This window comes from Caulobacter sp. GW821-FHT11E11 (assembly GCF_058808315.1).
This window is the reverse complement of the sequence record NZ_JBXARO010000005.1, coordinates 442,617-497,376: the sequence shown is the minus strand read 5'-3', so window position 1 is coordinate 497,376 and position 54,760 is coordinate 442,617. Positions and strand designations below refer to the sequence as shown.

Annotated in this window: 49 protein-coding genes and 2 pseudogenes (1 of these 51 running past the window's edge); 12 read left to right on the top strand and 39 right to left on the bottom strand. The window is 68.2% G+C overall.

Features of this window, described 5'->3' with window-relative positions:
• Positions 1-192 precede the first annotated feature (192 nt).
• Positions 193-570: a hypothetical protein gene (locus AC1RR5_RS15570; protein WP_492922642.1), complete on the top strand. Its 378-nt coding sequence runs from the start codon at positions 193-195 to the stop codon at positions 568-570.
• Here AC1RR5_RS15570 and AC1RR5_RS15565 read toward each other — a convergent pair.
• Together AC1RR5_RS15565 and sapA are read right to left on the bottom strand one after the other, a co-directional pair.
• Entirely contained in the window at positions 567-788 is a 222-nt protein-coding gene (locus AC1RR5_RS15565; protein WP_492922640.1) for a DUF5961 family protein, read from the bottom strand. The two genes, AC1RR5_RS15570 and AC1RR5_RS15565, sit on opposite strands and share 4 nt — an antisense overlap.
• Positions 789-849: 61 nt before the next feature.
• Positions 850-2,853: a protease SapA gene (gene sapA / locus AC1RR5_RS15560; RefSeq protein WP_492922638.1), complete on the bottom strand. Its 2,004-nt coding sequence runs from the start codon at positions 2,851-2,853 to the stop codon at positions 850-852.
• 255 nt (positions 2,854-3,108) lie between these two features.
• Here sapA and AC1RR5_RS15555 point away from each other — a divergent pair, with 255 nt between their 5' ends.
• Positions 3,109-4,320, top strand: a complete 1,212-nt coding sequence (locus tag AC1RR5_RS15555; RefSeq protein ID WP_492922636.1) for an OmpA family protein — start codon at positions 3,109-3,111, stop codon at positions 4,318-4,320.
• 262 nt (positions 4,321-4,582) lie between these two features.
• Here the strand turns inward: AC1RR5_RS15555 and mnmC2 are convergent, their stop codons facing one another.
• From mnmC2 to motA, 3 genes are all read right to left on the bottom strand, one after another.
• A complete protein-coding gene (gene mnmC2 / locus AC1RR5_RS15550) occupies positions 4,583-6,313 on the bottom strand; it encodes a tRNA (5-methylaminomethyl-2-thiouridine)(34)-methyltransferase MnmC2 (RefSeq protein ID WP_492922634.1) in 1,731 nt (576 codons plus the stop codon).
• A gap of 93 nt (positions 6,314-6,406) precedes the next feature.
• Complete coding sequence (locus AC1RR5_RS15545; RefSeq protein ID WP_492922632.1) at positions 6,407-6,733, bottom strand: hypothetical protein; 327 nt, start codon at positions 6,731-6,733, stop codon at positions 6,407-6,409.
• Between the two features lie 79 nt (positions 6,734-6,812).
• The gene (gene motA / locus AC1RR5_RS15540) at positions 6,813-7,679 is read right to left on the bottom strand and encodes a flagellar motor stator protein MotA (protein WP_492922630.1); all 867 of its coding nucleotides are present in this window, start codon (positions 7,677-7,679) and stop codon (positions 6,813-6,815) included.
• Between the two features lie 135 nt (positions 7,680-7,814).
• Here motA and AC1RR5_RS15535 point away from each other — a divergent pair, with 135 nt between their 5' ends.
• A complete protein-coding gene (locus tag AC1RR5_RS15535; protein ID WP_492922628.1) occupies positions 7,815-9,131 on the top strand; it encodes an MFS transporter in 1,317 nt (438 codons plus the stop codon).
• On the opposite strand, the gene fixK is transcribed toward AC1RR5_RS15535, so the two are convergent.
• Complete coding sequence (fixK, locus tag AC1RR5_RS15530; protein WP_492922626.1) at positions 9,128-9,775, bottom strand: transcriptional regulator FixK; 648 nt, start codon at positions 9,773-9,775, stop codon at positions 9,128-9,130. The two genes, AC1RR5_RS15535 and fixK, sit on opposite strands and share 4 nt — an antisense overlap.
• Before the next feature lie 156 nt (positions 9,776-9,931).
• On the opposite strand from fixK, the gene fixT reads away from it, so the two are divergent.
• Positions 9,932-10,240: an oxygen-responsive sensory/signaling system negative regulator FixT gene (gene fixT / locus AC1RR5_RS15525; protein WP_492922624.1), complete on the top strand. Its 309-nt coding sequence runs from the start codon at positions 9,932-9,934 to the stop codon at positions 10,238-10,240.
• Here the strand turns inward: fixT and fixJ are convergent.
• From fixJ to cydD, 4 genes are all read right to left on the bottom strand, one after another.
• Positions 10,237-10,845 (bottom strand): response regulator FixJ, encoded by a 609-nt coding sequence (gene fixJ / locus AC1RR5_RS15520; protein WP_492922622.1) that lies wholly within the window; start codon positions 10,843-10,845, stop codon positions 10,237-10,239. The genes fixT and fixJ overlap by 4 nt on opposite strands.
• A complete protein-coding gene (locus tag AC1RR5_RS15515; protein WP_492922620.1) occupies positions 10,838-12,316 on the bottom strand; it encodes a PAS domain S-box protein in 1,479 nt (492 codons plus the stop codon). The genes fixJ and AC1RR5_RS15515 overlap by 8 nt, the downstream gene beginning before the upstream one ends.
• Positions 12,317-12,611: 295 nt before the next feature.
• Complete coding sequence (locus tag AC1RR5_RS15510; protein WP_492922618.1) at positions 12,612-14,147, bottom strand: ATP-binding cassette domain-containing protein; 1,536 nt, start codon at positions 14,145-14,147, stop codon at positions 12,612-12,614.
• Positions 14,144-15,757, bottom strand: a complete 1,614-nt coding sequence (cydD, locus tag AC1RR5_RS15505) for a thiol reductant ABC exporter subunit CydD (RefSeq protein WP_492922670.1) — start codon at positions 15,755-15,757, stop codon at positions 14,144-14,146. Before cydD ends, AC1RR5_RS15510 begins: the two co-directional genes overlap by 4 nt.
• Before the next feature lie 125 nt (positions 15,758-15,882).
• Here cydD and AC1RR5_RS15500 point away from each other — a divergent pair, with 125 nt between their 5' ends.
• From AC1RR5_RS15500 to AC1RR5_RS15485, 4 genes are all read left to right on the top strand, one after another.
• Positions 15,883-17,448, top strand: a complete 1,566-nt coding sequence (locus AC1RR5_RS15500) for a cytochrome ubiquinol oxidase subunit I (RefSeq protein WP_492922616.1) — start codon at positions 15,883-15,885, stop codon at positions 17,446-17,448.
• A gap of 14 nt (positions 17,449-17,462) precedes the next feature.
• Positions 17,463-18,614, top strand: coding sequence for a cytochrome d ubiquinol oxidase subunit II (gene cydB, locus AC1RR5_RS15495; protein WP_492922614.1), 1,152 nt, complete (start codon positions 17,463-17,465; stop codon positions 18,612-18,614).
• A 12-nt stretch (positions 18,615-18,626) separates the two neighbouring features.
• Positions 18,627-18,746 (top strand): cytochrome bd-I oxidase subunit CydX, encoded by a 120-nt coding sequence (gene cydX / locus AC1RR5_RS15490; RefSeq protein ID WP_291871791.1) that lies wholly within the window; start codon positions 18,627-18,629, stop codon positions 18,744-18,746.
• A gap of 149 nt (positions 18,747-18,895) precedes the next feature.
• Positions 18,896-19,348, top strand: coding sequence for a chemotaxis protein CheW (locus tag AC1RR5_RS15485; protein ID WP_454714141.1), 453 nt, complete (start codon positions 18,896-18,898; stop codon positions 19,346-19,348).
• Positions 19,349-19,423: 75 nt separating this feature from the next.
• Here AC1RR5_RS15485 and AC1RR5_RS15480 read toward each other — a convergent pair whose 3' ends face one another.
• The 14 genes and pseudogenes from AC1RR5_RS15480 to tet all read right to left on the bottom strand — a co-directional run bounded on the left by AC1RR5_RS15480 (position 19,424) and on the right by tet (position 32,692).
• On the bottom strand, positions 19,424-19,903 hold the full coding sequence (locus AC1RR5_RS15480; protein WP_492922612.1) for an ASCH/PUA domain-containing protein: 480 nt from the start codon (positions 19,901-19,903) through the stop codon (positions 19,424-19,426).
• 110 nt (positions 19,904-20,013) lie between these two features.
• Positions 20,014-20,691, bottom strand: a complete 678-nt coding sequence (yihA, locus tag AC1RR5_RS15475) for a ribosome biogenesis GTP-binding protein YihA/YsxC (protein ID WP_492922610.1) — start codon at positions 20,689-20,691, stop codon at positions 20,014-20,016.
• Positions 20,691-22,544: a membrane protein insertase YidC gene (yidC, locus tag AC1RR5_RS15470; protein WP_492922608.1), complete on the bottom strand. Its 1,854-nt coding sequence runs from the start codon at positions 22,542-22,544 to the stop codon at positions 20,691-20,693. Before yidC ends, yihA begins: the two co-directional genes overlap by 1 nt.
• 7 nt (positions 22,545-22,551) lie before the next feature.
• Positions 22,552-22,998 (bottom strand): ribonuclease P protein component, encoded by a 447-nt coding sequence (gene rnpA / locus AC1RR5_RS15465; RefSeq protein WP_492922606.1) that lies wholly within the window; start codon positions 22,996-22,998, stop codon positions 22,552-22,554.
• A gap of 93 nt (positions 22,999-23,091) precedes the next feature.
• On the bottom strand, positions 23,092-23,226 hold the full coding sequence (gene rpmH, locus AC1RR5_RS15460) for a 50S ribosomal protein L34 (RefSeq protein ID WP_012284717.1): 135 nt from the start codon (positions 23,224-23,226) through the stop codon (positions 23,092-23,094).
• Positions 23,227-23,350: 124 nt separating this feature from the next.
• The gene (locus AC1RR5_RS15455; protein WP_492922604.1) at positions 23,351-24,328 is read right to left on the bottom strand and encodes an NADPH:quinone oxidoreductase family protein; all 978 of its coding nucleotides are present in this window, start codon (positions 24,326-24,328) and stop codon (positions 23,351-23,353) included.
• Between the two features lie 156 nt (positions 24,329-24,484).
• A pseudogene (locus AC1RR5_RS15450) lies at positions 24,485-25,564 on the bottom strand (alpha/beta hydrolase); the annotation flags it as partial.
• A gap of 7 nt (positions 25,565-25,571) precedes the next feature.
• On the bottom strand, positions 25,572-26,207 hold the full coding sequence (locus AC1RR5_RS15445) for a TetR/AcrR family transcriptional regulator (RefSeq protein WP_454758674.1): 636 nt from the start codon (positions 26,205-26,207) through the stop codon (positions 25,572-25,574).
• 52 nt (positions 26,208-26,259) lie between these two features.
• Entirely contained in the window at positions 26,260-27,684 is a 1,425-nt protein-coding gene (locus tag AC1RR5_RS15440) for a flavin-containing monooxygenase (RefSeq protein ID WP_492922602.1), read from the bottom strand.
• A gap of 95 nt (positions 27,685-27,779) precedes the next feature.
• Entirely contained in the window at positions 27,780-28,031 is a 252-nt protein-coding gene (locus AC1RR5_RS15435) for a DUF2164 domain-containing protein (protein ID WP_454714150.1), read from the bottom strand.
• A gap of 12 nt (positions 28,032-28,043) precedes the next feature.
• Positions 28,044-29,426: a flavin-containing monooxygenase gene (locus AC1RR5_RS15430; RefSeq protein ID WP_492922600.1), complete on the bottom strand. Its 1,383-nt coding sequence runs from the start codon at positions 29,424-29,426 to the stop codon at positions 28,044-28,046.
• Between the two features lie 69 nt (positions 29,427-29,495).
• Positions 29,496-29,813 (bottom strand): hypothetical protein, encoded by a 318-nt coding sequence (locus tag AC1RR5_RS15425; protein ID WP_492922598.1) that lies wholly within the window; start codon positions 29,811-29,813, stop codon positions 29,496-29,498.
• Between the two features lie 178 nt (positions 29,814-29,991).
• Positions 29,992-31,443: a carotenoid oxygenase family protein gene (locus AC1RR5_RS15420; RefSeq protein ID WP_492922596.1), complete on the bottom strand. Its 1,452-nt coding sequence runs from the start codon at positions 31,441-31,443 to the stop codon at positions 29,992-29,994.
• 37 nt (positions 31,444-31,480) lie between these two features.
• Positions 31,481-32,692 (bottom strand): Tet(A)/Tet(B)/Tet(C) family tetracycline efflux MFS transporter, encoded by a 1,212-nt coding sequence (tet, locus tag AC1RR5_RS15415; protein ID WP_492922594.1) that lies wholly within the window; start codon positions 32,690-32,692, stop codon positions 31,481-31,483.
• Between the two features lie 83 nt (positions 32,693-32,775).
• Between tet and AC1RR5_RS15410 the strand changes: the two genes are divergently transcribed.
• The gene (locus AC1RR5_RS15410; protein WP_492922592.1) at positions 32,776-33,399 is read left to right on the top strand and encodes a TetR/AcrR family transcriptional regulator C-terminal domain-containing protein; all 624 of its coding nucleotides are present in this window, start codon (positions 32,776-32,778) and stop codon (positions 33,397-33,399) included.
• Here AC1RR5_RS15410 and AC1RR5_RS15405 read toward each other — a convergent pair.
• Positions 33,383-34,711, bottom strand: a complete 1,329-nt coding sequence (locus tag AC1RR5_RS15405; RefSeq protein WP_492922590.1) for a PQQ-dependent sugar dehydrogenase — start codon at positions 34,709-34,711, stop codon at positions 33,383-33,385. The two genes, AC1RR5_RS15410 and AC1RR5_RS15405, sit on opposite strands and share 17 nt — an antisense overlap.
• 74 nt (positions 34,712-34,785) lie before the next feature.
• On the opposite strand from AC1RR5_RS15405, the gene AC1RR5_RS15400 reads away from it, so the two are divergent.
• A complete protein-coding gene (locus AC1RR5_RS15400) occupies positions 34,786-35,466 on the top strand; it encodes an arylesterase (RefSeq protein ID WP_492922668.1) in 681 nt (226 codons plus the stop codon).
• 65 nt (positions 35,467-35,531) lie between these two features.
• On the opposite strand, the gene AC1RR5_RS15395 is transcribed toward AC1RR5_RS15400, so the two are convergent.
• The 14 genes and pseudogenes from AC1RR5_RS15395 to AC1RR5_RS15330 form a co-directional block, all read right to left on the bottom strand.
• Positions 35,532-38,612, bottom strand: coding sequence for an efflux RND transporter permease subunit (locus AC1RR5_RS15395; RefSeq protein WP_492922588.1), 3,081 nt, complete (start codon positions 38,610-38,612; stop codon positions 35,532-35,534).
• Between the two features lie 11 nt (positions 38,613-38,623).
• A complete protein-coding gene (locus AC1RR5_RS15390) occupies positions 38,624-39,706 on the bottom strand; it encodes an efflux RND transporter periplasmic adaptor subunit (RefSeq protein ID WP_492922586.1) in 1,083 nt (360 codons plus the stop codon).
• Between the two features lie 251 nt (positions 39,707-39,957).
• Positions 39,958-41,130, bottom strand: a complete 1,173-nt coding sequence (locus tag AC1RR5_RS15385; protein WP_492922584.1) for an acetyl-CoA C-acetyltransferase — start codon at positions 41,128-41,130, stop codon at positions 39,958-39,960.
• Positions 41,131-41,212: 82 nt separating this feature from the next.
• On the bottom strand, positions 41,213-41,638 hold the full coding sequence (locus AC1RR5_RS15380; RefSeq protein ID WP_492922582.1) for a hypothetical protein: 426 nt from the start codon (positions 41,636-41,638) through the stop codon (positions 41,213-41,215).
• A 73-nt stretch (positions 41,639-41,711) separates the two neighbouring features.
• Complete coding sequence (locus AC1RR5_RS15375) at positions 41,712-42,065, bottom strand: hypothetical protein (protein ID WP_492922580.1); 354 nt, start codon at positions 42,063-42,065, stop codon at positions 41,712-41,714.
• Positions 42,066-42,266: 201 nt separating this feature from the next.
• On the bottom strand, positions 42,267-42,611 hold the full coding sequence (locus tag AC1RR5_RS15370; RefSeq protein ID WP_492922578.1) for a hypothetical protein: 345 nt from the start codon (positions 42,609-42,611) through the stop codon (positions 42,267-42,269).
• A 196-nt stretch (positions 42,612-42,807) separates the two neighbouring features.
• A pseudogene (locus tag AC1RR5_RS15365) lies at positions 42,808-42,861 on the bottom strand (hypothetical protein); the annotation flags it as partial.
• A gap of 165 nt (positions 42,862-43,026) precedes the next feature.
• Complete coding sequence (gene mgrA, locus AC1RR5_RS15360; protein ID WP_492922666.1) at positions 43,027-44,037, bottom strand: L-glyceraldehyde 3-phosphate reductase; 1,011 nt, start codon at positions 44,035-44,037, stop codon at positions 43,027-43,029.
• Positions 44,038-44,090: 53 nt separating this feature from the next.
• On the bottom strand, positions 44,091-45,092 hold the full coding sequence (locus AC1RR5_RS15355) for a glycoside hydrolase family 5 protein (protein WP_492922576.1): 1,002 nt from the start codon (positions 45,090-45,092) through the stop codon (positions 44,091-44,093).
• Positions 45,093-45,173: 81 nt separating this feature from the next.
• Positions 45,174-45,902 carry a FadR/GntR family transcriptional regulator gene (locus tag AC1RR5_RS15350; protein WP_492922574.1) on the bottom strand — a complete coding sequence of 243 codons (729 nt, stop codon included), beginning with the start codon at positions 45,900-45,902 and terminating at the stop codon, positions 45,174-45,176.
• 195 nt (positions 45,903-46,097) lie between these two features.
• Positions 46,098-47,663: a sodium/sugar symporter gene (locus tag AC1RR5_RS15345; RefSeq protein ID WP_492922572.1), complete on the bottom strand. Its 1,566-nt coding sequence runs from the start codon at positions 47,661-47,663 to the stop codon at positions 46,098-46,100.
• Positions 47,664-47,716: 53 nt separating this feature from the next.
• On the bottom strand, positions 47,717-48,331 hold the full coding sequence (locus tag AC1RR5_RS15340; RefSeq protein ID WP_492922570.1) for a 2-dehydro-3-deoxy-6-phosphogalactonate aldolase: 615 nt from the start codon (positions 48,329-48,331) through the stop codon (positions 47,717-47,719).
• Positions 48,332-48,336: 5 nt separating this feature from the next.
• Entirely contained in the window at positions 48,337-49,248 is a 912-nt protein-coding gene (locus AC1RR5_RS15335) for a 2-dehydro-3-deoxygalactonokinase (RefSeq protein WP_492922568.1), read from the bottom strand.
• A complete protein-coding gene (locus AC1RR5_RS15330) occupies positions 49,249-50,985 on the bottom strand; it encodes an IlvD/Edd family dehydratase (protein ID WP_492922566.1) in 1,737 nt (578 codons plus the stop codon).
• A 316-nt stretch (positions 50,986-51,301) separates the two neighbouring features.
• Between AC1RR5_RS15330 and AC1RR5_RS15325 the strand changes: the two genes are divergently transcribed.
• Together AC1RR5_RS15325 and AC1RR5_RS15320 are read left to right on the top strand one after the other, a co-directional pair.
• Positions 51,302-54,223 carry a TonB-dependent receptor gene (locus AC1RR5_RS15325; RefSeq protein WP_492922564.1) on the top strand — a complete coding sequence of 974 codons (2,922 nt, stop codon included), beginning with the start codon at positions 51,302-51,304 and terminating at the stop codon, positions 54,221-54,223.
• 62 nt (positions 54,224-54,285) lie between these two features.
• Positions 54,286-54,760: the 5' portion of a tryptophan halogenase family protein gene (locus tag AC1RR5_RS15320; RefSeq protein WP_492922562.1), read on the top strand. Its footprint extends 1,037 nt past the window's final position; only the first 475 of its 1,512 coding nucleotides appear in the window; the start codon lies at positions 54,286-54,288; its stop codon lies off the right edge, out of view.

The following is a 54,760-nucleotide window of genomic DNA, read 5'->3' as shown; positions in this document are numbered from 1 at the left end:
GGTCTTCTACGAAACAGCCGCCTTCGGGCGGCTTTTTTCGTTTCTGGACTTCAGAATTCCCAACTCACCAGAACCGCCTGGCGTCCAGCAGGTCGCTCCTCATTCTGACGACCTTTCCGACGCCCGCGCGCCAGCGCGCGGCGCCAAACGGCGTTTGCGACGTTGACCTCCAGCAAGGCTGGAGGCTCACACATGCTGGACGACTTCATCGATGACCTGATTTCGCGGCTGATGACCGGTGCGGGGCTGGTCATGGCGGCGGCGATCGCGGCGGTGACGGGGGCGATGGCGGTGTTCGCGTTCCTGGCGCCGCATCTGGGGCGGGCTTGGGCCTATGTGGCGGTGACGGCCCTGGCCGGGGTCACGGTCGCGGTGTGGAGCCTGGCGCACAAGCAGCATCGCGCGCGCCATCGGCGGGCCTCGATCGAGCAGCGGATCGTGGATCTGATCCAGGCCCATCCCAGCGGCGCGTTCGTCGCGGGGCTGGCGGCGGGCGTGGCGGTCAAGGGCAAGCCGTGGGAGGCCCTGGCCATCCTCAAAGCCAAGCCGGGCAAGGCCTCGAAGGCCTAGCCGCAGGGCGCGGTCTCGCCGGTCGCCAGGTCGACGCGGAAGCACTGCTCGCGGCCGGTGTCGTCGTCGCGGACGATCACGGCCACGGTCTCGTCATTGTCCGCGTCGTGAGAGAAGTCCTCGAGATAGGCCAGGGCGGCCGCCTCGGGGCTGGGCTCGTCGACAGAGCGGCCATCGTGATGGCCGTGCAGGTGGCGGGCGCGGACGGTGAAGGGCATGCCTGATCTCTTTCGGGGGGCGGTCTCCTGCGGGAGGAAACGCGCCACGCTCTCATTGGATTCAGACGAGGTTGTATTCCGCCTTGGCGTAGGTCCCGATCAGGTCGACGCCGTAGACATTGTGGCTGACCTGGTCGGCGAACAGGGCGTCGGCCGACTTGGCGTAGACTCCGATGTCGGCCTTGGCGGCCTCGGCCATCAGCCAGCCGACCATGGCCGCCTTGGTCCCCTGGCCGTTCAGCCCGTCGCCGCCGTAGTAGGCAAAGTACTGGGCGCGGGTGATCGTCTGGCCGCCGAAGCTGAAAGTGGTGTCCAGCAGCTCGTGGACCTTGGCTGAGGTCGGGGCCGCGCCGAAGATCTTGGCGTAGGCGGCGCTGGTGGAGGCCTCCAGCGTGAGCCCGCCATAGGTCGTGGCGAAGCTGGCCGCGCCTTCGCCGACCTTTCCCAGATTGACCGCGAAATTGATGTAGCGGTTCTCGATGTTGAACGACTGGTAGTAGGCGCTGTTGAGGGTGTTGACGTTCTGGCCGTCGGGATTGACCAGATAGTCCATGCCCGCCGCCGTCGGCGTCTTGCCGGTGAAGAACTGGTAGGACAGCACCGCCACTTCGCTGGTCGAGATCGCCGTCTTGGTGACCAGGGTGATGGCGTCCGTATAGCTGGTCCCGCCGGCCATGGCCGTGGCGATGGTCTTGACCGTGGCGTCGCCGCCGGCCGAGAAGGCGGCGATGCGCAGTACGTTGGTGATGGCCGTGGCCACGCGGCTGTCGACGATCGAGACGGTGCGGTCCGAGAAGGCCAGGCTCTCGATGTTGATGATGCCGTCGGTCCCTTCGCCGGCGCTGCCGTTGTCCTTGATCTGCCAGCCGCCGTCGGCCTTGGCGCTGATGGCGTAGCTGCCGAACTTGCCGGCATAGACGGCGGTGTCGAAGCCGCGGCCGCCGTCGAGGGTGTCATTGCCCTGGCCGCCGACGATGCGGTTGGCGGCGGTGTTGCCGTTGATGATGTCGGCAGCCGTGCCGCCGACCGCGTTCTCGATGGTCGCGCCCATGGCGATGGTGACGTTGCCCGTCAGCCCGCCGACGCTGGAGAAGTAGCCCGCGCGCAGGTCGATGGTCTGGGCGACCTTGAAGCCCGAGAAGTCGAAGGTGTCGACGCCGCCGGCGTCCCAGGCGGCGAAGATCAGCTTGGCCGAGGACGAGGTCGCGCTGAACCAGTCGCGGCCGGCGTTCGAGTTGAAGCCATAGACCGTGTCGCCGGTGCGGGTGGTCATGTTGGCGCCGTAGGCCAGCTGGGCCGCGGCGATGTCGTCGAGCAGCGGCGAGGAGGCGTAGGTGCCGCCGAACGAACCGCCGGTGTTGGCCTCGCCGAAATAGGACATCACCGTGTACTGGCGGCTGTCCTCGTAATACTCGGCGTTGGCGGCGTAGCTGAGGGTGGTGTCGGCCTCGGCGTCATAGTCGGCCGGGTGGGCCAGACCGATGGCGTGGCCGATCTCGTGGACCAGCACCATGCCGCCATAGTTCGTGCCGGTGGGACTGGCGTTGTAGCCCAGGCTGGCGTTGATCCAGACGTCGCCGGAGATGCTGCCGGGCGAGGCGTTGCCGGGATAGTAGGCGAAGGCCGCCGCGCCGGACTGGCCGCTGCCGTAGTTGCTGAACAGGATCGAGGCGATGTTGCTGTAGGCGTCGGCGCCGGTTCCCGATCCGACCCGGGTGAACACGACATTGGCCACGTCCGACCAGGCGGCCAGCGCCTTCTCGGTCTGGACGATCTGGGCGGCGCTGAACTGCGAGAACGACGCGGTGTCGCTGGGCATCGAGCCGGGCGCGGTCTCACGGAACGCATAGGTGACGGTCGCGGCCTTCTGCAGGGCCGAGGACCAGCCAGGCTCGCCGCGGATCAGCTGCGAGGCGGCCTGGTCGACCGTCAGGCTGGGCTTGCCGGCCACGACGCCGGCCCGGGAGTCGGCGTTGACGAAGGCGTTCGGCTGCTCGCCGCCCGTGATCGCGCCCGACGTTCCCGAAGAAACATCCGTCGCCAGAGGGAAAGGTTCAATGCTCACGACGATACTCCACGCGACACTCGCAGGCAGTATGGTGAATGCCGATTTCTCCTGCAATCTCGGCTATTTGCGACAAGTGAGCGCAGTTCTCCAGCCAAGCTAAGCGTCGCCGGAGCATGGCGCCGGCCGCCACAATTTTCACATTCATGGCGCCGGTGTGGCGTTCGCGCCACACCTGTTTTCCGACATGGCGCGTTTGTCGTGCTGAGCCGGGCAAGTCGGGCCCGCGACATTTCGATTGAAGAGGGTACATCCATGAAGATGCGGTTGCTGGTCAGCGTCGCGGCGGTTGCGCTGAGCGCCGCCACGGGCGCCTTGGCCCAGAGCGCCACGAGCGGTTGGTATGTCGCGGCTGACGCCGGCTATCATGAGCCGGACTCGGTCAAGGCGACGTCCACGAACAACTATCAGTGGGATTTCTCGGCGGATAAGGACTGGGCCGCGTTTGGCCGCTTCGGCTATCGCTTCACGCCGAACTTCCGCATCGAAGGCGAGTACGGCTATCGTCCGGGCGACTTCAAGAGCGTCCGCGGCGTCGGCTCCAGCGCTGGCCAGCCGATCGGTCTCTGCACCGCCGGCGTCGGCCGCACCTCGGCTTCGCCGGCCTGCGGTGAGCCCAAGGGCAGCCTGAAGGCCACCACGGCGATGGCCAACTTCATCTACGACGTGGCCCCCGACTCCAGCATCAGCCCGTTCATCGGCGCCGGTGTCGGTACGGCCTGGGTGCACAACAAGGTCTATGGCCAGCTGTCGGGCGTCCCGGCCGGCGCCGCCATCTACCAGAACACCAGCTTCGACGACGTCGACCAGGCTTTCGCCATGCAGGGCATCCTGGGCGTGGCGTGGAACTTCTCGCCGAACTGGGCTCTGGACCTGACCGGCCGTTACCTGCGCACGTCCAAGCTGGACTGGGGTTCGGTGACGCAGAACGCCGGCCCGGCCGGTGGTTCGATCACGGACGTCGGCACCTTCTCGGGCCGCTACAAGGACACCTCGGTGACCCTGGGCCTGCGCTACACCTTCGGGTCGCCGCCGCCCCCCCCGCCGCCGCCGCCCCCGCCGCCTCCGCCCCCGCCGCCGCCGCCCGAGCCGCCGGCTCCCCCGCCGCCGCCTCCGGCTCCTCCGGCCTACGAGTCGCGTGAGTTCGTGGTCTACTTCCCGTTCGATCAGTACGTGCTGACGCCGGAAGCCCAGGCCGTGGTCCAACAGGCCGCTGAATACGCCAAGGCTGGCGGCGCTTCGAAGATCGTCGTGACGGGTCACACCGACACTTCGGGCTCGAACGCTTACAACCAGAAGCTCTCGGAACGTCGCGGCAAGGCCGTGGCCGATGGCCTGGTCAGCCAGGGCGTCGCCGCCACCGCGCTGTCGGTCGACTGGAAGGGCGAAAGCGCTCCGGCCGTCGCCACCGGTGATGGCGTCAAGGAACCGCTGAACCGCCGCTCGACGGTGTCGATCACGTTCTAAAAAACAAGAAGACTAAAATTGGTGGGGAAAGGGGTCGGCCTTCGGGTCGGCCCCTTTTTCTTTGGTCGCCATTCTTCCTTGGTTGGGGCCCACAACGAAAAGACGCTCCCGATGGGGCGTCGGGAGCGTCCGATCCGGCGGACCAAGAGGGCGGAGGGCCGCCGTCGCGCGGTCGGCATGAAGGGGCAGCCGGCCGTATTCTGGAAATGGAGTGGGACGCGGGAAAGGGGGACCGCTTCCGCGCTCCGATAACCGTGTTCGACTATACGCCCGTGCTCGTGTCAGGCGAGTCGAAACGGCGAGATTCAACCAGGTGCGACAAAATGCGCGGCAGCGGCGAGGGCAGGCCCAGCATCCGGGCGACCAGGTGCTCGGCCAGCAGTGGCACCAGGCAGAAGCCGCGCGAGCCCAGGCCGGTCAGGACCAGCAGGCCGTCGTCGGAGATCCCGGCCAGCGGCAGGCGATCCGGCGTCGTGGCGCGGATGGCGGCGCGGCCTTCGAAGGCATTGCCCGCCAGGGATTGCGCCAGGTCGGGTAGGCCCTTGGCCAAGGTTTCGAGGTTGCGGGCGTGGTCCTCGGGGCGGACGTCCGCAGCGGTCTCGCCGCGATCGTGGGTGGCGCCGAACAGCACGCCGCCCCGGGTAGGGATCGCATAGCCGCCGAACGCCGTGGGGGCGGGGGGCTGCGCGTCCGTCCAACTGGCTTGGCCGCGCACGGGCTTGAGGGGCAGGGGCGCGAGATCGGTCGAGGCGGCGCCGCCGGCCAGGGCCACGCGGTCGGCGCGCAGGATCAGGTCTCCGGCGGCGTCCAGGAGCCGCCAGCCGTCGCCGTCGCGCTCCAGCCGGGCCACGCGGCGGCGGACGATCTCGCCGGACCAGGCGGCGGTGACGACCGAGGGCTGGATGACGAGGCTGGTCGTCATCGCGAGGCCCACGTCCGTCACCTGCATCGCGCCGGGCTCGAACAGGTCCTGCTCGGCGACCTTGGCGAAGCGGACGGGGTCGCGGTCGGTGGTGGCCAGTTGCGTGACCTTATGGGCGATCACCGCGCCGGGTTCGGCGCCGTAGAGGCGAACGGCGCGGGCCAGGGCCTGGGCGTAGAGCGCCGCGCGAGGGCCGCCGCCGGCGTCCAGGGCGGGCGTGACCAGGGCGGCCGGGTTGCCCGAGGCGGCGACGCCGTCCGGGTCGTCGATGACGGTGACCGCGAGGTCTTCGGCGCGAGCGGCGCGGGCCAATGAGGCTCCAGCGATGCCGCCGCCGATGACGGCCAGGCTGGTCGGGCGCGGCGGGGTTTCGCGCTCGCCCGGCAGCCAGGCTTCCAACCGCTCGCGCTTGCGGCCAAAGCCGGGACGCTTGGCGATCTCGAAGCCGGCGGCCTGGAGGCCGCGCCGCACGGCCCCGGCCACGGTGAAGGTCGCCGCTTTCGCGCCCGGCGCGCTGCGGCTGGCGACGGCGGCCAGCACCTCCTCGCGCCACATGGCCGGGTTCAGGGCCGGGGAGAAGCCGTCCAGGAACCAGGCGTCGGCGGCGCCGTCCCAGGCCTCCAGCGCCTCGACCACATCCATGACCGCCAGGTCCAGCACGGCGTCGAAGCCAGGCAGGTCGACGCGGTGGAACCCTCGCGCCTTGCCCGGCCAGTGGTCCAACAGCACCTGGGCGGCGTCGCCCAGCTCGGGCCAGTGGGCCAGGATGCGGGCGGCCTCGTCGCGGTCCAGCGGATGGGCCTCGATCGAGAAGATGTGGAGCTTGCCGCCCTCGGGCTTCTCCCGCCGCCACAGGTCCAGCAGGGCGGCGATGTTCAGGCCCGAGCCGAAGCCCAGCTCGCCAACGACGGTGTTGCTGGAGAGCCGCTCGGGCAGCCCGCAGCCGACCAGGAACACCGCCCGCGTCTCGGCCAGACCGTCGACGCTGGAGAAATAGACGTCGCCGTACAGGCTCGACTGCGGCAGGCCGTCCTCGCGCCAGACGAGGGGGGAAGGGGCGGTGGGATCCATCAGGGTGCTAGAGCGCCGGCTCGCGCCCACCGTCAACGAAAAAGGGCCGCCCGAATGGGGCGGCCCTTTCCGATCTTCCGAAAGACGAGGCGCTTAGTGCGCCGCCTTCTTCTCTTCCGGCTTGGCGGCTTCGGCGGCCGGCGCCGAGGTCGCGCCCGTGGCCGCGGCGTCAGCGGCGGTCTGGGTCGCGGCGTCGGCCGGATCGGCAGGCGCGGCGGCGGCGTCAGCGGCGGCCTTGTTGGCGTCGGCGCTGGCCTGGTCCTGGGCCGAGGCGGCGTCGGTCACGGTGGAGGCGTCGGCGGCGGCGGCCTTGGCGGCGGCGTCTTCGGCGCCGTGGGCCTCTTCCTTCTTGCCGCAGGCGGCCAGCGACAGGGCCGAGATGGCCACGCCGGCGATCAGCAGTTTGCGAATGGTGCTCATGGGGTTCCCCTTACGTCGTTCGTTGACGGCAAAGGAATACCGGTTCGAAAGCGCGTGCAAGTTACGACGCGCTAACCTGCTACTCGTTGGGGATCTGCGACAGGGCTTCTTCCAGCTCGGCGAAGCTGGGCTGGGCGCTGCTGGGCACGTTGCCACGGCCGATCTCGACCGAGATCTGGGCGGCGTTGCCGTGCAGGTGGGCGACCAGGACGGCCTGGATGATTTTGTAGAACGAGTGGTCCTCGTCCAGCACCGAGCCCAGGCGTTGAGCCATCGGGCCGACCAGGCCATAGGCCATGAACACGCCCATGAACGTCCCGACCAGAGCGCCGCCGATCATGCCGCCCAGGACGGCCGGCGGTTCGGTGATCGAGCCCATGGTCTTGATGACGCCCAGCACGGCGGCGACGATACCCAGGGCGGGCAGGCCGTCCGACAGCATGGTCAGGGCGTGGGCGGCCTGGTGGGCCTCGTGGTGGTGCTTCTCGAGCTGCTTCTCCATCGCGTCCTCGACCTGGTGGGGATCCTCCAGGTTCATGGTCATCATCCGCAGGGTGTCGCAGATGAAGTCGACGGCGAAGTGGTCGTGGGAAATCTTGGGGTAGCGCGAGAAGATCGTGCTCTCGTGCGGCTTTTCGATGTGGGCTTCCAGGGCGATGACGCCCTTGGACTTCATCGTCTTGGTCAGCAGGAACAGCAGGGACAGCAGGTCGCGATAGTCCTGCGGCTTCCACTTGGGGCCGGCGAAGATCTTGCCGAAGCCGCCCATGGTCGCCTTGATGACGGTCATGGAGTTGGAGATCAGGAATGCGGCGACACCGGCGCCGCCGATGGCCATCAGTTCGTGCGGCGCGGCGTGAATGATCACGTCCATCTTGCCGCCCGAGATGATGTAGCTGCCGAACACCAGGCCGAAGAGCAGCACGATGCCGATGATCTGGAACATGTGGTGACCCGACCCCTAGAATGACGGCGCATCATCTCGGTTAATGATTAATCCAACGTTCTCACGCGGCCCGGGCCTGGCGATGTGACCTGCGACACATTGCGTGTGAAGCTTGCGGGGTCTAACGATCGTTTGATGAGTGGGGAGATAAAGCCAGCGTCGGAACACCGGCGCGCATTCGCCATCCTCTTCGGCGTGTCGGTCGCGACCGCCCTGGGGAATACCGGCATGCTGTCGGTGCTGCCGGCGATCGGTCGCCAGATCGGCATTCCCGACGCCCTGGTGGCGGGGATCTTCTCGCTGTCGGCGGTGCTGTGGGCCGTGACCTCGCCGATCTGGGCGAGGCAATCGGACCTCAGGGGCCGCAAGCCGCTGATCCTGCTGGGCCTGGCGGGCTTCTCCATCTCGATGCTGCTGTGCGCCCTGGTGGTCTCGGCCGGCCTGCACCACCTGGCGCCGCCGATGGTGATCTTCGTGCTGTTCCTGCTGTGCCGGGCGCTGTTCGGCGGCTTCGGCTCGGCGGCCAATCCGGCGACCCAGGCCTATATGGCCGAGCGCACCACCCGCGAGGAGCGCACCCAGACCATGGCCACCCTGGCCGGGGCGTTCGGCCTGGGCACCGTGGTCGGGCCGCTGCTGGCCCCGCTGTTCGTGCTGCCCGTCGTCGGCCTGGCCGGGCCGATGTTCGCCTTCGCGATCGTGGCCGCGGCGATGATGCTCGTCGTCCATCGCGGCCTGCCCGAGACCTTCAAGCCCGGCCGCGGCGAGACCCCGCCGCGCCACCGCCGGTTCGGCCTGCCCTGGCGCGGCGAGGGCGCGGCGCTATGGAAGGACCCACGTCTGAAGCCCTTCCTGATCTTCGGCTTCCTGGTCGCCTCGTGCCAGACGGCCCAAACCCAGACCCTGGGCTTCCTCATCATCGACAAGCTGGGCCTGGAGCCGGTCAAGGCCCAGGGCTTCATCACCCTGGCCATGGCCGCCGGCGCGGTGGCGGGCCTGCTGGCCCAGTGGGGCCTGATCCGCATGTTCCAGATGGGCCCGCGCGAGCTGATGCGCTGGGGCGTCGGCTGCGCGGCCCTGGGCAACATCATCGTCGCCTTCGCCCCGGACTACGCCGCCGTCGCCATCGGCTACGCCATCGCCAGCCTGGGCTACGGCTTTGCGCGGCCCGGCTTCACGGCGGGAGCCTCGCTGTCGGTCGACGCCAAGGACCAGGCCGGCGCGGCCGGGGCCATCGCCGCGATCAACGGCCTCAATGTCGTGGTCGCCCCGCTGTTCGTGCTGCTCTACGAGAAGATCGGCTGGGGCCCGTTCGTTCTGAACGCCGTGATCCTGGCGGCCCTGCTCGGCTACGCCCTGCGTCAGGCCGTGCTGAGCGCGATCGACAAGGGCGGCGCGCGGGAAGAGGCGACGATCGCGGGGCTTGAGCGGACGGACGAGGGCGGGGTCTAGTCGACCATCCGCTCCAGCGCCCGCCGGTCCTTCAGCACCACGTGCCGCACCGTCGGCAACGCGATCAACCCCTCGTCCTGCAAGGCCGTCAGCGTCCGCGACACCGTCTCGATCGTCAGGCCCAGATAGTCGGCCATGTCCTGGCGGCCCATCGGTACGTCCAGTTCGGCGGCAGCGTGGGTGCGTTCGGCGATGTCGAGCAGCAGGCCCACGACCCGCTCCTGGGCCGAACGGCGGCCCAGCATCAGCACGTGGTCCTGGCTGCGCTGCAGGCCCTCGGCGGTCAGGCGGAACAGGGCCCGGGCCGCGTCGCCGCGCCGGGCGGCCAGCTCGCTCAGCGCCCCGCGGCGGATCATGCGGATGCTGGCCTCTGTCATGGCCTCGGCCGTGACCCGGTGGGCCTCGCCCATCTCCAGGCCGAAATAGTCGCCGGCGAAGTGGAACTCGTCGATCTGCCGGCGGCCGTCGCGCAGGATGCGGTAGGTGCGCACCGCGCCCGACACCACCTGGTAGACATGGGCGGCGGTCTCGCCCTCGCCGAAAATCTCCGCGTCGCGGGTGAAGTGCGGGCAGGCGCCGGGGATGGCCAGGACCGGATCCAGGGCGATGGGTGTGGCGTCGTCGATGCGGAGCGGAGACAGCATGGAAAGACCCTTCTGTTGCTAAGGTCTTTGCGCCTTTTCCGTCTCTGCGAACATTCGGGAGCCGCGCCTAAGGAAACCCCCTTACGCGGGGATGCGGGTGAGGCGTGTTTGAGCCGGATCAAGGGTTTCGGCGCGCGGGCCGCGCAAGATGTCAAAATGCCCAACCGCCCCCTGATCCTGCTTCTCGTCGCCGACGAGCCCCTGCGCGAGGCGCTGCGCTTTTCGCTGGAGACCGAGGGCTACAGAGTGGCCACGCGACCCGATGGGCGCCCCGTGGCGGCGGTGGTCATCGACGACGGCGGCGAGGCGTGGGACGGACCCGTCGAGGGCCTGCCGACCATCATCCTGACCGGCGACGCCGAACGTCTGCTGCGGCGCGGCGTGCGCGGCGTGTCGGTGGTGGAGAAGCCGCTGCTGGGCGATGCGCTGAGCGAGCGGCTTAGTGAGGTCCTCGGCCGCGCCTAGCCCGCGCGTGCCGACAACGTCATCCGCACCAGGGCCGCCAGGTTGTCGGCCTGCATCTTGGTCATCAGCTTGGCGCGATAGATCTCGACCGTCCGGGGGCTGATCCCCAGCTCCCGCGCGATCACCTTGTTCGCATGCCCCGCCACCACCCCGTCCAGCACCTGGCGTTCGCGTTCGGACAGGGTCTCCAGGCGATGCAGGATGGCGGCCTGGTCGTCGGTGACGGGCGAGGCCTCCGCGGCCTTGATGGCGCGTTCCAGGGCGTCCAGCATGCGCGCTTCCGAGAACGGCTTCTCGATGAAGTCGATGACGCCCGAGCGCATGGCCTCGACCGCCATCGGGATGTCGCCGTGGCCGGTGATCATGATGATCGGCATGCGGATCTTCAGCGCCGCCAGCCGGGCGACCAGCTCCTGGCCGCTCATCTCGGGCATGCGGACGTCGGTGATGATCACACCCGGCCGGGCGCCGGGCAGGGCCTCCAGGAAGGCCGGCGCGCTGGCATAGGCCACGACCTCGAAGTCGGCCGACTCCAGCAGGAAGGCCAGGGACTCGCGGGCGCTTTCGTCGTCATCGACCACGTGCACGACGGCTGAGTCAGTCATCGGCGATATCCTTCTGATGATCTGCGGGCGGCAGGGTGAAGCGGAACAGCGCCCCGCCGTCGGGATTGGCCTCGGCCCAGATGCGGCCGCCATGGGCCTCGATGATCGAGCGCGAGATCGACAGGCCCACGCCCATGCCCTGCGGCTTGGTGGTCATGAACGGCTGGAACAGGCGCTCGCGCACCTCGTCGGCGATGCCCGGACCGGTGTCGGCGACGCTGACCCGCGACCAGCCTTCCTCGGTGACGTCGGTGGTGATCAGCAGACCACGGCGACGGCTGCTCTGGTCCTGCATGGCGTCGATGCCGTTGCGGATCAGGTTCAGCAGCACCTGCTGCACCTGGACCCGGTCGGCATAGACCGCGTCGGCGGCCGGATCCAGCGACAGGCGCACGTCGACCTGGCGGTCCTTCTCGCCGATCAGAGCCAGGGCCGAAGCCTCCTCGATCAGCTTGGACAGGCTCTCGGTCGCGCGCTCGCTGGCCCCCCGGCGGACGAAGTCGCGCATGCGGTGGATGACCTCGCCGGCCCGCAGCGCCTGGTTGGCGGCCTTGTCGATGGCGTCGCGCACCTTGCCCTGGTCGGCCTCGCGCCCCCGGTCGATCAGGCGGCGCGATCCGGTCAGCAGGTTGGCGATGGCCGACAGCGGCTGGTTCAGCTCGTGGGCCAGGGTCGAGGCCATCTCGCCCATGGCCGTCAGGCGCGAGACGTGGACCAGCTCGTTCTGCAGCTCCTGCAGGCGGGTCTCGGTCTCCTGCGTCTCGGTCAGGTCGCGGATGAAGCCGGTGTAGGAGGGCACCGGCCCCTTGGTCTCGCCGACCGCCAGCTCCATGGGGAAGGTCGAGCCGTCCTTGCGCTGGCCGACCACGACGCGGCCGGCGCCGATGATCCGTTTCTCGCCGGTGCGGTGGTAGCGCTGGATGTAGCTGTCGTGGGCGGCCGCATTGGGCTCGGGCATCAGCAGGTTGACGTTCCGGCCCAGCACCTCGGACGCCTTCCAGCCGAACATCCGCTCGGCGGCGGGGCTGAACGAGGTCATAATCCCGGCGCGGTCGATGACCACCACGCCGTCGGGTACGGTGTCGAGGATCGAGCGCAGGTGGTCGTTGACCGCCGCCGCCCGTCGCCGCGCGGCGTGGAACCAGCCGCCGCCCACGGCCATGCCGAAGCCCACCGACAGGAAGATCGCCGCCGACAGGCCGCTGACCATGTCGAACGGGATGTGCCGCGTCACCCACCACACCGTGCCCCAGGCGAAGGTGGTGGCGAAGACGCCGGGGCCGAGGCCTCCCAGCGCGGCGCTGACCAGCACGGCCGGCACGAACAGCAGGAACGACGACGGGGCGGTGAAGGCCTCGGGCAGGTACAGGCGCGCGACCGCCGTCGCCATCACCGCCGCGAAGGCGGCCAGGTAGGCGGTCGGGTGCGGATCGCTGAACAGGGTCGAGGACAGGCCCCGGGCCGGCTTCATGAGTGCTCCAAGTCTCGAGCCCTTATAGCCGCGCGGCTTTGAGCCAGGTCAAGGACGGGCCACTGCGTAGGTCGGATGGTCTTCCCGCCAATCAAAGGGAGATTTCGATGTCGGGCGGGCAAATGGCGTATCTGGGTCTGGTGATCGCGGCGTTCAGCGCGTTCGCCGTGGTGTTGCTGGTGACCTACATCCGCGTGAACATGAAGTAGGAGAACGCTCTCCTTCAGAGCAACAAGGCTTGTCATCCCGGGCGGCGCAGCCGACCTGGGACGACAAGCCTTGTTGCGCTTTGCGTCTACGGGCGCTTCATCTCCACCCGCCGCCCACACACCGCCGCGGGCGCCGCGCGGTGGCTGATCAGCACCAGGCCTTGGCCGGTGCGGGCCAGTCGCTGCTCCAGCCGTTCCACCACAAGCGCTTCGGTCACCGCGTCCAGGCCCTCGGTCGGCTCGTCCAGCAGCAGCCACGGGGCGTCGCGCAGATAGGCGCGGGCCAGGGCCAGCCGCCGGCGCTCGCCGCCCGACAGCCGCTCGCCGTCGTCGCCGAGATAGGCGGCCAGGCCCTGCGGCGCGGCGCGGATGCGGTCGGCCAGGGCGGCGTCTTCCAGCACTTCCCACAGCTGATCGTCGGTCGCCTTGGGCGCGGCGATGCGGAGGTTCTCGCGCACCGTGCCGGCGATCAGGCCGGCGTCCTGCGGCAGCCAGGCGAAGGCGGCGCGGGGCAGGGTGGTCTCGCCTCGGAGCCCCAGCAGGGTCTCGATGGCGGTGGTCTTGCCACAGCCGGAGGGGCCGACGATGGCCAGGCGTTCGCCGGGGTTCAGGGTCTCGCCCAGGATCGTAAGGGTCGGGACGCCTTCCAGCTTCGGCGAGGGCTGTGGCTGGTGACGTAGGATCGTGTCCAGCCGCTCGCGCGCTTCCCGCGCCGCGCCGTCCTGGTCGAAGGCGTGGGCGAGGCCGGCCAGGGCGTCGACGCCCATGGCTGCGGCGAGACCGGCCAGCGCCGCGAGCGCGGGACCCGTTGGCGCGGCGGTCGCGATGGCGGCGGCGACAGCGCCGCCGAGGATCACCGCCTGGCTGGCGACGATCATGCCCTGGGCGCGGGCGGCGGCCAGGCGGACGCCGTCCAGCTCTGCGGCCTTGGCGTTCAGGGTCTCACCGGCCCAGGCCTCCAGGCCGTAGGCGCGCAGCTCGGCGGAAGCGGCGACCAGGGCGGCGGCAGTCTCCTTCAGCGCTCCGACCTTGGCCTGGATGGCGGCGCGGGCCGGGGTCGAAAAGCGTTTGGCCAGGGCGCGGGCGGCCAGGATCGCCGCCAGGGCCGCGACCAGGATCACGACGGCCGGTGCGACGCCGGCCAACGCGGCGAGGGCGATAGCCGACGCCAGGCCCGCCACTGCGCTCCAGGGTGCGGAGAGCCGGACGAAGCGGGTCTCGATCGCGTCGACATCCTGCACCAGCCGGGCGGAGGCCTCGCCGCGTGACAGGCCCAGGGCCTCCGAGGGCGGCGCGGCGGCGAGGCTCGCGAACACCGCCGGACGGATGGCGGCCAGGGCGCGCAGGGCGGCGGTGTGTCCCGACAGCCGCTCGCCATACCGCGCGGCGGTGCGGCCTATGGCCAGCAGGCGGATCAGGGCGCTGGGGATCAGCACGTTGAACGTATGGGCTACAGCCAGCCCCGCCGCGCCGGCGAGGGCGCTGGCGACGATGAACCACCCCGACAGGCCCATCAGCACCGTCGACGCCGCGCCTAGAACGACCGCGCTGGCGATGGCCAGCTGCAGGGCGCCGGCGCGTTCGCGCTTCTGGGCGCGGATCAGGTGGTCGAGCGGGCTCACAGCCGCACCACCTGGTCGGCGAGGGCGGCCACGGCTTCCGAGTGCGTCGCGATGAGGGTCGTGCGGCCCTTGGCGGCTTCGCGGATGGCGTCCAGCAGGGCGGCCTCGGACGCTGCGTCCAGGTTCGCGGTCGGTTCGTCCAGCAGCAGGATCGGGGCGGGTTTGAGCAGGGCGCGGGCCAGGGAGAGGCGTCGCCGCTCGCCGCCGGAGAGGCCGCTGCCGCGCTCGTCGAGCACGAAGTCCAGGCCGCCAGGGCGGTCGAGGATCAGGTCGACGGCCTTCGCGGCGGCTTCGATCTCGGCGCGGCTGGCGTCGCGTCTGGCCAGGGCAATGTTGTCGGCGATCGAGGCGGGCAGGATCAGCGGCGACTGGCCGGCCCAGGCGATGTCGCCTTCCGCCTCGATGCGGCCGGCCGTGAGCGGCGCCAGATCCAGCAGTAGGTTCAGCAGCGAGCTCTTGCCCGCGCCGCTGGGGCCGACCAGGGCGGTGATGGTCCCGGCCTCGGCGACCAGCGAGAAGGTCTCCAGCGCCGGCGCGTCGGCGTCGGGATAGCGGACCGTGACGTTCTCGAACCGGATGGTCGGGGCCTTGGCTAGCACCGCCGCAACCGGACGAGGTTCGGGCGCCACGAAGGTCGACAGGCTGGCGCTCGCCGCCTCCGCCGCTTGGCGATCGTGATAGGCGGCGGCCAGGCGGCGCATCGGGGCGTAGACCTCGGGGGCCAGGGCCAGGACGAAGAAGGCGCGCTTCAGGTCCAGGGTCTCAGGGACCGGGAAGGGCAGCAGGCGCAGCAGGTTGAAGCCGCAATAGACCGCCACCAGCGCCACCGACAGGGCCGCGAAGAACTCCAGCGCCGCCGACGAGATGAAGGCCACGCGCAGCACGCGGATGGTGCGCTCGGCCAGCTCGGACGCCGAGCGCTTCAGGGCCGCCGTGGTCGTCCCTTCGGCCTGGAAGGCCAGCACCACGGGCAGGGCGCGGACGCGGTCGAGGAACAGGCCGCTCAATCGCTCCAGGGCCAGGAACTGGGCGCGGCTCTCGGCCGCCGCGGCCGTGCCGGCCAGGACCATGGCGGCGATAAAGGGGATCAGGGTCGCCAGCAGGATACCGGCGCAGATCGGACTGGCGAACGCGGCGACGGCGATCATCAGCAGCGGCAGGGCGGCGGCCGACAGACGAGCGGGCAAGAAGCGCGCGAAGAGCCCGTCCAGGGCCTCGACGCCTTCGACCAGCGCGGTGGTCGCCTCGCCGGCCGGGCGACGCGGGCCCCCAGACGTGTTTTTGGCGAAGATCGAGCGGGCGAGCTCGGCGCGAACGCCCGCCTTGCCCTCGGCCGCGGCCAGGGCTCCGGCGACGCCGGCGAGGTTGGCCAGCACGCCGCGAATCGCCATGGCGGTGACCATCAGGGCCAGCCACGGGGTGAGCGGAGCCTTCCGGACGATGGCGTCGATCCCGAACGCCAGCCCCGCCGCGAAGGCGATCGCGGCCAGGCCGTCCAACAACGGAAGCAGCCGCGCGCGTCGCCCAGCCGGGGTCGCGACGCGGCTTATCCCCGCCAACCAGCCCTTGCCCACCGAGATATGATCAATCTGTACTATGCGGGCGCCCATGGGTTGAGTGTAGGGTCGGTTCATCCGGAAGCCTTGATCCCGATCAAGGACCGGGCGGTCGCGACGGTCTAGGAGCTTTGGCTCTCGAACGGCGTGATCTTCGGCCGTTCGTCTCGGAGCTGTCCATGGACCCCGCCGTCATCGACCTGTCGCGCCTCCAGTTCGCGCTGACCGCCCTGTACCACTTCCTGTTCGTTCCGCTCACCATCGGGCTCAGCTTCATGCTGGTCATCATGGAGAGCGTCTATGTGATGACCAAGCGGCCGATCTGGCGAACCGTCACGCGTTTCTGGGGCGTGCTGTTCGGGATCAACTTCGCCCTGGGCGTCGCCACCGGCATCACCATGGAGTTCCAGTTCGGCATGAACTGGTCCTACTACTCGCACTATGTCGGCGACATCTTCGGCGCCCCGCTGGCAATCGAAGGGCTGATGGCCTTCTTCCTGGAGGCCACCTTCGTCGGGCTGATGTTCTTCGGCTGGGACAAGCTTTCCCGCGTCAGCCACCTGTTCGTGACCTTCATGGTCGCCCTGGGCACCAACCTGTCGGCGCTTTGGATCCTGGTCGCCAACGGCTGGATGCAGAACCCGATCGGGGCGGCCTTCAACCCCGACACCATGCGCATGGAGGTCTCCAGCTTCCGCGACGTGCTGTTCAACCCCGTCGCTCAGGCCAAGTTCGTGCATACGGTCAGCGCCGGTTATGTGATCGCCTCGGTGTTCGTGCTGGGCGTCTCGGCCTGGTACCTGCTCAAGGGCAAGCACATCGGCGTGGCCAAGCGGTCGATGACCGTGGCCGCCGCCTTCGGCCTGGCGTCCTCGTTGTCGGTCGTCGTGCTGGGCGACGAGAGCGGCTACGCCCTGACCGACAACCAGAAAATGAAGCTCGCGGCCCTGGAAGCCATGTGGGAGACGGAAGCGGCTCCGGCCGGCCTTACCGCCTTCGGCATCCCGGACCTCAAGGAACGCAAGACCCACGCCGAGATCAAGATCCCCTATGTCCTGGGCCTGATCGCCACCCGCAGCTTCGACAAGCCGGTGGAGGGCATCTTCTCGCTGGTCGCCAAGGCCGAGGACCGCATCGAGAGCGGCGTCATCGCCTACGGCGCGGTCGAAGCCCTGAAGGTCAATCCCAACGACGTCGCCGCCCGCGCCACCTTCGAACAGCACCGCCGCGACCTGGGCTACGCCCTGCTGCTCAAGCGCTATGTCGCCGATCCGCGCCAGGCGAGCCCTGAGCTGATCAAGACGACCGCCTGGGACGCTGTGCCCAATGTGCCGGTGATGTTCTGGAGCTTCCGGATCATGGCCGGGATCGGGGTGCTGATGATCGCGATGTTCGCCACCGCCTTCGTGCTGGTGACGATGCGCAAGCACGACACCAAGTGGTTCCTCTGGATCGCCGTGCTGGCCCTGCCGCTGCCGTGGATCTCCACCGAGCTGGGCTGGGTGCTGGCCGAGGTGGGGCGTCAGCCCTGGGCGGTGGACGGCGTGCTGCCGACCTTCCTGTCGGCCTCCAGCCTGACCGTCCCGCAGCTGCTGACCAGCATCGCGGTGTTCACCCTGCTGTACGGCGCGCTGGCCGTGGTCGAGGTCGGCCTGATCCTGCGCGCCATCAAGAAAGGCCCGTTCGCTCAGCATGACCCCGTCCCCGACGGCGAGCCCGCTGAGCCCGAACCGGCCGTGGCCTAAAGGAGCGCTGAGTCATGGAACTCCCAATCGACTACGCCACCCTTCGCGTCATCTGGTGGGCCCTGGTGGGCATCCTCCTGATCGGCTTCGCCCTCACCGACGGCTTCGACATGGGCGTGGGGGCTCTGTTGCCCTTCGTCGCCAAGGACGACGCCGAGCGGCGCATGGTGATCAACACCGTCGGGGCCACCTGGGAAGGCAACCAGGTGTGGTTCATCCTGGGCGGCGGCGCGATCTTCGCGGCCTGGCCGTTCGTCTACGCCATCAGCTTCTCGGGCTTCTACCTGGCCATGTTCGTCGTGCTGGCCGCGATGATCCTGCGGCCGGTCAGCTTCAAGTACCGGTCCAAGCGGCCGGACCCGCGCTGGCGGTCGTTCTGGGACTGGGGCCTGTTCATCGGCGGCTTCGTGCCGGTGCTGGTATTCGGCGTGGCCATGGGCAACGTGCTGCAAGGCGCGCCCTTCCGCCTGGATAGCGACCTGCGGGCCTTCTACGAGGGCGCCTTCATCGGCCTGTTCTCGCCGTTCGCCCTGCTGTGCGGCCTGCTGTCGGTGTCGATGCTGGTGCTGCACGGCGCGGCCTGGCTGACCGTCAAGGCCGAGGAAGGTCCGGTCACCGAACGCGCCCGCCGCATTGGCGAGATCGCCGGCCTGGCCAGCATCGTGCTGTTCGCGGCCGGGGGCTTCTGGGTGGCGTTCGGCGGCATGGGCTTCCGGATCGAAGGCCTGGCCGACGCGGCCGGTCCCTCGAACCCGCTGCGCGGCGCGGCCGCCGTGCGGGCCCCGGGCGCGTGGCTGGACAACTACGGCCGTCACGGCTGGATGATCATCGCCCCGGTGCTGGGCTTCGCCGGTGCGGCCCTGGCGCTCTACGGCATGCGGTTCAACAAGGCCTGGGCGGCGTTCGGCGGCTCTTCGGCCTCGGCGGTCGGCATCGTCGCCACCGTGGGCCTGTCGATGTTCCCGTTCATCCTGCCGAGCAGCTACGACCCGCGCTCGAGCCTGACGGTGTGGAACGCTTCGTCCACGCACCTGACGCTGTTCGTGATGATGATCGTCACGGCGGTCTTCCTGCCGCTGATCCTGCTGTACACGGCGTGGGTCTACAAAGTCCTGTGGGGCCGCAGCACCACCGGCGCCCTCGCCACCAACCCCGACCTGTACTGAGGAGAACGACCCATGTGGTACTTCACCTGGATCCTGGGCCTGGGCCTCGCCGTCGGCTTCGGCGTGCTGAACGGCATCTGGTACGAGTTCAACCTGTCGGACGAGGGCGACGAGGGGCTGGACGCGCCCTGACTCAAATCGAGGGGGCGCGACATTGCACCGCGCCCCTTCGAGCTCAGCCTTAACGGTTGTTAAAGGCGCTTCGGGCTCTTCTGGCATCCAGCCACGGGAGCGCGCCGAACGCGCCGCTCCGGGCAAGTCATCGACCGGGGACTACGACCATGACCGACAACACCGCGCCCGCGCTGGAACTGATCTCGTTCTGCATCGGCGAGCAGGAATTCTGCATCGACGTGAAGACGGTCCGCGAAATCCGCGGCTGGACCCCGGCCACCCCGATCCCGCACGCGCCGGCCTACATGCGCGGCGTCATCAACCTGCGGGGCGCGATCATGCCGGTCATCGACCTGCGCAACCGCCTGGGCCTGGGCGTCACCATCCCCGAGACCCGCCACGTTATCGTGGTCGTCGAGTGCCAGGACCGCCTGGCCGGCATCCTGGTCGACGCCGTGTCGGAAACCTTCACCGTGCCGCGCGACAGCCTGCAGCCGGCCCCGGACGTCGGCGTGGAAGAGCTGCGCTACATCCAGGCCATCATCTCGATGGAAAACCGTCTGATCACCTATCTGCGCATGGACGACGTGTTCCCGACCGTGATCCGCGAAGCGGCCTAAGGCCTCTTCTCTCCGAACAAAAGAAAAGCCGCCGAGGGTGACCTCGGCGGCTTTTCTCTGTGTGGTGTCCGAAGATCAGCCCTTGCGGACGATCCGGGCCGCGGCGGCGTGGAAGCCGGCTTCGGCGGCGGCCAGGTCGGCCACGGCGCCGTGGCGGTCGCGGGCCACGCCCATGTTACTGGCGGCGTAGCCTTCCGAGACCTTGCGGGCCTCCTGGGCGCGCAGGGCGGCGTTGGAGGCGGCGGTCTCGTGCCAGGTCGCCAGGCTCTCGGGCGTGACCTCGGCGTCGGCGTCCGGATGCGGCGCGACTTCACCGAAGCCGATGGCCACGAAGCCGTGGATGACGCCGCCATAGTCCTCTTCCGACAGCAGGAAGGTGATCTGACGCTCTTCGGCCTGGCCGGTATAGGCGTCGTCTTCCGGGTCGAACTCGCGCAGCACCAGGATGTCGCCGACCTTGAACTCGCGGTCGTTGCGGCGGATCTCGAAGCGCTTCTGGCCCGAGCGCACGGCGGCGAAGTACTTGGGCCAGGTCTTGAGTTCGTGGCGGTTCATGGCGGGCGGACTTTTCTAGACGGAACGGGAAGGCGGGGGTTCTGGCGATCGAACCCTAGCTTGAGGTTAATGGCGATCGAAAGGCTGTGGATGGCTCCACGGCCGCGTTTCTACTCGTCGATGCACAGCCGCACGATTTCCGCGCGCAGCTCCGGCATGCCCAGGCCCTTCTCCGAAGAGGTGGCCAGCACGCGCGGGAAGGCGGCGGCGCGCTTGGAGATGGCTTTCAGCGTCTCGGCCACGACCTTGTCGACTTCGTGCGGCTTGATCTTGTCGGCCTTGGTCAGGACGATCTGGTACGAGACCGCCGCCGTATCCAGGGCGTCCAGCGCCTCCAGGTCGACCTTCTTGAGGCCGTGGCGGGCGTCGATCAGGACATAGACGCGCTTCAGGTTCGGCCGGCCACGCAGATAGGCCCGGCCCAGATCCTGGAACTTGTCGGCGATCGAGCGCGAGACGCGCGCGAAGCCGTAGCCGGGCAGGTCGACCAGGCGCACCTGCTCGGCCAGCAGGAAGAAGTTGATCTCCCGCGTGCGGCCCGGCTCGTTCGAGGCGCGGGCCAGGTACTTCTGCCCCACCAGCCCGTTGATCAGGCTGGACTTGCCGACGTTGGAGCGGCCCGCGAAGGCCACTTCCGGCAGGTCGGGCGCGGGCATGGTGTCCATGCGCACCGCGCCCATCATGAACGAGACGGGCTGGGCGAAGAAAACCCGCGCCGTCTCGATCTGCTCTTCCGTGAACTCGGACTTGTCCGAGAAGTCGGGCTGGATGGTGGGTTCGTCGGTCATCAGGTCGCGCTAGCGGGCTTGCCCTGCAGGCGAGCGATGATCTTGTCGATCGGGTTCTCGACCTGGTAGCGGCGCATGATGATGTACTGCTGGATGATGGTCAGGACGTTGCTCCAGCACCAGTAGATCACCAGGCCCACCGCGAACTGCGACAGGGTGAAGGTGAAGATGATCGGGAACAGCTGGAAGATGCGCTGCTGGATGGGGTCGCCGGCCGGCGGGTTCATCGCCGTCGTCAGCCACATGGTGAAGCCGTACAGCAGCGGCCAGACGCCGATGTGCAGGGTGGTGCCCAGGAAGGCGCCGATCAGCGGGGCCGTCGCCGGATCCCAGGGGATCGCGCCGAACAGGTTGAAGATCGTCGTCGGATCGCGCGACGACAGGTCGTGGATCCAGCCGAAGAACGGCGCGTGGCGCATTTCGATGGTGACGGTCAGCACCTTGTACAGCGAGTAGAAGACCGGGATCTGCACCAGCATGGGCAGGCAGCCCATCATCGGGTTGATCTTTTCCTTGGCGTACAGCTGCATCATTTCCTGCTGCTGTTTCGCCGGGTCGTCCTTGTGCTTGGCCTTGAGCTTCTCGACCTCGGGCTGGATCTTCTTGATCTTGGCCATGCTCTCATAGCTCTTGTCCGCCATCGGATAGAGGACGAGCTTGAGCGCGACGGTCAGCAGCATGATGGCCAGGCCGAAGTTGCCGACCAGCTTGTAGAAGATCTCCAGCACGTTGAAGATCGGACGGGTGAACATGGAGAACATGCCCCAGTCCACGGCCCAGTCGAAGCGCGGGATCTCGGCCTTGCGGCTGTCCCAGAACTTCCACCACTCGGGCGCCTTGCCATCGTACTCGTACTTGCGCAGCAGCGGCACGGTCTTGGCGCCGGCGAACAGGCGGGTCTTCTGGACCAGGGTCGCGCCCGGGTTCAGGGCCTGGGTCGGGCCGACGATGTTGACGTCATAGACGTCGGTGCCGCCGACATTGGTCATGCGGTACTGGGCCTTGATGGTCTGGTCCTGGCTCGGGACCAGGGCCGCCAGCCAGTACTTGTCGGTGATGCCGGCCCAGCCGCCGACCGAGTCGAAGGTCGTGAGCGGCTTGTCCTTCTTCCACTTGCCGTACTTGTTCAGCTCCAGCTTCTGGTCCTTGCCCGAGCCCAGCACGCCGATGGCGCCTTCGTGGACGATCTGGGTCTTGCCCAGGTGGTCGGTGATGCCCTGGCGCTGGACGGTGGCGTAGGGGGCCAGCTGGAAGGCGGCCGTGCCGTTATTCTTGACGCTGTCGGTGACGGTGAACATCGCCTGGTCGTCGACGGCGATGACGCGGGTGAAGGTCAGGCCCTGGCCGTTGTCGAACGTCAGGGTGACGGGCGTGGTCGGACGCAGCACCTGGCCCGGCGCGGCGGTCCAGACGGTGCGGCTGTCGGGCAGGCCCGGCAGGTTGGCGCCAGCCCAGCCGAAATCGGCGAACCAGGCGTGCTCAGCGCCCTCGGGGCGAAAGAGCTCGACCGGCGGCGAGTTCTTGTCGGTGGTCTCGGCGTACTTGCGCAGGAACAGGTCGTCGATGCGGCCGCCCTTCAGGGCGATCGAGCCCGACAGGGCCGGGGTGTCGACGACGAGGCGCGGGCTGGCGGCCTTGGCCGCGTCGCGCGACAGGCGCAGCGGAGCGGGGTTGCCGTTGGCGTCCAGCGTCACGCCCGGCTGCGTCGCCACCTGGGCGGCCACGACCTTCTTGGCGCGCGCCTCGGCCTCGGCCTTGCGCTGTTGCGGACCCAGGACGAAGAACTGGTACCCGATCAGGATCGCGAACGCGCTGACGATGAACATCAGCGTGTTTTTGTTGTCGTTCTGCATGGAGCGCTTAACCGGAAACTTTTGGATCGGGTTGTTGGGAAGGGGCGTCTTCAGAGGATGCGCCTGTGTGACGCTTGGGAACCTTGGCTCCCCCGCGATCATACTCGGCGGCGAGGCTTATCAGCGCGGTTTTGACGTCGTCAAGCAAACGCCCCCATTCGCGCACCGTGGTTCCTCCGCGCGCTATGAACACATAGTCGTGCGAAGGGCGCGCATGAAGGGGCAGGACCAGCCGTGCGGCCTCTCGGAGGCGGCGTTTAGCGCGGTTTCGATCGACGGCCCCGCCGATCTTCTTGGTGGCGGTGAAACCGACCCGCACGGTGGGGTCCTCGTCGGGCCGCTTGCGCATCTGGATGAAGACGGCGCCGCGCGACAGGGCCGGGGCCTTGGCCGCCAGCAGGAAGTCTGGCCGTTTCCTGAGGCGCTCGAACTTGAGGCTCTGGACTTCAGCCATGAAAAAAGCCGCCTTTCCGGCGAGAACCTGAGACCAGGTCTGTGGAAAAGGCGGCTTTGATCATCGTCTTACCTCCCGAGGGAGGAAGAGAAATTAGGCGGTCAGGCGCTTGCGGCCCTTGGCGCGGCGACGCGCGACGATCTTTTGACCGTTCTTGGTGGCCATACGCGCGCGGTAGCCGTGACGGCGGGCGCGCACGAGCTTCGACGGCTGGAAGGTGCGCTTCACGACGTGGCTCCGAAATGCAAATACGTTGAACGCGAAACCAAGGGCTCCGCGAGTGAGGGGCGGTGGATAAAAGAACGGGCGAGGGATGTCAACCTGAGTCGGTTCAATCACTTGCCTGGCGGTGTCACGGAACGATCACCGCCTTGCCCACCACCTTGCGTCCGGCCAGCAGGTCGAAGGCGTCGCGCCAGCGATCCAGCGGCAGCTCGGCATGGACGTGGGGCCTTATGACGCCTTCGTCGGCCATCTTCCAGATCGCTTCGCCGTTCTCGCGGCCCTTGTCAGGAAACTGCCGGCTGTATTCGCCCGCGCGGACGCCCATGACCGAGAAGCCCTTGATCAGCGGCATGTTGACCGAGACGGTCGGGATCCGCCCCGAGGTGAAGCCGATGACCAGCAGCCGGCCGTCGAAGGCGATGCAGCGGACGCTCTCGTCGAACACGTCGCCGCCCACGGGGTCGTAGATCACGTCGGCTCCGTGGCCGCCGGTGATCGCCTTCACGCGCTCCCGGAAGCCCTGGGTGACGTTGACGACCGCGTCAGGGGCGTAGAGCGCCTGCACCTTGGCCAGCTTCTCATCCGACGCCGACGCCGCGATCACCCGCGCCCCCAGGGCCTTGGCCAGGTCCACCGCCGCCAGGCCCACACCGCCGGCCGCGCCGTGGACCAGCACCCACTCGCCCGGCTCCACCCGCGCGCGACGGACCAGGGCGACATAGGCGGTGAGATAGGCCGCGCCATAGGCGGCGGCCTCCGCGAACGACAGCCGCGCGGGCTTGGGCTTCAGGGCGCTCGCCGACAGCACCGCATACTCAGCGAACCCGCCCAGGCGCGCGCCGCCGACCACGGCGTCGCCGACCTGGAGGTTCGTGACCCCCTCGCCCAGCGCCGCGACTTCGCCGGCGAGGTCCAGGCCCGGCGTGAAGGGCAGGGGCGGCTTGAACTGGTACTCCCCGCGCGTCATCAGCAGATCGGGGAAGTTGACGCTGGCCGCGCGGACGCGGACCAGGACTTCGCCGGGACCTGGAGCAGGCGTTGGCACGTCACGGATGTGGCAGCCGGCGAAATCGGGAGCGAGATCCTCGACGACGAGGGCGCGCATGGCGGAACTCAAGGCCTTTCCTCTCCCCCGTTTCCCCGGCGAAAGCCGGGGCCCAGATGCAGCCTGAGCGGTTTGGGATGATCCGAGATGCGTCCCGTCAGCTTGTCGGACGCTCCGGGTTCGATCTGGGTCCCGGCTTTCGCCGGGAAGACGGATCTATTGAGCGGCCCGAGCGTCAAACGTTTCCCGCACCAGCCCCGCGATCTCGCGGCAAGCTCCGTCGGCCGCCGGAATGGCGCCCGTGAACGCCGTGAAGCCATGCGCCAGACTGTCGTAGCAGCGGTACAGCACCGGCACGCCCGCCGCCTGCAGGCGCTTGGCATACCCCTCGCCCTGGTCGACCAGCGGGTCGAAGCCGGCCGTGGCGATCACCGCCGGGGCCAGGCCGCCCAAGTTTGCCGTCTTGTCCGGCGACAGGCGCGGGTCGGCCGGGTCGGCGTCGGCGCTCATATAGTGGCCCATGAACCAGTCCATGGTCGCGCGGGTCAGGGGATAGGCGTCGGCATAGGTGGTCATTGAGGCCGTCTCGCTGGCCACATCCACGGCGGGGTAGATCAGGATCTGGGCGGCCGGCTGCGGCTCGCCCTTGCGCTGCAGCTCCTGGGCGATGATGGCCGCGAAGTTGCCGCCCATGCTGTCGCCGCCGATGGCCGGCGGGACCGCCGCCGCGCCGAAGCGCCCCGCGTTGTCGCGCGCCCAGCGATAGGCGGCCAGCACGTCCTCCAGCCCGGCCGGGAACTTGTGGTCCGGGGCCAGGCGGTAGTCGACCGAGATCACCGCCGTGCGCACGATCCGCGCCAGGATCGAACAGAAGGCGTGGCAGGTCTCGAGATCCCCGATCACTCCACCGCCCATGTGGGCGTAGACGATCAGGGGCGCGTTCGAGTCCTGGTTCTCCGGACGATAGGCGCGGGCCGGGATCGGGCCGTTCGGGCCTTCGATCGACAGGCTCTCGGTGCGCACGCCCGGCTCCAGCGGACCCTGGACGGCGGCCAGGCCCTTGGCGCTGCCGGCCACGGCTTCGGCGGGCGACACGCTGCTCATCGGCGGCATCTTCTTGGCCGCGTGGGCGAAGAACTGGAAGCGGGGGTCCAGGGTGCGGCCGCCCTTGTAGACGACCCCACCGCCCGACATGGCCCGCAGGACCGGGCTGGGCAGCGACATGATCAGTTTCAGGATGGTCTTCTGGGCGGCGTCCGAGGCCATGTTTTGCTCCCCACTCTTTGTTGTTGTTCTTGGTCTTCTACAGTCTCGGCAGGGCTGGCAGCCCGCCCAGGATCAGCTTGACGGCGAAGTCCGCCGCGCCCTCGGTGTCGACGGGCCGCCGCTCCAGCATCTTGTCGCCGATCTCGCGGGCCACCGCGATACAGGCCGTGGTCAGGTAGTCGAGGTCGACGGGCGGGGCGTGCTCGCGCTCCAGCACCCGGGCGAAGGCCTCGCGCACCTCGTCGAACACCGCCACCACCTCGGGCGTCGAGCGGGCGTGCGGGATCTGTTCGCCAGGTGGACGATCCATCCGCCAGGCCTCCTGCTCGGTGGCCACGAAGTTGAAATAGGCCAGGATCGCTCCGCGCACGAAGCTCTCGAAATCGGTGGCCTTCTCGGACTGTTCGCGCAGCAGCGGCCGGAAGCGGCGGGCGCCGTCATCGGCCAGGGCGTCGAACACCTCCTCCTTCGACTTGTAGTAGTTGTAGAAGGTGCCCGAGGCCAAACCCGTGCGGCGGATGATGTCGCGCACCGTGGCGGCGTCGTAGCCCAGCTCGCCGAACACCTCGCGCGCGGCGTCCAGGATCGCCTGGCGATTGGCGGTCTTGGTGCGTTCCCGCTTTCCCGGCCGCTGGTCGACATGGGGTTTCGGGAAGTAGGCGATATTCGACATGGACCGCGACTCGAAGGCGGGGTGTTCGTGACGCCCCGTCATGATCACAGCCTTACTCCGCGGCAACACGCAAGGCTTTCGCCGCTCGCGGTTGAATTGGCAGTGGGTTGCCGGCCGCCTTGGCCCGCTTCACGCCCCGCTTAAGCTCCTTGCGCAGATCAAAGGCGTACTCGCCGCAATTGATCTGGATGGTGTGCCGGGCCGAGGCGACATAGTGCGACTTCACCCCCTGGTGCATGGCGTCGCGCTCGGCGGCCATGGTCGCGGCGTCGGGCATGGCGTAGCGGCCGGTCAGGTAGGCGGCGATCAGCTTCGACTGCTCCTCGGCGATCGGCATCATGGCGCATAGCGGCTGGACCAGGGCGACCATGAAGAGGTTGTCGAACCGGGGATCGACCATCCGCTTCCACAGGGCGATGTCGTTGTCGGGCGCGTCCAGGGTCAGGGTGTCGAAGAACGGGAAGGTGATCTTGTAGCCGGTGCACCAGATCACCGCGTCGGCCTCGACGACCGAGCCGTCCTTGAAGAACACCTGCTTGCCGTCGAACCGCTCGATGTCGGGCTTGATGCTCACGTCGCCCGAGCCGATGCGGTTGTAGAGCTCGTGGCTGATCGCCGGGTGGCTGGCCCCGAAGTCGTGGTCGGGCTTGGGCAGGCCGTGGTCCTCGGGCCGGCCGTGCACGGCGGCGATCTTCTTCTCCAGCATCCGGGCGACCATCTTGCCGGGCAGCAGGCGCGACAGCAGCGGCGGGTCTTGGCTCGGATGGTTGTTGAAGTGGTCCAGCACCTCGTTGCCGAAGTAACGCGGCACCACCCAATAGCCCCGGCGCACCGACAGATAGACCTCGTCGGCGTTTTCCTTGCGACCCAGCTCGCAGGCGAGATCCAGGGCCGAATTGCCGAAGCCGACGATCACCACCTTCTTGCCGCGCAGGTTCTCGGGCGTGGCGGGGTCGATGTAATAGTGGCTGTGCATCTCCAGCCCGTCGAACTTGCCGGGCGGTTTCGGGTCGGGCCAGCGCGGATCCCAGTGGTGACCGTTGGCGACGCACAGCACGTCGTAGAGCCGCTTCTCGCCGCTCTCCAGGGTGATCTCCCAGATCCCGTCGTCGCGCCGCTTGGCCCAGGTCACCGCGCACTGGAAGGTGATGTGCTGGCGAAAGCCGAAGTGGTCGACGTAACTGTCGAAGTACCGGGCGATATGGCTGTGGTGCGGATAGTCCGGATAGTCGGCCGGCATCGGAAAGTCCGAATAGGCCATCTTGTCCCGGCTGGTGTTGATGTGCAGCGAGCGATAGGCGCTGCTCATGCCGTTGCGGTTCTGGAACACCCAGTTGCCGCCGATCCGGTCCGAGGCCTCGAAGCAGTCGAACGGGATGCCGGCCGCGTACAGCTGCTTGCAGGTGGCGATGCCCGAGCTGCCCGCGCCGATGACGCAGACGCGGGGCAGGGCGAAGGCGGCGGAGCCGTCGGCCATCGAGCTTCCTCCCGTCGCCGGTGAGCCAGCGACTTATCGTTGTTCAGGAAGCATGCGCCGCTGACGGTGTGCGTCAATGTTTACGCGAGGGGAAGTTAGAGCCCCTTCACAGGAACCTCGATCTCGTAGACCGCCTCGGTGATCGCCTCCAGTTTCTCGCGGTACAGCGCCGAGGCGTCGTGGAGGCCCTGGTTGTAGTAGTACGGCCCCAGCCGCTCGTTGATGAAGTCGAGCAGGAATTCGGCGTCGAAACCCTTCACCTCCAGATCCAGCTCGGTCCGCAGATAGTCCGACAGCCCCCCGACCAGCTTGGCGCGGGTGTCCTTGTCGAAGGTGATCTTGGGCATGCGCGAATCCAATCAGGAGGCCAATAGCGGCTCCGTCTTGATCTCAGCCAGGGCCGCGACTGGCAACCGTCCGCCGGCCGCCTTGGCGCGCGCCTCGCCCTTGGCGATCTCCTTCTTGAGGTCGGCGCAATAGACGTTGAAGTCGACCTGGATGGTGTGGCGGGCCGAGGCGTAGAACTGGCCGGTGTGGCGTTCCTCGTCCTTCTGGGTGATGCGGATCATCTCGGCTTCAGACGGCGGCGCATATTTCCCGGCCAGGTATCCCGCCGCCAGCTTGGCCTGCTGCTCGGCGAAGTTCACCAGGGTCGGCAGCGGCTGGGCCAGGCCCATGAAGAACAGGTTCGGCACGCCCGGCTGCATCATCCGCTTGAACAGCGGGAAGCGGTGGTCGGCATTGGGCAGCAGGGCCGGGTCGTCGAAGAACGGGAAGCTGATCTTGTAGCCGGTGGCGAAGACGATCGCGTCGACCTCCTCGACCGTGTCGTCGGCGAAGCGCACGCGCTTGCCCTCCAGCGCCTTGATGGCCGGCTTGAACTTGATGTCGCCGCAGCCGGCGCGGGTCAGGAACTCGCCCGAGACCGACGGGTGGGCCTCCAGGGGCTCATGGTCGGGCTTGGGCAGGCCGTAGTCCTCCATCCGGCCGATGGTCTTCTTGATCACCGAGCGCGCCAGCTTCAGGCCCAGTTTCTTGGGCATCCAGGCGGGCATGGCGCTTTTGTCGGCCGGCTTGCCGTTCAGGTATTTCGGGAACACCCATACGCCGCGCCGGGCCGAGACCCAGAGGGTCTTGGCGATCGGCCGTTGGGAGAGTTCGCTGGCGATGTCCATGGCCGAATTGCCCATGCCGACCACGACGACGTTCTTGCCGCGCATGTCCACCGGATCGAACGGGTCGCTGTAGGCGTGGGCGTGGAAGGCGGGGCCGTCGAACTCGCCCGGATATTCCGGAATGCGCGGATCCCAGTGGTGGCCGTTGCAGACGAACAGCACGTCGTAGAGCCGCGTCTCGCCCGTGGAGAGCGTCACCGACCACAGGCCCTCGTCGGTGCGGCGGGCGGTCTCGACGCGGGTGTTGAAGGTGATCGTCTCGCGCAGGCCGAAGTGGTCGACATAGTCCTTGAAGTACTGGAACAGCTGCGCGTGGTGCGGGAAGTCGGGCCAGTCCTTCGGAACCGGTAAGTCCTCGAACGCCAGCCGCCACTTGCTGGTGTCGATATGCAGGCTCTCGTAGCAGGCGGACATGCCGTTGGGGTTCTTGAAGTACCAGTTGCCCCCGACCTCGTCGGACATCTCGAAGCAGTCGTACGGGACGCCGTAGTCCTTCAGCCGCTTGATCGTGGTGAAGCCGCTGCAGCCCGCGCCGATGACGCACGCCTTCGGGAGCTTGAGCGACATTTCACCCTCCTGACTTATCGTTGTTCAGGAGCGTATCAGCGTTATGCGGAGCGGCAAGCGGACCTTAGGTCAGCGGAACCTGGGGGCGGTGTAGGTCGCCTTACACGAGGCGGCGCACTGGGCGTAGAGGCTGCCGCAACTGCCGTCGTCGCCGTCGACGCCGCAGAAATAGAGCTGCTTGGCGCACGAGGCTCGGCACTGTCCGGCGTCGCCGCCGGGGCGCTGGGAGGCCAGCGGGACCAGGGGCGGCAGGACGTAGTTCTGTGTGTCGGGCAGCGCCTGCGAGGCCATGGCCACCGGCTTGGGCGGCGCCTTGGCGGCGACCTTCTGCGCCAGGGCGGGGCCGGCGGTGGTCAGGATCAGCAGGGCGAGCAGGGCGCGGCGCATGGGACCACCCTAGCGCGGTAGGGTAAAAGCCGGATTAACCATGTTTCCCCTTCTCCCCTTGCGGGAGAAGGTGTCGGCGAAGCCGACGGATGAGGGGTTGAAAGGCCTGTCCGGATAGCGGAGCGCGACCCCTCACCCGGCCCTGCGGGCCACCCTCTCCCGCAAGGGGAGAGGGGAGCTACTCCCGCAACATCTCCCGCCCCGCCCACACCGAGTGCGTCCCGCTGCTGAGCTTGTGCGGCAAGGCCACCCGGCAGACGATCTGGAAGGTCTTGGCGTCGACGATCGCGCACTCCGAGGTTCCCCGGTTCTCGTCGATCAGGAAACTCACCAGATAACCGTCATCCTCGTCGACCGCCCCGACCTTCGGCGCGAACGGGGCCTCGCTGGCGTAGACGCCTTCGGGCAGCTGGATCGACCAGCTCTCGCCCGTCTCCAGGTCGTGTTTCACGAACCCGTTGAACAGGAACCAGCCCGGCTTGGACGTGGTGGAGTACGCATACCGATACGGCTTGCCGGCGTATTTCTGGTTGAACATGCCGAACTCCAGCACCCGGTCGTCCAAGTGCTTTTCGGTCGTCTCGCCGGTCTTCAGGTTGAAGCGCCAGCGGTGCAGTTTCGAACGGAAGCTGTGCTCGTCCAGATAGGCCATCAGGTGGTTGTGGCCGTCCGGCGCGGTCTCCAGCGGGCGCGGGATCGGGTTCTCCTGGAAGTAGCCGTCCAGCACCACCTCGTCGCCGTCCTCATAGGCGTTGAGCCAGTGCAGCACATAGGTCGGCACGGCTTCGAACCAGCGCGGCTCGCCGCCGGCGCGGGGCACCAAGGCGAAGCGCGACGGCAGGCCCTTGTGCAGGCGCACGGCGTGGATGCCCTTGGCCATCAGGTCCTGATCCCAGAACACCGGCAGGTCGTTGAGGATCGCGTACTGCGACGAGAAGGTCATGTCGTGCGGCAGGCGCGGGCCGGGCAGGGGCACGCCCTGGTAGACGCTGCGCTTGCCGGCCGCGTCGACCACGCCGTAGTGCATGTAGGGCCAGGTCTTGGAGTAGTTGAAGAACATCAGCTCGCCCGTGGCCTCGTCGACCTTGGGGTGGGCCGAGACGCCTTCCAGCGGAGCCCAGGCCGCGACGCCCAGGTTCTCCAGGGTCAGGGGATCCAGGCGATAGGCCTCGCCGCACTGGTAGAAGGTGGCGATGGCCTCGCCGTTGTGGACGACGATGTCGGTGCTGGCGGTGTCCTTCAGGCCGCCATGGGCGCCAAAGCCGGGCAGCTTGGAGGTCCCCGGACCGTCCATCAGCCCGCCCCACAGGCCCTCGCCGGCTTCCTGCTCGGCCTCGAAGCATCGTGTACGGATGAAGCGGTTGCGATAGGTCGCCTCACCGCCCTTGAACTCGATGGCGTGGACCATGCCGTCGCCATCGAAGGGGTGGTAACGACCGACCGGGTCGTGGACCGGGTTCTCGGTGTTGCGCAGATAGACGCCGTCCAGGTCGGTCGGGATGGCGCCTTCCAGCACCTCCAGGTCCCAGGCGTTGACCTCCTCGTGCAGCGGCGTCCAGGCGCCGGTCATGTACGGGTGGTTGGTCGGCGACAGCGAGGTCCGCACCTTGGGCAGGCGATCGACTTTCATGGGGCTTCCTCCGCTTTGGAAGGGACCCTAGATCCGGTCAGTCCTGTTGTGCAAGCTTGCCCTGACGTCCACTCAAGAGGATCGGCAGGCACAGCAGGCCGATCGCCGCGCCAGCCGCCCACACTAGGCCCGGGAACCAGCCGCGGCTGGCGAAATAGACCTGGGCGATGACCACCGGGCCGATGACCGAGGCCAGGCTGGCCAGGCTGGCCATCACGCCCTGAAGGCGGCCCTGCTGGTCCTCGCCGACCTGGGCCGACAGCATTGAGGCGATGGCCGCGTGGCCGATGCCGCCCAGGCAGAAGAACGGCAGCAGCGCGAACGCCATCCAGCCCTTGTTGGCCAGCGCGATGGCCAGATAGGCGAAGGCGTCGCAGACGATGGCGATGACCAGGGTCTTGCGCTCGCCGAACCGCTCGGCGACCGGTCCGGCCACGAAGGCCTGGGCCAGGGCGGTGAAGACGCCGAAGCCCGCCAGCGAGAAGCCGACCGTCCACGGATCCCAGGCGAACTTGTCCTCGCCGTACAGCACCCAGATCGTGCCGCCGACCTCGCCGGTGATGGCCAGGAGGACGAAGGCGGCCATCAGCGGCAGCAGGGCCGGAAACGCCGTCGCCCAGCGCAGCGAGCCGAACGGGTTGAAGGCCGCCAGGTCGAACGGCTTGGCGCGGCTCTCGGCCAGGCTCTTGTGCGACTCCGGCAGGATGAAGACGGCCATCAGGAAGTTGACGCCGTTCAGCGCCGCCGCCGCCAGGAACGGGGCGCGGGTCCAGACCTCGCCCAGGAAGCCGCCCATCACCGGACCCAGGATGAAGCCCACGCCGAACATGGCGCTGAACAGGCCAAAGCGGCGGGTGCGCTGCGCCTCGGGCGTGATGTCGGCGATATACGCCTGGGCGACGGCCATGTTGGCCCCGGTGATCCCGGCGATGGCGCGACCGACGAACAGCCAGGCCAGCGACGGCGCCAAAGCCATGAACACATAGTCGATCGCCGCGCCGGCCAGCGAGACCAGCAGCACCGGCCGCCGGCCGACCTTGTCGCTCAGCGCGCCCAGCACCGGGGCGCACAGGAACTGCATCAGGGCGTAAAGGCCCAGAAACGCCCCGAACCGCCAGCCCAGATCGCCGGTGTGGCCGACCTCGCGCAGCAGGCTCGGGATGATCGGCATGACCAGGCCGATGCCGACGGCATCCAGCATCACGGTGGCCAGGATCAGGGGGAAGGCGAGTTCAGCGCGGCTTTTCATAAAATTTATCATCGATAAAGTTCCTTATCGGCGATAAAGTCGAGATCGGCCGCGAGGTCAAGCCGATTCATGTAGGGACTCAGATGAAGGTCGACCGCCAGCGCATCGTCGATACGGCGCTGGAGCTCCTGAACGAGGTCGGCATCGACGCGCTGTCGACGCGGGCCATCGCCCAGCGCCTGGGCGTGCAGCAGCCGGCTCTGTATTGGCACTTCAAGAGCAAGCGGGCCCTGCTGGACGCCATCAACGGCGAGATCCTGGCGCGGACCTCGGACGCCCGCACGCCCCGGCCGGACGAGGCCTGGCAGGACTTTCTGAGGCGCAACGGCCGCAGCTTCCGGGCGGCGTTGCTGACCTACCGCGACGGGGCGCGGGTCCATGCCGGCACCGAGGCCGCGCCCGACGACCTGGACCATGTCGAGGTCCAGATCCGGCATCTGACGGCGGCGGGGTTTTCGCCGGGCCAGGCGCTGCAGCTGTTCGTCGCGATCAGTCGCTACGTCGTCGGCTGCGTGCTGGAAGAGCAGGCCTCGCCCATCACCGGCTCGGCCGAGCAGGCGCGGCTGGACGAGGCCGCCCGAGCCTATCCCGCCCTGGCCGAGGCGATCGCCGACTACCGCCAGAGCGACCACGCCGGGCTGTTCGAGCGCGGGCTGGATCTGATGGTGCGGGGCGCGGAGGCGGAGCTGGCTACTTCGCCGCGCTAACCCGCCACACCACGTTCCCCACATCATCGGCCACCAGCAGCGCCCCGGCGCCGTCAACCGTCACGCCCACCGGCCGGCCTTGCGCCTTGCCGTCGGCGTCCAGGAACCCGGTCAGGAAATCCTCCACCGCGCCGGCCGGTTTCCCTCCGGCGAACGGCACGAAGATCACCTTGTAGCCGGCCTGCGGCTTCCTGTTCCACGAGCCGTGCTGGCCGACGAACACCCCGTCCTTGTAGTGCGCCGGGAAGCTGGCGCCCGTGTAGAAGCTCAGGCCCAGGGAGGCGGTATGAGCGCCCAGGGCGTAGTCGGGGACCATGGCGCGCTCGACCAGGTCGGGGCGGCGGTCGGCGTCCTTGACCCGCTTGTCGACGTGGCGGCCGTACCAGCTGTAGGGCCAGCCGTAGAAGCCGCCCTCGCGGACCGAGGTCATGTAGTCGGGCACCAGGTCGTTGCCCAGTTCGTCGCGCTCGTTGACGCTGGTCCACAGCTCGCCGCCGACCGGGTTCCAGCCCAGGCCGTTGGGATTGCGCAGGCCGCCGGCGAAGACGCGCTTCTGTCCGGTCGCCAGGTCGACCTCGAGGATCGCCGCGCGGTCGACTTCGTTGGCCATGCCGTTCTCGCCGACATTGCTGTTGGAGCCGACCGTGGCGAACAGCTTGGTCCCGTCCGGGCTGGCGATGATGTTCTTGGTCCAGTGGTGGTTGATCGGCCCGCCCGGCAGGTCGGTGACCTTGCGCGGCGCGGCGGTGATCTGGGTCGCGCCCACCACATAGGGGAAGGCGACGATGGCGTCGGCGTTGGCGACGTAGAGGGTGTCGCCGACCAGGGCCATGCCGAACGGCGAATGGAGGCCCGTCAGGAACGGCGTCTTCACCTCGGCGATCCCGTCGTGGTCGGCGTCGCGCAGCAGGGTGATGCGGTTGGCGCTGGGCACGCCGGCCCCGGCCTTCTTCATCAGCTTGGCCTCGAAGAAGCCCTTGATCCCCTTGGGCGGCTCCTTCTTGGGCGGGGCGTTGCTCTCGGCCACCAGCACGTCGCCATTGGGCAGGACGAGCAGCCAGCGAGGATGGTCCAGGCCCGTGGCGAACGGCTGCACGCGGAAGCCGGCCGGGGCGCGGGGCGTGACGCCCGCCGGCCAGCCGACCACCTCGGAGACCTTCACGGTCGGGATCAGGCTGCGGCTGGGCTCGGGCAGGGCGGGGTTGGGGCCGTAGCCCACCGTGCTGTTCTGCTGGCTGTTGCTCTTGCCGCAGGCCGCGAGCGCCATGAGCGCGCCGCCGACGATCAAGATTTCGCGAACTCGGCGATGCATCGGCGGTTCTCCCTTCACCCTGCGTTCAACGCGCATGGACTTCTATGTGCTCAGGAGATTGATACGGTTTGATCATGGTGAAGTTCCAGTCCCGCGTTTCGGATCGCCGCAGCCTGCTGGTCGGCCTCATGGCCTTGGCCTTGCCGGGAGGCGCATCCGCGGCCTCGCGCAAGAAGGCCGCGCCCAAGCCGCCGCCCCCGCCTCCGCCGCCGCCCCTGGTGACGGTGCTGGGCGACTCGATCACGGCGGGCCTGGGCCTCAAGAGCGACATGGCCATGCCCGCGCGGCTGCAGGCGGCGCTGGACCGGATGAGCATCAAGTCGCGGGTGCAGGGTTTCGGCGTCCTGGGCGACACCAGCGCCAATGGCCTGGCCCGCGTCGACCGCGTGCCGGCCGCGACGAGCGTCTGCGTGATCGCCCTGGGCGGCAATGACCTGCTGCTGGGCCTGGACCCCTCGATGACCAAGGCCAACCTGCGGGCCATCATCCAGCACTTGAAGAACCGCAATGTGCGCGTCGTGCTGGCCGGGGTGAGGGCGCCGGCGCTGCTGGGCGTGGCCTATGCCCGGCGCTTCAGCCAGCTCTATCCGGATCTGGCCAGGGAGCAGGGGGTGTTCTACGCGCCGGACTTCTTCACCGGCGTGATCGGGGTCTCGCGCTACATGCAGCGGGACGGGATCCATCCGAACGCCGAGGGCGCGCGGATCATCGCCGACCGGCTGGCGCCGGTGGTGGCTCAGGCGCTTAGAACGTAGGGCGATACAAAAACGCCCTCCGCCGAGGTTCGCGAAGGGCGCTCTCAAGTCCGATTTGGTCGGCTTTACTCCACGATCGGCTTCTTCGCCGCCACGTGGTGCTGGCCGCCGAAGATGCGGTGCATCAGCTTGCCGGTCCGCACCGTCAGGCCGTCCATCAGAACGAACACCACCGGGATGTAGAGCAGCGACAGCAGGGTCGAGGTGATCAGGCCGCCGATGACCGCGATGGCCATGGGAGCCCGGAACTCGACCTCGGCGCCCAGGCCGATGGCGGTGGGCAGCATGCCCGCGCCCATGGCCACGGTGGTCATCAGGATCGGCCGGGCCCGCTTGTGGGCCGCGTCGACGATGGCCGTGCGCTTGTCCATGCCGTGTTCCTTCATCGCCATGATCGCGTACTCGACCAGCAGGATCGAGTTCTTGGCCGCGATGCCCATCAGCATCAGGATCCCGATCAGGGTCGAGATCGAGAAGCTGGACTTGGCCAGCACCAGCAGGCCGAAGGCGCCGCCGATGGCCAGGGGCAGGGCCACCATGATGGTGATCGGGTGGGCGAAGCTGCGGAACAGCAGCACCAGCACGACGTACATCAGCAGGATGCCGGTGATCAGCGCGCCCAGGAAGCCGGTGACCATTTCCTGGATGAACTCGGCGTCCCCGGCGGCCACTTCCTTGACGCCCGTGGGCAGGTGCTTGACCGAGTTCAGGGCGTGGACGCGCTTGGCCGCCTCGCCGACGACGATGCCGTCGAGTTCGGCGGTGATGGTGGCCACGCGCGCGCGGTCGCGGCGGTCGATCTGCGAGGGACCGGCGCCGAAGCGGATGTCGGCGACCGCGCTCAGCGGCACGGAGCCGTTGGCGGTCGGCACCTGCAGGGTCTGCAGCACGGCGATGTCGCCGCGGGCGTCGTCGTTCAGGCGCAGGCGGATCGGCACCTGGCGGTCACCCAGATTGTACTTGGGCAGGTTCTGGTCGACATCGCCGATGGTGGCCACGCGCACGGCCTGGCTGATCGCTCCGGCCGAGACGCCGGCGCGGGCGGCCTGGTCGGGCCTGGGCGTGACGACGATCTCTGGACGGGCGATCGAGGCGGTGTTGACCACGTGCGCCAGGCCCGGGACCGAGCGCATCTCGGCCTCGACCTTGCGGGCGGCGGCTTCCAGGGCCGGGCCGTTGTCGCTGACCAGGCTCAGGGTGTAGCCGCTGCCGTCCGAAGGGCCGCCGCCGCCGCCGCCGCCGGCGCCGATCCGGGCGCCGGGGATCGCGGCGAACTGGTCGACCATCTGGCGGCTGAACACCTTCTGGCTGATCCGCTGGCCCTTGTCGGTCAGGTCGGCGGTCACCGAGCCCTTGTTGACCGAATTGTTGCTGCCGACCGAGCTGTAGACGCCGACGACCTCCTTGCGGGCGCGCAGTTCGCGGGTCACGCGCTGCAGCACCGCGTCGGTCTCGTCCAGGGTGGCGCCCGGCGGCAGCTCGATCGAGAACTGGGCCCGGCCGCGGTCGGCCTGGGGCTGGAACTCGAACGGCAGGCGAGTGGCCAGGAAGATCGAGATGATGAACATCGGGATGCCCATCGCCAGCACCTTCCAGCGATTGTTCAGGCCCCAGTTCAGGCTCTTGAGATACGGACCCATCCACGGCGGGTCCTTGTCCTCGTGCTTGGCGTCGGCCTTGAGCATGTAGGCGCCCATCAGCGGCGTCAGCAGGCGGGCGACCACCAGCGAGAACAGCACCGAGACGCAGGCCGCCAGCGCGAAGGCCTTGAAGAACTGGCCGACGATGCCGGGCATGAAGCCGACCGGCGCGAACACCGCCACGATGGTGAAGGTGGTGGCCACGACGGCCAGGCCGATCTCGTCCGCCGCCTCCATGGCCGCCGCATAGGGGCTTTTGCCCCCGCGCATGTGGCGGACCATGTTCTCGATCTCGACGATGGCGTCGTCGACGAGGATGCCGACGGTCAGCGACAGGGCCAGCAGGGTGATGCCGTTCAGAGAATGGCCCATCGGCGCCAGCACCGCGAACGTCGGGATCAGCGACATCGGGATGGCGACGGCCGACAGGAAGGTGGCGCGCCAGTCACGCAGGAACAGCAGCACCACCAGCACGGCCAGGACGGCGCCGATGATCAGGGCTTCCATCGAGGCGACGTAGCTCTCCTCGATGTACTTCACGTTCGAGGTGATCTCCTCGATCTGCAGCTCGGGGTGCTCCTCGTCGAGCTTCTTGACGGCCTTGCGGACCTTCTCGGCGGTTTGCACCTCCGAGGCGCCGCGCGAGCGGATCATGCTGAAGGTCACGACCTCCTGGCCGTCGTAACGCGCGCGCGAACGCGGCTCGGCCCAGTGGTCGGTGACCGCGCCCAGGTCGGCCAGGCGCACGGTGCCGCCGCCCGCGACGGGCACGCGGGTCTCGCGCAGCTGCTCGACCGAGCCGGCCGCGCCCAGGGTGCGGATGGCGCGCTCGGCGCCCGAGATGGTCACCCGGCCGCCGGGCAGGTCGGCGTTGGACGAGACCAGGGCCTGGCTGACGGCGGCGGCGGTGACGCCTTGTGCGGCCAGGCGGTCGGGGTCTAGGGCGACCTCGATCTCACGGCTGACGCCGCCTCGGCGATTGACCTCGCCGACGCCGCGCGTGGCCAGCAGGGCGCGGCTGACGTCGTTGTCGACGAACCAGCTGCGCTGCTCGGGCGTCAGGGTCGGGGCCTTGACCACATAGGTGATCAGGTCGTCGCCCGAGATGTCGACGCGGGTGACGGTCGGCTCCTGCATGTCCTGGGGCAGGTCGCCGCGCAGGTTGGACATGGCGTTGCGCACGTCGTTGGTGACGCGCTCGTGGTCGACGCCCAGCTCGAACTCGATGACCGTGGTCGAGGCGCCGTCGACGACGGTGGAATTGGTGTGGCGCACCTGGCCCAGGCCGGCGATCGAATCCTCGATCAGGCGGGTGACCTGGGTCTCCAGCTCGCTGGGCGCGGCGCCGGGGCGCACGGCCGTGACCACGACGATCGGCAGGTCGACGTCGGGGTTGTTGTTGATCCGCATGCTGCTGAAGCTGACCACGCCCGCGATGGTTAGCATGACGAACAGCAGGATGATGGGGATCGGGTTCTTGATCGCCCAGGACGAGATGTTGCGCATCGTTTCGTCCCTTAGCGTGCGGTCGGGGCGGCGGCGCCGATGCGGACCAGGTCGCCTTCACCCAGGAAGCCCGCGCCCTCCACCACCACGCTTTCGCCGGCGGTCAGGCCTGTGGCGGCCACGCGGTCGCCGGTGTTGGCCAGGACGGTGATGCGGCGGAAGTGGACCTTGCGGGCGCTGTCGACGACGAACACGCCGGGGCGGTTCTCGCGGTACAGCACCGAGGCCGATGGCACGACCAGGGCGGGTTGGTCGCCGGCGTCGATGATGGCGCGAGCGAACATGCCTGGACGGAAGCCGCCCATCGCCGACAGGGCGACGCGGGCGACGCCCACGCGGCTGGTCGTGTTGACCTCGGAGGTGACGATGCGGACGCGGCCGCCGACCTCGCCGACCTTGTCGGAATAGACCTTGGCGGGCATGCCGGCCTTGACCGACGCCAGGTCGGTCTCGGGGATCTCGGCGTCCAGTTCCAGGCGGCCGTCGCGGACGATGCGGAACAGCTCGGACCCGGCCGAGACGATCTGACCCTTGGTCACGCTGCGACGGCTGATCAGCCCGCCGACAGGCGCGCGGATCGAGGTCTGGGCCACGCGGGCGGCGGTCTCGCCACGGGCCGCTTCGGCGGCGGCTAGGTTGGCGGCCGAGGTGCCCTGGCGGGCCGTGGCGGTGTCGAGGCCGGCCTGGCTCAGATAGCCCTTGGCGTTCAGCTCGCGGGCGCGGTTCAGGGCAGCGCTCGCTTCGGCCAGGGTGGCCTTGGCGCTGGCGACGCTGGCGTCCTGCTGGCGCAGCTGGGCGGTGATCACGGCGCCGTTCAGCTGGACCAGGATCTGGCCGGCCCGAACGGTCTGGCCTTCCTCGGCATTGACCGAGATGGCGGTCAGGCCGCCGGTCTCGGCGCCGATGGGCACCTCTTCCCAGGGCGAGACGGTGCCGGTGGCGTTGATCTGGCGCGCGATCGGCTGGCTGGAGACCGTGGCGACGCTGACCGTCGCCGAAGCGGTGGGCGCGGCCTTCGTGGTCTTGGGCTTCTTGTCGCCGCAGCCTGACAGAGCGATCGCGCTCACGCCCAGGACCAAGACCAGCGCGCTCATAGTCGGGCGGCGCCCATTGATCCGGTAAAGCACGATTATCCCCAGCAGCTGTTAGAGCCCGTCGCGCTTCTAGCCGACAAACCGGGGGTTGCTGAGTTAATTTGCCGTAAGACGATAAATCAATGACCCCCTCCCCCTTGATGGGGGAGGGGCAGGGGTGGGGGTGAATACGGCGATCGACGCCGCGCGGTGGCCGGCTCAGCAGTCACCCCCATCCCCGACCCTTCCCCCACCAAGGGGGAAGGGAGAGATCAGAGCCGCTCCACGATCGTCACGTTCGCCAGCCCGCCGCCTTCGCACATGGTCTGCAGCCCATACCGCGCCCCGCGGTCCTGCATCGCATGCACCAGGGTCGTCATCAGCTTGGCCCCCGACCCACCGAGCGGATGCCCAAGCGCGATCGCCCCGCCATTGACGTTCAGCTTGTCGGGATCGCCACCCGTCACCTTCAGCCATGCCGTCGGCACGGACGCAAAGGCCTCGTTGACTTCATAGAGGTCGATGTCGCCGATCTTCATCCCGGCCCGCTCGAGAGCTTTCAGCGTCGCCGGGATCGGGGCTTCCAGCATGATCACCGGATCGTGGCCGATCACGGTCATGCTGTGGATCCGCGCCAGCGGCTTGACGCCAAGGGTCTTCAGCCCGCGCTCGTTGACGATCATCACGCCGGCCGCGCCGTCGCAGATCTGGCTGGCGGTGGCGGCGGTGATGCGGCCGTCTTCGGCGAGCAGTTTCACCGAGCCGATCGACTCCAGGGTGGCGTCCCAGCGGATGCCCTCGTCGGTGTCGTGACGCTCGGTCGCGCCGCCCTCCAGCGTGACGTCGATCGGCACGATCTCGGCGGCGAACTTGCCGGCCTTGGTCGCGGCCATGGCGCGCTGGTGGCTCTGCAGCGCATAGGCGTCCAGCTCGGCCCTCGACAGGTCGTACTTCTTGGCCAGCATTTCGGCGCCGGTGAACTGGCTGAACTGGATGCCGGGGTAGCGGTCCTCGATGCGCGGGCTCTTGTAGGTGCCGAAGCCGTTCTTGTAGGGCAGCTGCGACGACAGCCCCATCGGCACCCGGCTCATGCTCTCGACGCCGGCCGCGATGACGATGTCCATGGCCCCCGACATCACGGTGGCGGCGGCGAAGTGGATGGCCTGCTGCGACGAGCCGCACTGGCGATCGACCGAGGTTCCCGGCACGCTCTCGGGCAGGCTGGAGGCGAGGATGGCGTTGCGGGCGATGTTCAGGCCCTGCTCGCCGACCTGGCCCACGCAGCCCATGATCACGTCCTCGATCAGGGCCGGATCGGCGCCGGTGCGGGCGACCAGCGCGTCCAGGATGGCGCCCCCCAGATCGGCTGGATGCCAGCCCGAGACCTTGCCGCCCTTGCGACCCCCGGCCGTGCGCGCGGCCGCCACGATATAGGCTTCGCCCATGAGTTTTCTCCCTATGTTGGCGGGAGTGAAACAGTCGTTTGGGGTTCTGTCAGCGGTGACGTGGCGTCAGCAGATCGGGGCTTTAAGCGACGGGCGTCTGGCGGCCTCGCCGCGACAGCGACCCGATCAGCAGGGCCAGCATGGTCAGGTAGCTGAAGATGTTGCTGGCCACGAAATAGGCCCGGCCCCAGATGCGCCGGTCCAGGATCACCGCGAAATGGACCAGGACGATCAGCCCCAGGAACCCCGCGGCCCATAGCGGCCACCAGCGATCGGACTTCAGGGCGATGGCCAGGACGACCACGAACAGGGCGACGTCGACGATCATCACCTCGGTCTCCAGGCCCCACAGCTGGATCTGGGCCAGCAGGACGGCGGTGGCGAACCAGGCCGTGACCATGGCGATGGCGGCCGCCCGTTCGGGCCAGCCGCCCATCCAGAGCGCGGCCCCGCTGGACAACAGCAGGAAGATCAGGCTGGCCCACTGATGGACGGTGTGCAGGGTCATGCTCGCAACCTAACCGCGTCCGCGCGTGAATGGCCATGCGCGGACGCGGAAAAGTGCGCTGAAAAGTGCGGCGTCAGGCGACGTCGCGGACGGCGTGCAGGTTGCCCTTGGTGACGATCGGCTCAGGCGGCTTTTCGCCGCCGCCGCCGAACGAGACGGCGCCCAGGCCGATGTCGCGCTGGGCGATCGACAGCTGCTTGTGGGTGGCGACGATGTTCTGGCGGGCCACGCCCAGGGCCTGCATGGTCTCGATGGCGCCCATGATGGCGTCCTGGCCGATCATGGCCGACAGGTTGGCGCTCCGGCGGGTGGAGGGCATCAGGCCGGCCAGGGCGGCGGTCTGGGTGATGGCTTCGTCGATCGCCTTCTCGGCGGCGAACAGAGCTTCGGCCACGGTCTCGGCGGCCAGGCGACGTTCCTTGAGCATGGGTTCTCTCCTCGCGCGGCGGCTGCCCCGCGGCGCGTTCAAGGGTGAATTGGCAAGTAGGAGAAGCGTGCGCGCCGGCTCTGGGCGCGCGGGCGGTCTAGAACAGGCCTTCGAGTGCGTGGAGCCCCGCCAGGATCGAACCGAACGCGAATGCGGTCACGATCATCACGGCCGCGATGAAGGCCAGTCGGAGGGGCAGACTCAGCTGATTAGGTCGTCCGTCTCCGAGTCCAAGGAGGAAGGGTCCGACAGAAACGTCTCGTCCATCACCGCGCTGGCGATGCACAGGATCTCGCGCATCACCAGTTCGTTCGGCTTGAACGAAGCCTGCTTGCGCGTGGCCGCCACCAGGTCCGGCACCATCGCCGCGGCGGTCGGGGTGACCGCCAGGCTCATCAGCTGGCGCTCGAGCTCGCTCCACGTAAGCGGAGGCAGCAGCTCGGCGGAATTCAGCCTCGGCCACGTGTCCTGGAAGCTCGTCACTTCCCGACGCAGGTGAGCGGCTCGGCCGATCGCGTCCTTCTGATGGGGGGTCAACTCGTTCACTGGGAACTCCTTCCTCGATGCGGTCAGCTGACCGTGAGGAGGGGTGTTCGCCTAGCCGAGCCGTGTCGGACCCCGACGCGATCGGAGGGGGGGTGACAGGCGTCGGAGGGGGGGCATGGGCCCGGTCGAAGACCCGACGCGCGGCGTCGTAGCGGTCGGCCGCGCCGAGCCGCTTGCGGGCCTTGTCCAGATGCCAGTCGACGGTGTGCTTGGAGAGGCCCAGCTCGCGGGCGATCTCCTTGGAGCTCATGTGGCGATCGACGAGTCGAAGGCACTCGCGCTCACGCTCGGTGAGACGCTCGAGGCCTTCGACCTCGTCAGACAGGGTAGGGTCGCCCTTATCCATCGCGCGGGAACTTTATGCGAACGCGAGGCTTCGACAAGCCGCCGGAACATTAAACCTTTGCTATTAACCCTAAGGGAGATCGCCGCTTGCGAGTTCTGAAGACACCTTCCACAGGTCGACGCCGCCTTCCGAGGCATGGGTGTCGATCTGCGCCAGCTCCTCGGCGGTGAAGGACAGGGTCTGCAAAGCCGCCAGCGAGTCTTCCAGCTGGGCCACGGTGCGGGCGCCGATCAGGGCAGAGGTCACACGCGGATCGCGCAGCACCCACGACAGGGCCAGCTGGGCCAGGGTCTGGCCGCGCTGCTTGGCGATGGCGTCCAGGGCGCGGATGCGGGCGATGTTGTCTTCGCTGAGCAGGTGGCCGCCGAACGAGCCGCCCCTGGCCGCGCGGGAGTCGGCCGGCGCGCCGTTCAGGTACTTGTTGGTCAGCAGGCCCTGGGCCAGCGGCGAGAAGGCGATGCAGCCGACGCCGAGGGTATCGAGGGTGTCCAGCAGTTCGTCCTCGATCCAGCGATTGACCATCGAATAGGACGGCTGGTGGATCAGCAGCGGCACGCCCTCGCTCTTGAGGATGGCGTGGGCCTGGCGGGTCAGCTCGGGCGAGTAGGACGAGATTCCGACATACAGCGCCTTGCCCTGGCGGTGCAGGTGGGCCAGGGCGCCCATGGTCTCTTCCAGCGGCGTCGTCGGATCGACGCGGTGCGAATAGAAGATGTCGACATAGTCGACGCCCATGCGCTTGAGGCTCTGGTCGCAGCTGGCGATCAGATATTTCCGCGAGCCGCCGATGCCGCCATAGGGACCCGGCCACATGTCCCAGCCGGCCTTGGTCGAGATCACCAGCTCGTCGCGATGGGCCTTGAAGTCGTCGTTCAGAACCTTGCCGAAATTCTCTTCCGCCGAGCCGTAGGGCGGGCCGTAGTTGTTGGCGAGATCGAAGTGGGTGACCCCCAGGTCGAAGGCCCGGCGCAGGATGGCGCGGCCGGTCTCGAACACGTCGGCCCCGCCGAAGTTCTGCCACAGGCCCAGCGAGATCGCCGGCAAATCGAGGCCGCTGCGGCCCGTGCGGCGATAGGGCATCGACTTGTAGCGGTCGGCGGCGGCGGCATACGGAGCTTGCACGGGGAGCGGTCCTATTTCTTGGTGATCAGGGCGTCGTGGATCGGAGCGTTCCAGGCGTCGGCCTTGATGTCGTAGACGATGAAGTCGCTGTCGAACTGCCAGTAGGCCCAGGCGAAACCATGGCGCTCGGCCGAGCGGGCGACAGCCTGCGTATAGGCGATGCGCGAGTCCATTGGACCTTTGTCGTAGGCCCCGAACTCGCCCAGCAGCACCGGCCGGCCTTCGGCCTTGGCCCAGGCGGCGACCGTGTCGAAGTCCTTGTCGATCCGGGCCTGCTCGTCCGGCGTTCCCCAGCTCACGCCCACCGGCGGGACGGGGCTGGCCCACGACGCGCCCTGGTGGGTGAACGGAAACGGATCGTAGTAGTGGAAGGTCACGATCAGATGGCGGTCGGCCTTGGGCAGCTTCAGGTCCGGCAGCCGGTGCAGGCTGTTCCAGTTGGTCGGGCCGACGATGACGTTGCGGGTCGGATTGGTCGCGCGGATCGTCGCCAGGAGGTCGGGGATCCAGGCGTTCCAGACGTCGTCCATCCGGCGGTTGGGCTCGTTCAGCAGCTCGAACACCACTTGGTCGGGCGTGGCCTTGTAGCGCTCGGCGAGCTGCTTCCAGAAGGCGGTCAGGCGCGGCTTGCAGGCGGCGAGGTCTTCCTCGCAGGCGTTGAAGTCGTGCTCGTCGAGGATGACGGTCAGCTTGGCGGCCAGGGCTTCCTTGACCACCGTGTCCAGGGTCGAGAACCAGACCGGATCCAGGCGGCCTTCCCCGTCCATGTGGGCGAAGGCCTGCAGGTTGACCCGCACGGTGTCGAAGCCGCCGGCCTTGATGGTCTTGAAGTGGCGGGTCAACTGGAAGCGGGCCTTGGCCGGATCCTTCCACAGCGGGTCGTAGCCCAGCACGTTGACGCCGCGCTGCATGGCCTGAACTTGCGCTTCCGGCGAGATCTCGCGGGCGGCGGCGGGCAGGGCCAGCGCGGCGGCTAGCGCGCCCAAGGCCAGGACTTTGCGGATCGAGACCATGGCGTGCTCCCAAGGCGGCTCTGGCGGCCGCTATCGCTTGACAACGTTGTCAACTATCGCCCGAAAAGCAAGCCTCGGATGTCAGGCCTCGCGCCGGGCCGCTTCGCTTTCGGTGGCCGGCGAGGCCGCGCGGATCAGCTCCAGCACGTCGACGATGATCTCGCGCATGGCCGCCGAGGCCTTGTCGGCGTCGCGGGCGATGATCGCCTCGGCCACGTCCTCGTGCGAGGGGATCGAGGCGGTGCGGCCCTTGATGCGGTTGGTGAAGCGGATCGAGATGCGCAGGGCCGTGTTCACCAGTTCGTGCAGCTCGCGATAGAACGGGTTCTTGGTCGCGCTGAGAATGGCGATGTGGAAGGCGATGTCGGCGGTGAGGGGATCATCCTCGCCCGAGGCGGCGGCCTTCATGCGGCGCAGGCCCTTGCGGATCTCCTCCAGCCCCGCCTCGTCGGCGTTGCGGGCGGCCAGGGCAGCGGCGGCGGGCTCGATGCCCAGCCGCATCTCGGTAAAGTCGGCCAGCAGGCGCAGGCTGAACTTGCGCTCCAGCAGCCAGCGCAGCACGTCTGGATCGAGCATGTTCCACTCGGCTTCCGGCTCGACCACGGTGCCGTGGCGCGGGCGGGCGCTGAGCAGGCCCTTGGCGGTCAGCATCTTGACCGCCTCGCGGGTGACGGTGCGGCTGGCGCCGAACTGCTTGGAGAGTTCGCCCTCGGTCGGGAAGCCCACCTCGACGTATTCGCCGGTGACGATGGCCTGACCAAGTTGCTCGACCAGACCGTACGTCAAACTCAGGCCGGGCTGGGTGCGCATCGGCGGATCTTCTTTCCTGCGGCGGCGACGGAGACGCTATCGCTGCTGTCTAACTTGATTTGCTCCGCTCGCGAATGGAGCGGTTCAGCTGAATACAGCCGCGCCGGGAGCGTTCGGCAAGAGCGTTCAGGTCGGAGGTCTGACCAAAACGAAAAAATGGGCGACCGAGAACCTCGCTCGGCCGCCCAATTGGTCTCACCACCAGGTGGAATAGAGCGCGATTAGGATCAGGATCACCCCGACCCCGGCGATGTTGAAGCCGGTCGAGGTCTTGTAGCTGATCCCTTCCAGGGTCACGACGCTGACCTCTTTCTTCTGCGGCGCGACCAGCGAGACCAGCACGGCCCCGGCCAGCGACAGCAGGAAGACGACGCTCACGCGGTTCATGAACGGCATGGTGTAGATCGCCTGCTCCTGGAGGTACCAGAACAGGCCCGACAGCACGGCCGAGCCGATGGCGGCGGTCAGGGCGCCGGCGGTGGTCGCCTTCTTCCAGAACATGCCCAGGATGAAGATCACCACGATGCCCGGCGTGAAGAAGCCGGTGAACTCCTGGATGAACTGGAAGGCCTGCTCGGCGCCGCCCAGCAGCGGCTTGGCGGTCAGGACGCCGATGATCACCGCGACCACGGCGGTCAGGCGACCGACCGTGACCAGGTGCTTCTCGCTCGTCCCCGGGCGGGCCTTGGCGTAGACGTCCAGGGTGAAGATGGTGGCGATCGAATTGATCTTCGCCGCCAGCGACGCGACGATCGCCGCCACCAGCGCCGCGAACACCAGGCCCAGCAGGCCCGGCGGCAGCAGCTTCATCATCTCCGGATAGGCCTGGTCGGGCTTGATGCCTTGCGGGGCCAAGACGAGGGCGGCGATGCCCGGCAGCACCACGATCACCGGCATCAAGAGCTTCAGATAGGCCGCCATGGCGATGCCCTTCTGGGCTTCCTTCAGGTCCTTGGCGCCGAGGGCGCGCTGGATGATGTACTGGTTGAAGCCCCAATAGCTGATGTTCATGATCCACAGGCCGCCGACCAGCACCGCGATGCCGGGCAGGTCCTTGTAGTGCGGGTTGTCCTTCGAGAGGATCATGTCGAACTTCTCGGGGAACTGGGTCGTCAGGTGGTGGAAGCCGGCCAGCACGTCGCCATTGCCGATCTTGCCCAGCGACAGCCAGGCGATGATCAGGCCGCCGGTGACCAGCAGGGCCACCTGGACGATGTCGGTCAGGGCCACGGCCTTCAGCCCGCCCCAGATCTGATAGGCCAGGGCGAAGGCGCCGATGGCGGCCAGGGCCCACATCTGGTCCAGGCCGGTGACGGTGTGGATGGCGATCGAGCCCAGCCACAGGATCGAGGTCAGGTTCACGAAGACGTACAGCCCCAGCCAGAACACGGCCATCAGGGTCCGCACGCTGGGGCCGTACCGCTGCTCCAGGAACTGCGGCATGGTGTAGACGCCGTTCTTCAGGAACACCGGCAGGAAGAACTTCCCGACGATCAGCAGGGTCAGGGCGGCCATCCACTCATAGGAGGCGATGGCCAGGCCGATGGCGTAGCCCGAGCCGCTCATGCCGATGATCTGCTCGGCCGAGATGTTGGCGGCGATCAGCGAGGCGCCGATCGCCCACCAGGGCAGGGCCTTGCCGGCCAGGAAGTAGTCGGTCGAGTCCTTCTGGTGACCGCTCTTCTCGCGGCTGACCCATTGGGCCAGGCCGAAGATGGCGACCGCGTAGATCGCCAGGATCACGAAATCGATGGTCTGCACGGTGTTCCTCCCCCGAGGGACTGTTGTTCTTGTTGGGACTAGGCCTGGGTGGACTAGGTTTGAGCGTTCCAGGCCGCGACCAGGGCCGTGGCCCGTTCGCCGACCTCCTGGGCGGTGTAGCCCGGCCGATAGAGCTCGCCGCCGACGCCGATGCCGGCCACGCCGGCCGCCTTCCAGACGTCGAGATTGGCCGCGCCGACGCCGCCGACGGCGTAGACGGCGATGTTCTTGGGCAGCACGTCCTTGATCGCCTTGATGTGGCCTGGACTGAACGAACCGGCCGGGAACAGCTTCAGGGCTTTGGCGCCCGCCTTCACGGCGGCGAAGGCCTCTGACGGCGTGGCGAAACCGGGCATGGCGGTCAGACCCAGGGCGACTGCGCGGGCGATGACTTCCGGGTCGGTGTTGGGCGTGACGATCAGCTTGCCGCCGACGCCGGCGACGTCGTCGACGGCTTGGGCTGAGAGCACGGTGCCGGCGCCGCAGAGCGCCTGATCACCAAAGGCGTCGCACAGCTTGCCGATGCTCTCCAGCGGATCGGGCGAGTTCAGCGGCACCTCGATGCCCTTGATCCCGGCGGCCACCAGGGCGGCGGCGATGTCGAGGATCTCGGTCGGCTTCACGCCGCGCAGGATGGCCACGATGGGGGGCGGAGCGGCGTTGGTCATAAGCTTTACCCTTGAACTCTGGAGATCGCCGAAAGCCCGGCGAGGACGGCCGCGTCGCCATCGACGACGGCCGCTTGGACCCCGATCTTGGCGAGGGCCTGGACGTAGAGGTCGCTGAGACTGCCCGCGCCGATCACGGTCACGGCGTCCATCGGCCCGAACCAATCTCGCGCGGCGGCGACGTCGGCGGCGACCAGCAGGCCCGACAGGTAACCCATGGCGTCGGCGGGGGTCATGCCGTCCAGCAACTGGCGACTGCGGGTCTCGAACATCAGGTGGGGCAGGCGCTGGGCGCCGTGCTCGGCGATGCGGGCCAGGCCCAGGGCGAAACCCTCAGCCGAGCCTTCGGCCTGTGAGCCGCCGCCGGCCGCCAGGGTCGAGTGCTGCTTGAGCAGCGCGAAGGTCTCGCCGACCGGAGCGGTGACGAAGCCCATGATCTTGCCGGCCTCGACCACGGTCCACTTGTTGTGGGTGCCGGGCAAAACGAGCAGGTGGCGGCCGGCGCGCAGGGCGCCGTCTAGCGCCAGGGCGCCGAAGACTTGCGTCTCCTCGCCGCGCATCACGTCGGGACCGCCCAGCGGGTTGGCGCAGGACAGGCCCGGAACCAGGGTCACCGGCAGGCCGTCGGCCTCGAACCGCAGAGCCTTCTCGGCGACCTCGGTCGGACCAGCCGGGCAGGCGGCGTAGGGCGCCTCCTTCCAGCCGATGCGCGAGCCGACCATGCCGCACATCAGGGCGCCGGCGGGGTTGGCCTCACGCCAGTCGCCGACCAGGTCGAGGAAGGTCTTTTCCGGCGTGTCGGTCAGGGCCGAGACGCCCGGGCCATCGCGGCGGTGGATCACGCTCTTGCCCTGGCGCAGCCAGAGCCTCAGGCGCGAGGTGCCCCAGTCGCCGACGATGACGATGTCCTGGTCCATCTAGTGGCTCTCGCGGGTGACGACCGAGCCCGAGGCCCCGACCAGGAAGTCGAGGTCCGCGCCCTGGTCGGCCTGCAGCACGTGGTCGACATAAAGCTTGGCGTAGCCGCGCGTGTACTTGGCCGGCGGCGGATCGGCGCGCCAGGCGGCCAGGCGGCTTTCCAGCTCGGCGTCGCTGATGGCCAGGCGGAGCGAGCGGGCAGGGCCGTCGAAGACGATCTCGTCGCCATTGCGCACCACGGCCAGCGGGCCGCCGGCGTCGGACTCGGGCGAGACATGCAGGATCACCGCGCCATAGGCGGTGCCGCTCATCCGGGCGTCGCTGATCCGCAGCATGTCCTTGACGCCCTTTTCCAGCAGCTTGCGAGGCAGCGGCATGTTGCCGACCTCGGGCATGCCCGGATAGCCCTTGGGACCACAGCCCTTCAAGACCAGGATCGAGGTGGCGTCGACATCCAGGTCCGGATCGTCAATGCGGGCGCGGAAGTCCTCGATGGTCTCGAACACCACGGCCTTGCCGCGATGGCTGAGCAGTTCGGGGCTGGCGGCGCTGGGCTTCATCACCGCGCCGCCGGGGGCCAGGTTGCCGCGCAGCACCCAGATGCCGCTGTCGGGCTTCACCGGATCGGTCATCGTGCGGATGACCTCGGCGTTGAACACCTCGGCGCTCTCATACTGGGCGCCGATGCGATGGCCGGCCACGGTCGGGGCGGTCGGATCGAGCACCGGCTCCAGCTGCTTCATCACCGCCGGCAGGCCGCCGGCATAGTGCAGGTCCTCCATCAGGAACCGGCCCGACGGCTGCAGGTCGACCAGCAGCGGCACGTCGCGCGACAGGTGGTCGAAGTCTTCCAGGTCCAGCTTCACGCCCAGGCGCCCGGCCAAGGCCAAGAGGTGGACGACGGCGTTGGTCGAGCCGCCGATCGCGGCGTGGACACGCAGGGCGTTCTCGAACGCCGCGCGGGTGGCGACCTTGGACAGGGTGCGGTCTTCCTTGACCATCCGCACGATGGTGCGGCCGGTCTCATGCGACAGGGCGCGACGGCGGGCGTCCACGGCCGGGATGCTGGCGTTGTAGGGCAGGGAGAGCCCCATGGCCTCGATGATCGCGGCCATGGTCGAGGCCGTGCCCATGGTCATGCAGGTGCCCGGCGAACGGCTCATGCCGCTCTCGGCCGACATGAAGTCCGCCAGGGTCATCTCACCCGCGCGGACGGCCTCGGAGAACTTCCAGACGTCGGTGCCCGAGCCGATGTCCTTGCCGCGGAACTTGCCGTTCAGCATCGGACCGGACGAAACGACGATGGTGGGCAGGTCGACGCTGGCCGCGCCCATCAACTGGCCCGGCGTGGTCTTGTCGCAGCCGCCCAGCAGCACGACGCCGTCGATCGGATTGCCCCGGATCGACTCCTCGACCTCCATGGCCAGCAGGTTGCGGAACAGCATGGCCGTCGGCCGCATCTGGGTCTCGCCCAGCGACATGGCCGGGAATTCCAACGGCAGGCCGCCGGCCTCCCAGACGCCGCGCTTCACGTGCTCGGCGATCTCGCGCAGGTGGGCGTTGCAGGGGGTGATCTCGGACCAGGTGTTGCAGATGCCAATCACCGGCCGGCCGTCGAACACGTCGTCGGGCAGACCCTGGCTCTTCATCCACGATCGGTGGATGAACCCGTCCCGATCCAGCTTGCCGTACGTGCCAGCGCTGCGCAGGCGCTTGCCCGCGTTTCCGTCGCTCATATCCGTCCCTAACGCCGGCCCCGAGGGCCCGTCCTCATCGCTGATCTCGGCATTTATAATATAATAATGATCAGGGCAATCGGTGACCAGGCTGGAAGCGTTTCCACACGCCCAAGTCGATTTACGCCCGTCGTCCAAGGGGTGTTGCGGAAAAACAGCGTTTCACCTGCGAAATGATAGCGCTATCAATTTCGTCTTGAAGGTCGTAATTATACGATTATAGCTACCGATATGGAGCGAGCGGCGCCTAGGCCGCACGTCACCGGACGCTCAAGAACGTGTCGGGACGGCTCCCAACAGGGGAAGGGAACCGCGCATGCAGCGCCTCGATTCGTCTCACCGCAAACTCATGCTGGCCGGCGCTTCCGCGCTGGTCCTGTGCGCCGCCGCGCCTGCGGCGTTCGCCCAGACGGCGCCGGCCAAGGACGACACGGTCGAAGAGATCGTCGTCACCGGCCAACGCGCCGCCATCCAGTCGGCCCAGAAGATCAAGCAGAACGCCGAGCAGCTGGTCGACTCGATCACCTCGACAGACATCGGCGCCCTGCCGGACCGCTCGGTCACCGAAGCCCTGCAGCGCGTCGCCGGCGTCACCATCGGCCGCACCTCGGACGGCCGCGACGCCGACCGCCTGTCGGTCGAAGGGTCTGGCGTGCAGGTGCGCGGCCTGTCGTGGGTGCGCGGCGAACTGAACGGCCGCGACAGCTTCTCGGCCAAGAGCGGCCGCTCGCTGTCGTTCGAGGACATCCCCCCCGAGCTGATGGCCGGCGTGGACGTCTACAAGAACCCCTCGGCCGACATCGTCGAAGGCGGCGTGGGCGGCACGGTCAACCTGCGCACGCGCCTGCCGTTCGACAGCGCCAAGCGCATCATCGCCTATTCGCTGGACGGCTCGTACGGCGACCTGGCCAAGAAGTGGAAGCCCAGCGGCTCGATCCTCTATAGCGACCGCTTCCAGACCGGCATCGGCGAGGTCGGTTTCCTGATCGACCTGTCGGACTCCAAGCTCAAGAGCCGCACCGACACCATCTCGGTCGACCCCTATTTCGTCCGCACCGACCTCGTCCCCGGCAAGACGGTCTATGTCCCCGGCGGCTTCGGCTATCGCAGCCTGGACTTCGACCGCGAGCGCAAGGGCATCGACGCCGCCCTGCAATGGCGCCCGAACGACCAGTGGGAGGCGACGCTGCAGTTCCTGCGCTCGTCGGCCCTGATGGCCTCGTCCGAGCACGCCGTCGGCTTCAACCCGGGCTCGACCAACGGTCCGGCCGCCGGCACCACCTTCACCTATGACGGCGCCGGTCACTTCACCAAGGGCACCCTGGCCCAGTCGCCGGGCGGGACCAGCCTGGGCTCGTCGACCATCGACACCCGCTATGCCGAGCGCAGCTCGGTGACCTCGGACTACTCCCTGAACCTGAAGTACAATCCCAACGACAAGTGGTCGTTCAGCGGCGACGTCCAGTACATCTACGCCAAGACCAAGACGGTCGACACGACGGCCTTCAACGCGCTGAGCGGTGACGCGGCCCCGGCCAGCCTGGACGTGACGGGCAGCCTGCCGGTCATCACCATGAACAACAACACCGCCTACACCTCGAACCCGGCCAGCTACTACCTGCAGGCCGTGATGGACCACCACGACCGCAACGAGGGCAGCGAGCTGGCCACGCGGTTCGACGGCGGCTACGAGTTCGACGAGGGCGGCTGGCTGAAGTCGCTGAAGTTCGGCGTTCGCAGCACCTACCGCCAGAGCACCACCCGCGAGACCGCCTATCGCTGGGACACGGTGGCGCCCAGCTGGTCGGCGCCGTCGATCGACCAGCTGGCCCCGTACCAGGGCCACTACAGCCTCTATCCGTTCGACAACTACTTCCGCGGCACGGTGAACCTGCCGGCGACCTTCGTCATGCCGAACGGCGAGTTCGTCCACGACTACGCCAGCTTCGCCAAGACGATCGAGCAGATCGCCATCGCGGGCGGCGGCGGCTGGCGTCCGTTCACCGGCGACTTCGAAAGCCAGGCTCCGAACGGCGGCAAGGGCAGCACCAACCACCAGAAGGAAAAGACCCTGGCGGGCTACGCCATGCTGCGCTTCGGCCACGACGTCGCGATCGGCGGCGAAGAGCGTGAGCTGGACGGCAATATCGGCGTCCGCGTCGTCAAGACCGAGACCACCAGCCAGGGGATCCAGGTCTTCAACGCCAATACCCAGACCACCGTCCCGGCGGCGGACCTGGCGTTCGCCAACGGCGCGAAGAGCGCCTTCGTCGGCGGTCGCGACTACGTCAACGTCCTGCCCAGCCTGAACGTGCGCCTGAAGGTGACGCCGGAAATGTTCCTGCGCTTCGCCGCCGCCAAGGCGGTGGTGCGTCCGGACTTCGCCCAGCTGCAGCCGAACTACTCGATCAGCGCCACCAACGGTTTCATCACCGGCGGGGCCTGCTCCAACACCATCCCTGGCGGCGCCCAGGCCAACTGCGTGTTCCAGTACACGGCCAACGCCGGCAACCCGAACCTGAAGCCGATCCGCTCCACCCAGTACGACCTGGCCTGGGAGTGGTACTTCGCCCCGACCGGCAGCGTGACGGCGACGGTGTTCTACAAGGACATCTACAACTTCATCACCAACGGCGCGCAGCCGGTCACCTTCACCAACAACGGGGTGACCCGCACGGTCCAGGTGGTTCAGCCGTACAATGCCGGCAAGGGCTCGATCAAAGGCTTCGAGGTCGCCTACCAGCAGTACTACGACTTCCTGCCGGGCCTGCTGAAGGGCCTCGGCGTGCAGGCCAACTTCACCTATGTCGACAGCAAGGGCGCGCGCAACGCCGCGTCCAACCCCTACGACAACAGCCAGCTGACCAACATCACCACCCACGGCGAGGAGCTGCCGCTCGAGGGCCTGTCGAAGACCAGCTACAACGTCGCGGCCCTGTACGACCTGGGCAAGGTGTCGGCCCGCCTGGCCTACAACTGGCGTGAGCGCTACCTGCTGACGACCACGGCGGCGAACATCAACATCCCCGCCTGGTACGACGACTACGGCCAACTGGACGGCTCGGTGTTCTACACCATCAACGACAAGCTGAAGGTCGGCTTCCAGGCCGTGAACCTGACCAACACCAAGACCAAGATCCTGGTCAGCTATCCGGGCCGCCTGGAAGAGGGCCTGACCAAGCACAACTGGGTCGTGGCCGACCGCCGCTACTCGGTCGTGCTGCGCGGGACGTTCTAGGTCACTGTCATCCCGGCTTGGCGTGCTGCGCGCTTGGCCGGGATGACGGGCTTGGTTGAGAGATGACGATGTATCGCAAGTTCGTGGTGGTCGGCGGCGGCACGGCCGGCTGGATCGCCGCGGCGACCCTGATCCAGGCCATGAAGGGCCGGGTCGGCGAGGTCGAGCTGATCGAGTCCGAGGAGATCGGCACGGTCGGCGTCGGCGAGGCCACCATCCCGCCGATCCAGTTCCTGAACGGCCTGCTGGGCATCGACGAGATCGACTTCATCAAGCAGACCCAGGCGACGTTCAAGCTGGGCATCCAGTTCCGCGACTGGGGCCGGCTGGGCGCGGAGTACTTCCACCCCTTCGGCCCCTATGGCCAGTCGATCGAGGGTGTCGGTTTCCATCACTACTGGCTGCGGCTGAAGGCCAATGGCGAGGGCGGTGAGCTCGACAGCTACGCCCTGGCCACGGTCGCGGCCAAGGCCGGCAAGTTCGCCCTGCCGCCCAAGGACCTGCCGCCGGGCGTGCCGGGCCTGGGCTATGCCTATC

Excerpts from the sequence above, each read along its gene's own strand:
- AC1RR5_RS15570 (WP_492922642.1), top strand. The coding sequence starts at position 193 with ATGCTGGACGACTTCATCGATGACCTGATTTCGCGGCTGATGACCGGT.
- AC1RR5_RS15565 (WP_492922640.1), bottom strand. The coding sequence starts at position 788 with ATGCCCTTCACCGTCCGCGCCCGCCACCTGCACGGCCATCACGATGGC.
- AC1RR5_RS15555 (WP_492922636.1), top strand. The coding sequence starts at position 3,109 with ATGAAGATGCGGTTGCTGGTCAGCGTCGCGGCGGTTGCGCTGAGCGCC.
- mnmC2 (WP_492922634.1), bottom strand. The coding sequence starts at position 6,313 with ATGGATCCCACCGCCCCTTCCCCCCTCGTCTGGCGCGAGGACGGCCTG.
- AC1RR5_RS15545 (WP_492922632.1), bottom strand. The coding sequence starts at position 6,733 with ATGAGCACCATTCGCAAACTGCTGATCGCCGGCGTGGCCATCTCGGCC.
- motA (WP_492922630.1), bottom strand. The coding sequence starts at position 7,679 with ATGTTCCAGATCATCGGCATCGTGCTGCTCTTCGGCCTGGTGTTCGGC.
- AC1RR5_RS15535 (WP_492922628.1), top strand. The coding sequence starts at position 7,815 with ATGAGTGGGGAGATAAAGCCAGCGTCGGAACACCGGCGCGCATTCGCC.
- fixK (WP_492922626.1), bottom strand. The coding sequence starts at position 9,775 with ATGCTGTCTCCGCTCCGCATCGACGACGCCACACCCATCGCCCTGGAT.
- fixT (WP_492922624.1), top strand. The coding sequence starts at position 9,932 with ATGCCCAACCGCCCCCTGATCCTGCTTCTCGTCGCCGACGAGCCCCTG.
- fixJ (WP_492922622.1), bottom strand. The coding sequence starts at position 10,845 with ATGACTGACTCAGCCGTCGTGCACGTGGTCGATGACGACGAAAGCGCC.
- AC1RR5_RS15515 (WP_492922620.1), bottom strand. The coding sequence starts at position 12,316 with ATGAAGCCGGCCCGGGGCCTGTCCTCGACCCTGTTCAGCGATCCGCAC.
- cydD (WP_492922670.1), bottom strand. The coding sequence starts at position 15,757 with ATGGGCGCCCGCATAGTACAGATTGATCATATCTCGGTGGGCAAGGGC.
- AC1RR5_RS15500 (WP_492922616.1), top strand. The coding sequence starts at position 15,883 with ATGGACCCCGCCGTCATCGACCTGTCGCGCCTCCAGTTCGCGCTGACC.
- cydB (WP_492922614.1), top strand. The coding sequence starts at position 17,463 with ATGGAACTCCCAATCGACTACGCCACCCTTCGCGTCATCTGGTGGGCC.
- cydX (WP_291871791.1), top strand. The coding sequence starts at position 18,627 with ATGTGGTACTTCACCTGGATCCTGGGCCTGGGCCTCGCCGTCGGCTTC.
- AC1RR5_RS15485 (WP_454714141.1), top strand. The coding sequence starts at position 18,896 with ATGACCGACAACACCGCGCCCGCGCTGGAACTGATCTCGTTCTGCATC.
- AC1RR5_RS15480 (WP_492922612.1), bottom strand. The coding sequence starts at position 19,903 with ATGAACCGCCACGAACTCAAGACCTGGCCCAAGTACTTCGCCGCCGTG.
- yihA (WP_492922610.1), bottom strand. The coding sequence starts at position 20,691 with ATGACCGACGAACCCACCATCCAGCCCGACTTCTCGGACAAGTCCGAG.
- yidC (WP_492922608.1), bottom strand. The coding sequence starts at position 22,544 with ATGCAGAACGACAACAAAAACACGCTGATGTTCATCGTCAGCGCGTTC.
- rnpA (WP_492922606.1), bottom strand. The coding sequence starts at position 22,998 with ATGGCTGAAGTCCAGAGCCTCAAGTTCGAGCGCCTCAGGAAACGGCCA.
- AC1RR5_RS15455 (WP_492922604.1), bottom strand. The coding sequence starts at position 24,328 with ATGCGCGCCCTCGTCGTCGAGGATCTCGCTCCCGATTTCGCCGGCTGC.
- AC1RR5_RS15445 (WP_454758674.1), bottom strand. The coding sequence starts at position 26,207 with ATGTCGAATATCGCCTACTTCCCGAAACCCCATGTCGACCAGCGGCCG.
- AC1RR5_RS15440 (WP_492922602.1), bottom strand. The coding sequence starts at position 27,684 with ATGGCCGACGGCTCCGCCGCCTTCGCCCTGCCCCGCGTCTGCGTCATC.
- AC1RR5_RS15435 (WP_454714150.1), bottom strand. The coding sequence starts at position 28,031 with ATGCCCAAGATCACCTTCGACAAGGACACCCGCGCCAAGCTGGTCGGG.
- AC1RR5_RS15430 (WP_492922600.1), bottom strand. The coding sequence starts at position 29,426 with ATGTCGCTCAAGCTCCCGAAGGCGTGCGTCATCGGCGCGGGCTGCAGC.
- AC1RR5_RS15425 (WP_492922598.1), bottom strand. The coding sequence starts at position 29,813 with ATGCGCCGCGCCCTGCTCGCCCTGCTGATCCTGACCACCGCCGGCCCC.
- AC1RR5_RS15420 (WP_492922596.1), bottom strand. The coding sequence starts at position 31,443 with ATGAAAGTCGATCGCCTGCCCAAGGTGCGGACCTCGCTGTCGCCGACC.
- tet (WP_492922594.1), bottom strand. The coding sequence starts at position 32,692 with ATGAAAAGCCGCGCTGAACTCGCCTTCCCCCTGATCCTGGCCACCGTG.
- AC1RR5_RS15410 (WP_492922592.1), top strand. The coding sequence starts at position 32,776 with ATGAAGGTCGACCGCCAGCGCATCGTCGATACGGCGCTGGAGCTCCTG.
- AC1RR5_RS15405 (WP_492922590.1), bottom strand. The coding sequence starts at position 34,711 with ATGCATCGCCGAGTTCGCGAAATCTTGATCGTCGGCGGCGCGCTCATG.
- AC1RR5_RS15400 (WP_492922668.1), top strand. The coding sequence starts at position 34,786 with ATGGTGAAGTTCCAGTCCCGCGTTTCGGATCGCCGCAGCCTGCTGGTC.
- AC1RR5_RS15395 (WP_492922588.1), bottom strand. The coding sequence starts at position 38,612 with ATGCGCAACATCTCGTCCTGGGCGATCAAGAACCCGATCCCCATCATC.
- AC1RR5_RS15390 (WP_492922586.1), bottom strand. The coding sequence starts at position 39,706 with ATGAGCGCGCTGGTCTTGGTCCTGGGCGTGAGCGCGATCGCTCTGTCA.
- AC1RR5_RS15385 (WP_492922584.1), bottom strand. The coding sequence starts at position 41,130 with ATGGGCGAAGCCTATATCGTGGCGGCCGCGCGCACGGCCGGGGGTCGC.
- AC1RR5_RS15380 (WP_492922582.1), bottom strand. The coding sequence starts at position 41,638 with ATGACCCTGCACACCGTCCATCAGTGGGCCAGCCTGATCTTCCTGCTG.
- AC1RR5_RS15375 (WP_492922580.1), bottom strand. The coding sequence starts at position 42,065 with ATGCTCAAGGAACGTCGCCTGGCCGCCGAGACCGTGGCCGAAGCTCTG.
- mgrA (WP_492922666.1), bottom strand. The coding sequence starts at position 44,037 with ATGCCCTATCGCCGCACGGGCCGCAGCGGCCTCGATTTGCCGGCGATC.
- AC1RR5_RS15355 (WP_492922576.1), bottom strand. The coding sequence starts at position 45,092 with ATGGTCTCGATCCGCAAAGTCCTGGCCTTGGGCGCGCTAGCCGCCGCG.
- AC1RR5_RS15350 (WP_492922574.1), bottom strand. The coding sequence starts at position 45,902 with ATGCGCACCCAGCCCGGCCTGAGTTTGACGTACGGTCTGGTCGAGCAA.
- AC1RR5_RS15340 (WP_492922570.1), bottom strand. The coding sequence starts at position 48,331 with ATGACCAACGCCGCTCCGCCCCCCATCGTGGCCATCCTGCGCGGCGTG.
- AC1RR5_RS15335 (WP_492922568.1), bottom strand. The coding sequence starts at position 49,248 with ATGGACCAGGACATCGTCATCGTCGGCGACTGGGGCACCTCGCGCCTG.
- AC1RR5_RS15330 (WP_492922566.1), bottom strand. The coding sequence starts at position 50,985 with ATGAGCGACGGAAACGCGGGCAAGCGCCTGCGCAGCGCTGGCACGTAC.
- AC1RR5_RS15325 (WP_492922564.1), top strand. The coding sequence starts at position 51,302 with ATGCAGCGCCTCGATTCGTCTCACCGCAAACTCATGCTGGCCGGCGCT.